This is a genomic window from Paraburkholderia sp. 2C (genome assembly GCF_054589215.1).
The window spans coordinates 145,848-203,064 of record NZ_BAAILL010000041.1 but is presented as its reverse complement, the minus strand read 5'-3'; the positions used below and the strand labels follow the sequence as shown (position 1 = coordinate 203,064).

Below are 57,217 nucleotides of genomic sequence, written 5' to 3'. Positions count from 1 at the left end.
CGCACCCGATATTGTGATGATTCATCGTTCAGTCACATTCATCCACAACAATCGCGACGCCGCTCGACAAACGGGCCACTGACATAAGGCGACACGATCCCGCTGCAACGACAGCGAGACACCTACGCCGGCACTACCTCGGGGAATCGCAACATGACTATCCGTCATCGCATTACGCTTTTAGTGATTTTGATGTTCGTCGCCCTGTCTGCTATCGGCGCTTACGCCGTGTACCAGACCAGAGGGAGCGCAACCGAAGTCAGGAAGGTGACGGAAGGCGTCGTGCCGAGCGCGCTCGCGTCCGCCGACCTCGTCTCGCAGGTCAAGGACGTTCAGATCGCCACCATGACGCTCGTCTATGCGCCCGATGCCAACATGGTCTCGCAGGCTGAAGACGAGCTGAAGAAAAAGCGCGAAACGCTGAAGCAGGCACTCGCCCTGCAGGGCAAAGACGCGGCGAGCCAGGCGCAAAAGGGGCTCGTCACGCAAGCGCAGGAAAGCCTCGCCAACTACTTCGCCGCCATCGACGACACCGCGAAAATGAAGCTCGCGGGCAAGAACGAAATGGCGCAGGCGTATCTGTTCGCGAATGTCGCCGAGTATCGCGACGAACTCGAAGGCATCGTCGAAACGCTGCGCATCGAGAAAAACCGCCAGAAAGACGAGGCCATCGCCGGCCTGAACAACAAGCTCGCGACCACCACGACGGCAATCGCCGCCGTGACCGGTATCGCCATCTTGCTGCTGACCGGCATCGGCGCGCTGCTGTACCGCCAGATCACGCGTCCGTTGTCGCGCATGCAGGCGATGATGAGCGAGATTGCCGCGAGCCAGGACTTCACGCGCCGCGTGCCGGTGGGCCGCCTCGACGAAATCGGCCGCTCGATTGTCGCGTTCAATGGCATGATAGAAAAGATCCAGGAAAACCAGGCGCTGCTGAAGCAGAAGACCGCCGATATCCAGGCGATGCTGCAGAACATGCAGCAGGGCATTCTGACCGTGGTGGACGGTGCGGTGATTCACGCGGAGTATTCGGCCTACCTCGAAGCGATCTTCGAAACGAAGGACATCGCAGGCCGTTCGCTGATGGATCTCGTGTTCACCGATACCGATCTCGGCGCGGACGCTCTCTCGCAAGTCGATGCGGCGACGCACGCCTGCCTCGGCGAAGACGCGATCAACTTCGAGTTCAACCAGCATCTGCTGGTCAGCGAAATCGCGAAGCGCATGCCCGACGGCCGCGTGAAGACGCTCGACCTGAGCTGGTCCGCGATCACCGATGAAACCGACACGATCGTGCGCCTGATGCTGTGCGTGCGCGACGTGACCGAGCTGCGCAAGCTCGCGGCGGAAGCGGGCGAGCAGAAGCGCCGCCTCGAGATGATCGGCGAAATTCTCGCCGTGAACGAAGAGAAGTTCCATCACTTCATCGACAGCGCGAGCGGCTTCGTCAGCGAAAACGAGCGCATCATCCGCAAGCACGAACTGCCGGACGGCAGCGCGATTGCCGAGCTGTTCCGCAATATGCACACCATCAAGGGCAATGCGCGCACGTACAACCTGCAGCATCTGACGAACGTCGTGCACGAAACCGAGCAGCGCTACGAAGAACTGCGCCGTGCCGATACCGAGCGTGTGTGGGATCAGGAACAACTGATGGCCGAACTCGACCGCGTGCGCGAGGCGATCGACAGCTACGCGAAGATCAACGAAATCAGCCTCGGCCGCAAACGTCTCGCGCGCCGCGGTGGCGCCGACCGCTATCTGATGGTGGACAAGGACCATATCGCGCACAGCCTCAAACTGCTCGAGACCGCGAATACCGGTGACGTCGACGCACTCGTCACGATGCGCGATGCGCTGCACCGGATGCTGCGCGTGCTCGGCACGGAAAGCGTGGCCGAAACGCTGTCGGGCGTGCTCGATTCGCTGCCGTCGCTCGCGGCCGAACTGGGCAAGGAAGCGCCGGTCGTGCGCATCGACGACAACGGTTACCGCTTGCGCAGCCAGGCCGGTGCCACGATGAAGAACGTATTCATGCATCTGCTGCGAAACTCGATGGACCACGGCATCGAAGCGGCCGCGGCGCGCATTGCGCAGGGCAAGCCGGTTGCGGGTGCGATCGATATCGAAGTCGGCGTGGACAAGCACGCGCTGCAAGTCACGCTGAGCGACGACGGCCGCGGCCTGGCGCTGAGCCGGATTCGCTCGATCGCGGTCGAGCGCGGCTGGATCGATGCCCACGCGCGAGTCAGCGACGAAGAGATCGCCGAGTTCATCTTCCGGCCGGGCTTTTCGACGGCCGAGCAGGTAACCGAAGTTTCGGGCCGCGGCGTCGGCATGGATGCGGTGCGCGACTTCCTCGATCGCGAACACGGCAGCATCGAGCTGCGCTTCACCGACGATCGCAAGGGCGCCGAGTTTCGCCAGTTCCAGACGATCGTCTGCCTGCCGGACAGCTTCGCGGTGGATAGCCTCGGTACGGACGCACGTAGCGACGACACGGCGCAATCGCCGTCGATCGGTCACGGTCACCTGGCCGGTTGAGCCGGCTAGCGAGGCGCGGGCCGCGTCGCCGGCTTGCTCGCCTCGCGTCAATGGAATGCTTGAAGGATGGGTGTGATTCAACAGTATGTGGCAACAGCCGTTGCGGCCGGCGGGGTGACCGCCGTGCTCGCGTTCGTCGCGCACCGGCTTTGCCGCGCGCGACTGGTCAAGCGGTTGCGCGACGAAGCCGAGGCGCGAATCGATGCGCTCGCTCGCGACGACGACCGTCATACCGCGTTGCTTGCGCAGGCGGAAGACCACAAGCGCGAGCTCGAAGCATCGATCGAACAGTTGCGCGATGCGCTTGCGCAGCAAACCGCGCTGGTCGGCGAAACACGCGCGTCGTTGCATCAATCGACTGAAAACCGCGAGCAGTGGACGCGCGACGCGCAGCAACTGGCTCGCGAAGCATCGCGTCTGAAGGGGCTCGCCGGGACGTTCGAGCGCTGGCACGAACAGATGATCTCGCTGATGACACAGAACCAGGATATGCACACGAAAAATCAGGAGCTGTCGTCGATCGTGCGCCACGTGGTGATCGTGTCGCTGAACGCGTCGATCGAGGCCGCGCGTGCGGGCCAGGCGGGGCGCGGCTTCGCCGTGGTCGCCAGCGAAGTGCGCGCGCTCGCCGCGCGCTCGGAGGAACTGTCGAAGAGCTATCGCGATAGCCTCCATCGCAACGATCTGACGACGACCGCGACGTTTCAGGACATTCAGGCGGGCGGCAAGATGGTGGCGGCGTCGCTCGCGAGTGTCGAAGCGCTCGCGAACCAGTTTCAGGCAAAGCTTCAGTAGGCGCCGGACGTGATTAGCGCACAAGCGAAGGAAAGCTTCGAGCGCATCCTGCAGAAGGCTGCGCAAACGAGGCTCACGGTGGACCCGGCCGATACGTGTCAAATCGTGCTGCAAACGCGGCAGGGCGTGAGCGTGAGCGTGAGCGTGGGCGCGGGTACGGCTGCGGACGCCATCGCGAACAAAACGGTGGCCCGGACGACGACCGATCGCGCAAATGTTGCGAACGTCGTGGTCCTGACAATCTCCTCGATTTCGTTCCGGCTGCTGCTGTTGCTGCAGGTGAACCAGGACGCCGCGACGGTCGAGTACTACACAAAGGGCGACGCGGAGCGGCCGTTTGGCGAGGTGTTCCAGGAAATCTGCAACCTGTGCTGCGGCGCGATCAATCAGGAACTGCTGCGCTACTTTCCGGACCTCGGCATGTCGACGCCGTATATGTTGAGCGCGCGTTGCCTGCCGTATCTGGAGGGGCTCAAGCCCGAGCTGCTCGAGACGTGGGGCGTGACGATCAACGATGCGGTGCAGCTGTCCGCCACGTTGTGCGTGTGCGCGCATGGGCCGATCGATTTCATGGCCGATGTCAGCGTTGCCGAAGACACGAGCGGCGAACTCGAACTGTTCTGACGTATCCGTATCTGTTAGTCAAACCCGCAGGCAAGCAATGAACCTCAACAAACCGGTCAGCAAGGTGCTGGTGCTCGACGAGAGCCCGCTGCACATGGACACCATCAAGCGCTTCTGCGACGAAAACAACCTCGTCGGCGTGAAGGTGCGTAAAAGCCGCCTGCTGTCGGTGCTGCGCGCGAACATCGATCTCGGCGCGATCCTGCTCGACGAAAACTACGGCGGCTCGCTCGACGAGGCCGCGGCAATCGCGAACCGCGTGTATGCGGTGCGCCCCGAATTGCCGATCATCATGCGGCGCGAATCGCGCACGACGCTCGGCGATCTGCCCGAAAGCCTGCGGCAGATTATTTGCGCGGCCTATGTGGCGTCGGACATGTCGCCGCTGCGCGAGGTGATCGACCGCTATATTTTCAGCCTCGATTATCCGAATGCGCTCGTGCGCGGCATTTCGGAGATCAGCGAGTCGAAGCTCTCGACGTTATTCAAGGACTTCACGATTACCTGTGCGCCGCCAACCATCGTGCGCGACCGCATCATCTTCGGCGAGGTGTTCAGCCTGATCGCGCTCGAAAGCGCATGGTGCCGCGGCTACATGATGATCCAGGCCGAAGAAGAACCGCTGCTCGCGCTGCTCGACCGGCGCGGCACGGGCGACGGCGCCGCCGACTTTCGCGACCTCAACGATCTGCTCGGAGAACTGACCAACCTGATCTGGGGCGCGTTCAAGAACCGCTATCTGGGCGATGCCGACACGCTCGCGCGCGCTCAGGTGCAAGTGCCGCTGCTTGTCAATCACCGGCAGAAATACATTTCCTTCGGCTCGGAAAACCCGCAACTGTGCTTCGTTTATACGATCACGGACGAGGAATCGGGCCGTTCGGTCAACCTGCATCAACGTTTCGTGTTCAGCCTCAGCTGGTCGCCCGAGGAATTCAGGGAGATTGCCGAGCAGCCGGGCACGACCGTCGAAGCAGGCGAACTCGATCTCTTCTGATAGGTGTTACGGAGAAACCAGCATGGCAAAGATTCTGGTAGTGGACGACTCGAGCACGGTGCGCGACGAAGTGGCCGGCTTTCTGAAGAAGAACGGTCTCGATGTCGACACGGCAGTCGACGGCAAGGACGGGCTCGCGAAACTGAAGGCCAGCCCGGGCACGAAGCTCGTGATCAGCGACGTGAACATGCCGAATATGGACGGCCTGACGATGGTCGAGAAGATTCGCGGCGAACTCGGCAATGCGACGGTCAACGTGATCATGCTGACCACCGAAAGCAGCCCGGCGATGAAGGAGCGCGGCAAGGCGGCGGGCGTGAAGGGCTGGATCGTCAAGCCGTTCAAGGGCGAGGCTGTGCTCGAGACGTTCCGCAAGCTGGCGGGCTAAAGGTCGCGCGGCACGGCGGCGCTTAGCTTTAATGCGGTGGCTTCAAGTTTCGAGGCAGTATCAAGACAGGAGTGTCGGACCGGCAGGTCGGCGCGGCAGCAGGGGAAACCGCCGCGCGCCTGTTTCTTTCGTATTTTCGCTTACGATTTCGCGGGGCGGCCCGTTTTCACGGTGTCGAGCGCCGACACGGCGGCGACGAGCCGCTTCACGGGCGCTTCGGCGAGCAGCGCGAGACCCGCGCGCAGCAGTTCGCTTTTCTTCACCGAGACGCCTGCGTCGAGGCAGCGCTGCTTCAGTTCGGCGATCTTGACGTAGTCGGACTTCGGCATGGTGAAGCTGTCGCGCACAACCTTGTCTTTCTTGGCGCGGCGTACTTTTTCTTCCTTGCCGTCTTTCAGGGCCGCCGCGGCCTTCACATCCTTAACCGACTTGACGGCCTTTCCGGCAGGCTGTTGCTGCTGCGTTTGAGCTGCTTTCGGCGCCTTAGCGGCCGCTTGTTCTGCTTTGGCGGCGAGTGCGACGGTTGGGGCCGCGGCTTGGACGGCCCTGGCGGCGGGTTTGGCAGCAGGTTTTGCGGCGGGTTTGCCAGATTTCACTGCCTTCGCGGTTTTAATTGCTTTCGCGGCTTTTGTGGTTTTGCCGGCGCTCGCATTGCCCTTCGCCGGCGTTGCCTTTTCAACTTCTGCCATTACTCGATCTCCTTCGGAATCTTATAAACGATATAAACAGTATATACGGTTTTTTTGAGCGTCAATTTTCGCGCTCCGTTGCCATCGGGCATATGGCGAAGCATGTGATCCGCATAAGCGTTCGAGGTTTGAGCGGCTCAATGCGTAACAGAGCGTAATCATTAGGCTTTATGGCAGTAACGCGTGTAATACGCGACGGCACTAGACTGTGGGCCACTCGGTGCGCCACTCCCGGCGCACGGCTGGGGAACCCCATATGCTGTCAGTCGACCGGGCGGCATCGTTACGCGATGCCGCGGCAGGGGCGCCGGAGGCCAGCGCCTATACATGGCCACGCCGAACCCGGCGGTTTTCCGCCACCCTCTGCAAGCTCCTCTACCGCTGGACCCATTCCCGCGCGTATCGTCATAACGAGCGCCTGTGGCGCGCGGTGTCGATCGATCGCGATGCGCAGCGATGTATTGCGTCGATGCGAATCGGGCACCATCGGCTCGCGATCGAAAACACGTCCACGCTGCTCGGTTCCCGCACCGGGGCCTGTCACCTGATTGCCGCGGGCCCATCGATCAACGCGATCGATTACAGCAAACTCGATCTCGATCACGTAATGGGCGTGAACGGCGCCATCGCGCTGCAGGACAGGCACGATGTGCGTTTTGACTACTATTGCATTGTCGATGCGGGGTTTGCACGCAACCGGCCCGACCTCGTCGCGCGCGTCGTGCAGCAGCCGCTCATCCTGTTCGCGACGCCGCTGGTACTGTGGTACATCGCGCAGTATTTTCCGCTGGACGGCATGCGCTGCCGGGTATTCGTGATCGAAGACGTGCAGTATCCGGCGGGAAAACGTGCGGTGCGCGGCCGCGATCTGAGCGCGTCGCATGCGCCAGGCGACCTCGTGCTGTTCGATGAAGCGCGCGTGCTGGGCTTTAGCCTCGACGTGCGGCACGGCGTATTCGACGGCTGCACGGTCGCGTATGCGGGCTTGCAGGTGCTGCATTCGCTCGGCTTCGACATCGTGTTCCTGCATGGTGTCGATTTGCGCAATGCGTCGCGCACGCCGCGCTTTTACGAAACCGGGGGCAATATGCAACCGAGCGCGCTCGACCGGAATTTCGGTGCGCATATCGAGCCTTCGTTCAGGCAGGCGTCGGCCTTGTTGAAGCAACGCGGGGTGCGCGTCGTCAATCTGTCGACGGACAGCGCGCTCGATGCGGAGATCTTCGAGAAGCGAAGCTGGCACTCGCTTGTCGGCCTGCGAACGCGTATCGCGCGGAAAATGCGTGCCTGAAGCCGCAGCGGCGCAATGGCAGCTACGATCGCATGCAGGTTCCCATCCGATGAGGGTCGTTCACCTATCCAACACGCCGGTTGCCGGCAGCCCCGGCAATATCGTGTCGGCACTCAATCGTCTCACCGGGATTCGCGCACGCCATGTGGTGTTCAATGCGGCCGCCTATCGCACGCGCACTTTCGCCGTCGACATCGACTGGCAGACGCAGCAGCAACAGGCGCTCGACGCGATTGCCGAAGCCGACGTCATTCACATTCACCAATACTTCTCGCTCGATGAAACGTTCGGCGCCAATTTTCACAAGCGGTTCGGCGACAAGAAGCTGATCCGTCAATATCATTCGGCCCCGCATTTATGGGCGAACGGCGACGCGAGCCTGCTCGAACGCATTGTGAAAGAAGGCGTGCCGCAACTGGTGATCGCGCAGGGCCCCGAGCGCTTTTATCCGTACGCGCGCGTGGTGCCGAATGTCGTGCCGATCGACGACCCGCGCTATTTGCCGCATCCGGAAGCGGACGGCTCGCCGATCGTGACGTTTTCGCCGAGCGGGCGCGCGTCCGCATGGAAAACGCGTTGGGAGACGAAGGGCGTGCCGCAAACGCTCGCGCTGTTGCGCAAGCTCGAACGCGAGGGCCTGTGCCGTTTGCAGCTGATCGTCGATACGCCGCACGACGAGTGTCTTCGTTTGAAGGGACATGCGGCCATCGCAATCGACGAATGCGTAACCGGCAACTATCACCTGAGCGGACTCGAAGCACTTGCGCAAGGCAAGCCGACGCTCGGTTATCTGGACCAGCGCGTACAGTCGCAATTGCGCAAGCTGACCGGCGCGGCCGATCTGCCGTGGATCGACGTGCGACTCGAAGAAGCGGAAGCGCCGTTGCGCGCGCTGCTCGCAGACCGCACGCTGCGCGCGGAGATCGGCTCCGCATCGCGGCACTGGATGGAGACGCACTATGCGGAGCGCGCGACGATCGAGCACTATCGGCGCGCCTATCTCGACCTGTTCGAAGCGCCGCAGCGTTTCGGGGTTTCGCGCTTCTCGGGCGAGGCCGATGCGTGGCGCGCGAGAGTGTGCCCCGATTACAACTGGGCGGCGCGCAGGCGTTTGCATGCAGGTTGGCGCGACCGGTTACGCGCGTGGATGAAAGGCTAAAGCGCGATTTTGATGGTGAGCCGATCCGGGATCTCGCACGCGAGAGGTGAGAACATCCGGGACCACGACCGTGCATGTGTGCACGCGTACATCGCGGCCGTTTTTCACGACCAGGCTGTGACGATCAGCAGCGCGCCCGTCAGCGTCAACGCTCCGCACCACAGCCAGTCGAAATTGATCCAGCCACGGCGCAGCATGCCGAGCCCGAGGTATTCGTAGGCCGCGAACGCAATCGCGCCTTCGGTCACGAGGGTCACGACCGTATGCAGGGCCGTCATCTGTCCCACCATTTGCAGCGACGCAGGCAGCAAACTCGCCGCCGCCCCGGGAGCAATCGACGCGGAAGCCGCGGCGGTGGACGCCGAAACAGCAGACGCCCCGCCGCAAACCGGCAGCAGCGCCGGAATCAGCATCAAGCCCGCGCCATGCAGGGTCGCCATTGCGGCGGACCACAGCGCGAGCCCGACGAATCCCGCGGTCATGCCGACCCTGACGCGATGACGGTGTCCGTACAGATGGTGATACACGGCCCACGCAATCAGCACCGCGCCCATCGCGACACGCAGATGCGAAGTCTGCACGAATACGCCGAACGCGATCGCCGAAGTTGTCACGAGCAGCACCGACGCCGCGTGACCCAGCGCGATCGGCGGCAGCGCAAGCAGCATCGCCTTGCGGCTGCCGCGCTGCAAGCCGAGTGCGGCGGCGAAGAGCCATCCCATGGCCGGATTCACGCCATGAAACACGCCGCTGCCGATCACGGTGGCCCACGTCGAGGCGAAGCCGCCCGCCAACAGATCGTTCATAAAGGGCCCGCTGAACGCATTACGGATAGCAGTACGAGTCGGACGAACCGTCGCCGCCTTCGAGGCGAATCTGATGCGGACGATGCGTGCTCGGCCATTCGAGGAAAAACTTCGAGTCGAACGCAAGGCCGCCGCCCGGCGCCGCATCGAGCTTGACCATCCAGCCGTTGAGCCCGTCCGGATAGAACTGATCGTCGATGACGCCGTACAGCGAGTTCGTGAAGTACACGCGCTTGCCGTCGCGGCTCACTTCGACCATTTGCGGGCCGCCGTTCAACGGCTTGCCGCTTGCGCCCGCATGGGTCGCGCGCGACACGATGCCGCCGATGCGCACCGTGCCCGTCAGCTCGGGACGGAACGGGTCCGACACATCGTACTGACGCAGGTCGCCGGTGCCCCAGCACGAAACGTAGAGGTAACGGTCGTCGAGCGACAGCGCGATATCGGTGACGAGCGGCGGCACCGCGCCGAAGCCTTTGAGCATCGGTGGCAGCGCGTCCGCATCGGCCGGCTCCGCGGGAATTTCGATGACCTTGCGCGCCGCCCACTTGTCGCCTTCGCGGTACCACGTCCAGATCGACGACGAAAGATCTTTCAGGCTGATCACCGAGTTGACGAAGCCGTGCGCCATCGTCGGGTTATGCGCGGGGCGCAGTTCGAAAACGAGCTGGTTTTCCGCGCCGAAATCGATCACCTGCTTGTGCTTGCGCGTGTTGATGTCCCAGAAGTGCAGACGATGGCCGTATTTGCCGCCGAGCAGCACGTCCGGCACGAGGCCGTTTTCGAAGGTCGCGGGCAGCCCCCATTCGCTCGTGACGACCGTGTCGTAGCCGAGATGCCACCACACGTCGTAGGCGAGTTCCTGCGGGCCGCGCTCGATTTCCCAGCGGCCGCGAATATCGAACGTTTCGTGATCCATCAGGAAGATGCCGCCCGGCGCTTCGCCCTGCTCGTTCGCCAGCGACGCGACATAGATGCCGGCCGGCCCGCAATGGACCGTATGCGGCCGCGTGTAGCCGCCTTTCGATGCGACTTCGTCGGGCTCGAGCACGCGCACGATTTTCGGGTTCCGGCCGTCGGGTTTCGTGTCGATGATATGAATGCGCGACGAACGCAGCCCCGGCACGACCAGATAACGGCGTTCCGAATGCGGATGCGGCGCATTGGGGCACAGACAGGAACTGCACGCGTTCCAGCCGAAATGGTGCAGTTCGTCGCCGACGTTCGGCATCTCGACGCGGTTGACGATTTTCCCGTAGTCCGCGGATGCGGCGTCGACATCGACCACGGCGATATCGTCGGGCATTTTCCGCGACGGGTCGAAGCTCGCCACATACGCGAGCGTCTCCTGCGGCGCGCTGCCTGCGAGCCGCGCCGAAGGATAGAAGGTGGGATCGGGTTTCCACGTCGCCATGTCGGTTCTCCGGGTGGGGTGATCGATGCTGCGCCGCGACAACGCGCGCTTCACATTGCGTAAGCGATGTGAGCTTTCAATCGTAGGCAATTAAACCGAAAAGCGTGGCGCACCGACGCGCCTTGCTGTGAGAGAGAACGAAGCGACGCGTCGCTGTGGCAGCGATTGCGACGCTCCCGCAAACACGCCCTTGCCCTGACAGGCCGGCGCTTCCGAAGATGGCGAAGGCTTACTTCACACGAATGGCACGACGCTTTGCATTTCCTGTTAAACGTTGAAGGCAAGGTGTAAAGTACCCGCTATTCGCATTGCATCTCTGTGCAGCCTGAGGAAGACCGCGGTGACGACTTCAGGGCGACCCTCCACTCCGTATGTGAGTCCGCCAGTCAGGCGCGAAGGCCTGCTCGAGCAGCAGGCCGCGCTCGCTGCGCTGTCCCGCATCGACGTCTCGCACGGCGAGCATCTCGAAGAAACGCTCCGCTTTATTACCGAAACCGCGGCGCGCCTGATGAGTGTCGCGCGCGCGAGCCTGTGGCGCTATGACAGCGCGCGCACGGCGATCCATTGCCTCGATCTGTACGAATGCGGCGCCAATCGCCACAGCGACGGCGCGCAGTTGCGCGCCGAGGCGTATCCGGCGTATTTCGCGGCGCTCGCGTCGAGCGAGGCGATCGTCGCCGACGACGCGCATCGCGATCCGCGCACTTGCGAATTCGGCGTCAGTTACCTGACGCCGCTCGGCGTCACCGCGATGCTCGATATTCCGATTCGCGTGCAAGGCAAGGTGGACGGCGTGCTGTGCCTCGAGCAGATCGGGCCGCCGCTCGCGTGGACCACCGAAGATCGCCTGTTCGGCATTGCGCTGGCGAATCTGATCGCGCTCGCGGTCGAACGGCACGAACGCGAACGCGCGGAAAAGGCGCTGCGCGAGAGCGAACAGCGCATGTCGACGATGCTTGCCTATGCGCCCGATGCGATCACGTTGCTCGACGTCGATACGCTGCGCTTTATCGAAGTGAACGATGAGGCGACGCGCCTGTACGGCTACGACCGCGCAGCGCTGCTCTCGATCGGTCCCGTCGAGCTGAGCCCCGAGCGGCAGCCCGATGGGCGCCTGTCGAGCGAAGCGGCACGCGAAAAAATCCACGATGCGTTGAACGGCGGCGTGCCCGTGTTCGAATGGACGCACGTCGACCCGGCGGGCGCGCTGTTTCCGTGCGAGGTAAGGCTCGTCAGGCTGCCCGATCCCGCACGCCGGTTGATACGCGGCAGCGTGATCGGCATCGGCGAGCGCAAGCGCGCGGAAGCCGCGCTGCACGAAAGCGAAGCGCAATTGAGCAAGGCGAAAGAAGCAGCCGAAGCGGCGAATCGCGCGAAATCCGAATTTCTCGCAAGCATGAGCCACGAGTTGCGTACGCCGCTCAACAGCATGCTCGGCTATGCGCAACTGCTGCGCCGCGAAGCGGACCTGTCCGAGCGGCAATGCAAGGCGCTCAATGTCATCCGGCAGTCGGGCGAGCACCTGCTCGGGCTGATCGACGAAATTCTCGACATGGCGAAGATCGAAGCCGGCACGCTCGATCTGGTCGCGGACAGCTTCGATCTGCCGGCCATGCTCGAAAGCATCGCCGCGATCATGCGCAGCCGCAGTCAGGCCAAAGGGCTCGCGTTTACGCGTGCGCAGTGGTCCGAACTTCCGCCGGTGGTGTGCGCCGACGAGCGCCGCTTGCGTCAGGTGCTGATGAATCTGCTCGATAACGCGATCAAATACACGCAGCGCGGCGGCGTCGTGCTCAAAACAGGCGTGCATGAAGGCCGCGTGTGCTTCGTCGTCGAAGATACCGGCGTGGGCATCGAGCCCGAGCATCTGTCGGAGATCTTCGATGTGTTTCACCAGGTGCGCGATCCATTGACGGTCGTCGAGGGCACGGGGCTCGGACTGGCGATCAGCAAGCGGCTCGTCGAGCTGATGGGCGGCGATTTGCAGGTGGCGAGCACGCCTCACGAAGGCAGCCGCTTCTGGTTCGAGCTCGATCTGCCGCCGGTGACGATGCAGCCCGCGGTGGCCGAAGAGCGGCTATTGACCGCGGTCGAAGGCGAGCGGCGCACGGTGCTCGTTGTCGACGACGAGGAGGACGGGCGCAGCCTGTTGCGCGATGTGCTCGAACCGCTCGGTTTTCGTGTGCATGAAGCCGCCGATGGCGAGTCGGCGGTGAGCGAAGCCGTGCGTCTGCGCCCGCATGCGATTCTGATGGATATGCGCATGCCGCGTGTCGACGGTTTGGCCGCGACGCGCCGGATTCGCGCGATGGCCGAACTGGCCGGCACCGTGATCTTCGCGATTTCCGCGAGTGCGTTTGAGCATAACCGCGCACGTTGTCTCGAAGCGGGCGCCGACGCCTTTATTCCGAAGCCGTTCCGCCAGGAGCGTCTGCTCGAATTGTTGTGCGCGCATCTTTCGTTGAATCCGGTTTACGCGAGCGGTGGTGGCGGTGTCGACGCGCGCGCGGGCTGCGACGCCGAAGCGGATGCCCCGGCTTTTACGGAGATGCCGGATGCACCGCTCGTTGCGCCACCCGCCGATGCATTGCGCCGGTTCGTCGAGCTTGCCGCGCGCGGCGACATTACACAGTTGCTTGCCGAAGCGGCGCGCATCGAGCAGTCGGACCGCGCCTATATGCCGTTCGCCGCGCAATTGCGCGCGCTGGGCGGCGCATACCGGATGCAGGCGCTGCGCCGCTGGCTTGCCAGCCTCGCGAGGTCGCGATGAGCGGCGCGCGCTTCGCCGGCGATGGCCGCCCGCTGATCCTCGTGGTGGAGGACGCGCCGGCCAACCTGTCGATCCTGCTCGAACTGCTGAGCTCGCATGGTTTTGCCGTGTCGGTTGCCGAAGATGGCGAAAGCGCGCTCGAGCAGCTCGACCATATGCGTCCCGACCTGATCCTGCTCGACGTGCTGATGCCGAAGCTCGACGGCTTCGCGACCTGCGAGCGCCTGAAGACGAACCCGGCGACGCGCGAAATACCGGTGATCTTCATGAGCGGGCTTACCGAAACCGTCGACAAGGTAAAGGGCTTCGTGCTTGGCGCCGTCGACTACATCACGAAGCCGATCCAGCACGACGAAGTGCTTGCGCGCGTTAGCACGCACCTCGAATTGCAGCGTTTGCGGCATTGCCTGATCGAAAGCGAAGCGCGGCTATCGGGTATTGTCGAATCGATGATGGATGCGGTGGTGGCGCTCGATCGCGCGGGCTACATCACGTTCTTCAATCGTGCGGCCGAACGCGTGTTCCGCTGCGAGGCGCGCGCGGCAATCGGCGCGCCCTGCAACCGCTTTCTCGCGCAGCCGCTGTGCCGTCTGCTCGGCGACTATCTGCGCGCCGAGCCTGGCGCCGCGCCGATGTGGGTGCCGGAAGGGCACAACGCGTTGCGCGCGGACGGCACGCCGTTTCCGATCGAAGCGAGCCTGTCGTATGCGGAGGGGCAAGGGCGAGCGATTTACACGCTGATCTTGCGCGACATTGCCGAGCGGCGAAAGGCGCAGGCCGAAGTCGGGCAGTTGCGCGGCCTCAACCGCTATCTCGAGGATGAGCTGCGGGAAGCGAGCGAGTACGAACTGGTGGTCGGCGCGACGGGCCTCGACAAAGTGATGCAGCAGGTGCGGCAGGTGGCGGCCACCGATGCGACGGTGCTCGTCAGCGGCGAGACGGGCACCGGCAAGGAATTGATCGCACAGGTCGTGCACAAGCTGAGTCCGCGCCACGGCAAACCGCTCGTCAAGCTGAACTGCGCGGCGTTGCCGGCGAACCTGATCGAAAGCGAGCTGTTCGGTCACGAGAAGGGCGCGTTTACCGGCGCGCTTGCGCGCAAGGCGGGGCGCTTCGAACTGGCCGACGGCAGCACGCTGTTTCTCGACGAAGTCGGCGAGCTTGCGCTCGACCTGCAGGCGAAGCTGTTGCGCGTGCTGCAGGAAGGCGAGTTCGAGCGGCTGGGCGGCGTGCGCACGCAGAAAGTGGATGTGCGCATCGTCGCCGCGACGAACCGCAGCCTCGCCGATGAAGCGGCCGCTGGACGCTTTCGCGCCGACCTTTACTATCGGCTCAATGTATTTCCCGTGATGTTGCCGCCGCTGCGCGACCGACCCGAAGATGTCGCGCCGCTTGCCGCGCATTTCGTGCGCCGTTATGCGGCGAAGTACGGCAAGCACGTCGACGCGCTGACGGCCGGGCAGCTCGCGACGCTCGAGCGTTACCGCTGGCCCGGCAATGTGCGCGAATTGCAGCATGTGATCGAGCGCGCGGTGATTCTGTCGCACGGCTCGCAACTGGCGCTCGGCGACTGGTTCGGCGATGCGGCGCCGGCTGCGGCCGCTGTCGCGCCTGTTTCATTCGCGGCAGCCACGGCCGCCGCCGCGCCTGTTTCGTTTGCGACGGTAGCGGCCACGCCGTCCACTCTCGCGCCGGCCGGATCCGCGGCGGCCACGTGCACGGAGCCCACGCTCGAGGAAAACGAACGCGCGCATATTCTGCGGGTGCTCGAACAGACCGGCTGGCGCGTCAGCGGCAAAGCCGGCGCGGCGGAGCGGCTCGGCGTGAAGCCGACGACACTCGAATCGCGCATGAAGCGGCTCGCGATCGTGCGCAAGAGCTGAGTTCAGCGCCTGCTTTACGACATTTCGTGAAAGTCCCGAAGCTCGGCTGCGGACGCTTCCCATTTTCGTGACGCGCAATGGCGCATCGATCGCGCGTGCGGATTCGCAACTCGCACTGTCGTTCGCCCGCGAGGCTTGCGCTGCAAGCCTGTGCGGTTTCGCGCGACGCGTGATGACATCGCTGGCACGTGTTTCGCATCTAACGGGCCCGCAAGGCGCGACCTACGCCGGTTCAAGGCGACAGAGGCGTTTTCCGCGGTATTTCCACGCGATACGCCATTTCGGCTGCTTCTTGCATCCGATGAGTCAATCTGGAACCGGAAGTCCGACATGAAATCGCTTTATCGCATCGACGCCGCACAGGCGTCGCTTTCCGCTATTACGCCTCCTCCCCCTCTGCCGCAAAAGACGGTGCTACGCGTGCGTCGGTCCGTGCACACGTAGCGACGCAAAGGCCGGATGCGCGCATCGCGCATCCGTGACGGCCGTCACGCCAATAAAACCGAGGGGATTCATCATGCAGTTCATGCAACGCCATGCCGGCAGCGGCACGGCGAGGGCGTCGCTTTGCCGTTCGGGCAAGGCGTCTCTCGACCGCGCCGCATCCCGGCGTTTATCCCGCGACATACGCCGGTGCGAAGACCGGCGCCCGATGCCGGCGCAACGACCGCTTGCGCATCGGCAGGAGGTCGCGGGATGAACTGGTTCGACTTACACGAACTCACGAAGTGGGCGCCGCTGCCGGGCGGCTACCGTTTCCTGCCGACGCGCGCGGACTTGGAGATGTTTTCGGCGTTTATCCGGTTGTGGTTGCCCGATGTCGGGGGTGGCGCGGCGAACTGCCCGGTCTACCTGCTGGCCGAGATCGGGCGGCTTTACAAGGTGCTCTGCGCGAAGTGGCTGGCCCGCGGCGTGGATTGCTGATCGTGGGGGTGCGCGCCGATTCGCGAGCACGGCGCGCAGGGGCGCAGTGCACCGTGGTTACCGAATGGTCAGCATGGCACGCCTGCGACATCGGCGCGCACGCATTGATTCGGAGCGTCTGGAAGCTATGCTTGAAACGAGGTGAACCATCTTCGCGAGAGAAGGGGGCTTATGCACGCGATGCTGTTCGACGGCTCAGCGCCGCCATTGCGCGAGACCGAACTGCCGGACCCCGTGCCGGCCGCAGGCCAACTGTTGATCGATATCCACGCGTGCGGGGTGTGCCGAACCGATTTGCATGTGGTGGATGGCGAACTCGATCATCCGAAGCGGCCGGTTATTCCGGGCCATGAAATCGTCGGCACGGTTGCGGCGCTCGGCGCCGGCACGACCGGTTTCGCGGTGGGCGATCGCGTCGGCGTGCCGTGGCTTGGCCATACCTGCGGACATTGCCGGTTTTGCGCCGCAGGACGCGAAAACCTCTGCGATACGCCGGGCTTCACCGGCTATACGATCGACGGCGGCTATGCGCAGCGCACCGTTGCGGATAGCCGCTACTGTCTGCATGTGCCCGCGCGTTACACCGATATCGAAGCGGCGCCGCTGCTGTGCGCGGGGCTGATCGGCTACCGCACGCTCGCGATGGCCGGCGACGCGGAACACATCGGCATCTACGGCTTCGGTGCGGCCGCGCATATCGTTGCGCAGGTGGCGCGTCATCAGGGGCGCAGTGTTTATGCGTTCACGCGCGGCGGCGACGCGGCCGCGCAGCAGTTCGCGTTGCGTCTTGGTGCGGTGTGGGCGGGCGGCAGCGAAGAGGCGCCGCCGCATGTGCTCGATGCGGCGCTACTGTTTGCGCCGGTCGGCGCGCTCGTTCCGCAAGCGCTGCAAGCCGTCGTGAAGGGCGGCATCGTGGTGTGCGGCGGCATCCATATGAGCGATATCCCGTCGTTTCCGTATGCGTTCTTGTGGGGCGAGCGCCGTGTCGTGTCGGTTGCGAATCTGACGCGCGAAGATGGCGCCGCATTCATGCGTATTGCGAACGATGTGGCGTTGAAGATCGAGACGACGGCCTATCGCATGGAAGACGCGAATCGCGCGCTCGATGATTTGCGAGCTGGGCGCGTTTCAGGTGCTGCTGTGTTGACGATGCGTTGATGGGTCGGGTCACCGCATATCACTTAATCACGTCTCGAAAAACAGGTTAGGCCCGATTTGTCATTGTTTGACAAAATCGTCAAAAAATTCAGACAACGTCTTTTAAATCGTTTGACGCTTTTCTGTCGCAAACCATAAATTTCCATGCCGTCACGAAGCGTTTTAACGATGCGCTGCGTCACCCGGGTGTGCGCCTGATCCGCCATTTCAGGCTGTGAATAGGCAAAGAGGAAAACGATCTCAACGTGCTCGACCTCAAGATGCGCGGCGGATTTTTGACGATATTACCTTTTATATCTGGGACTACAGCAAATCGTAGAAATACATTTATGACGCGATGATGCACAGGGCGGCTGGTTCGATTTGCAGACCAACAAGCGGAACGGCTTTTATGAGTACACGCTCAAGAAGCGGCAATCTTAAGCGTGTTCATCCTCAATTTATGGGTTATAGAATGACGGATGAAAACAACGGTATCCATGTCTCGGGCGTCTTCCGCTCTTATATGACGCCATGCGGTTATACGCAACGTGCCGAAGCCGATAGAACTAAATGCGACTTGCACGTACCACCATCAGTCGATTCGATCATTGGCCGTTGCGAGTACTACTATCGTCCTCTCGGTTGCGCATATACGGAAACTGTCGAGAAGCTCAGCGGATCCAGCGCGTGGCAAACCGTAAAGGCGTTCGCGACCTCATGGGACCCATGGACAGACGAGGAACTTGTACACCGCCTCCTCTACCGTCGCGAGCAGTTGATTCCACCGAACTGTACCGACTCGGACTGGTCACGGCATAGCAGTTTCATGATGCGTCATATCGGATGTGGACATAAGCCTCCGTCGTACTACATCAGTTATGGCTATTACTACTGCTCGCATTACGGGTCCGAACTTTTTCCCAAGTTGAGTCCTGCTGGACAGGCCTGGCTCGTGTCCGCTAGAAAATTTCTGCAAAAGAATATAGAAAAGGGTTTAGCGCAAAACATGCAAGGCGATCGGATAAGCATGAGTGCTAAAGCGCCTCACAACGGCAGTTTCTCGATCGATGTCGAACAGTTCCAACTCGAACTCAATGATGAGACGTTCAAGAAATTCGCGTTCAAGACGCACCCGCTCGCGTATCTCGATGGGGGAATCGCGCACCTTCCGCCTGCTGATCTGACTCTTATCATGATTCAACCGAGAATGCAGGCGTGGGGCAGTTGGGATACGGCTGAACAGGTGGTCAAAACCGGCTGGGGCTTGGTACAAACCTGGGCTGGGCGAGGAGCTGACGCGGTTTCATCAGAAGCCGACGATCTGGTCAATCAGGCACTGAATTTCCTGATGAGGAAATAGACGTGCAAAAGCGAATGAGCTGGAAATTTCTTTTAGGCGGCTTAGCGTTGGCGGCGGCCATGAGCTATGGATATAGAACAATGACGAACCCACAATGGACAACGGTCACGACAGGGTTTATGGCGGACGACAAGCCGTATGGAGGCGGTGCGTTTCGCCTCCGCGGCGATGAAGTGATGACACTAAAGGTTGCCGATCCTGAGGTTCGCTATCGGGTTGTGGGATTGGATAAGGGGTACAAGGATGCCCAGGCAATCCCGGAAGAACCATGGATGGACGACACGTTGGAGTTGCTTAACCGGTCGAGCGTCAATTTTTTGCGCGGTTCAATACAGGGAGATATGCGCCGTTTCTTTCAGGAGCCCGCCCAGAATGCCGCCTGGTGGCACTCGAAAGACTGGAGCACGATTTACGTCGCTACGGACTGGATGAACTACAAAACGGCGGATCCAAAGAAGGGAGCGGCGCCGCATATTGCCAAACTCTGGCGCTCGATTGACGGCGGCAAGACATGGGCGCAATTGAAATGGCCGGAGGACTGCAATATCAGCAACCTCAAGTTTATCGATTCGCAGCGCGGTTATGCGATCGGCTGGGGGCCACATGTATGGCGTACGTCCGACGGCGGTCAGACGTGGCAGGAAGTGGCACTGCCGCCGATGGCAACCGACTATCGCAAACCGCGCAAGCAATTGGATGCCGTCGACCTCGGGCCCGATGGGGTGCTGCGTGTGGCCTATTACGTCGGAATGCTCGGCGAAGTGCGTCTTGCCAGTGTCGTGTACCGGCTGCATTGGGACAAGGCGCACTTCGAGCAGGATGTGGTGTTACCTGATCAGGTGGTCAAGCAGCTTGTTTCAGTCGACGAGTTGCCCGGCCGTACCTATTTGATTTATGCATTGTCGCACCTTGGGCCACCGCGGAATTACGATGACCGAGGCGATAACGGCGACAGGGTCGGCGCAATTTCCATGTGGCCAGGTTACAGGAGTCCGGCCGTCGAGCAGTTACATACCTTTGACAAACACTACAGCGTAGCTGGCCTTGATGCAGGGGCCCGTGGCGTATTGCTGGTGTATGCGGAGGCCGCAAGCCGGGAGGGACCACCGCACGACTTTACCTTCTATAGCCAGGACTACGGCAAGTCGTGGAACGACACTGATGACGGAATGATGCAAGGCGGCTGGTTCGATTCGCAGACCAACACCCAGTACGCCCTTTATGCATACACGCTCAAGAAGCGTCAATTTTGACAGCGTACAGGTTGTTCTTTTGCGACTGCTGCCGGCGATCATCGGTGGGCACACCGATTTCAAGGGGCGCCGTTCTGATGCGCATCGGGAGCATGCCGGGGATGCCTACCGCCAAGGCTCCGCAATTGCCGCCGCCAGCGCGAGCTTTTCGCGCACGAGCGCGGCAACCTCCGGCGCTTGCATCGAAGCAGCCGCTTGCGAAGCCACGACATGCGCATCGACAAACTTCTGCACCGCGCCGTGCACTGTGCGAATCGACCATCCGTCGATGCCTGCGATGCGCGCCGGCGTCCGCTTCAGTTCATCGACGAGATCGCGCGCATCGTCGAAGCGCGGCGCAATGCCGCTGCGCGCGGCAAGCTGTGTAGCGCTTCCGGCCGCATACGCACGGTCGCTGCCGAGCCGGTCGATATCGATCACGATGTCCGCCGCATTCGCCATACGCACCGCGCACAATGCCCATAACGCGATAAACGCGCGATACGCCTGCGTGCCTTCGATCGTGCGCGCGTACTGCTCGCACACGGCGGCGTAGGCATCGTCCGATGTCGGCGCATCGGGCGGCAGCCGCACCTCGCATGCGTCGATCGCAGCCTTCACAATCGGCTCGCGCTGGTTAAGTCCCAGCACGCGCAACGGCGCCGCGACGAAAAACGTGTTGCGCCATTCCTGATGCAACAGCCAGCCCGACGCGAATTGCGAAGCGGGGTTGCGCAACACGGCTGCGTGGAGCGCCGCCGGAAACGCATGCTTGAGCCACGGCAGTCTTCCCGACGACCGGCAAAACTTGAACACCGGCATCTTGCCCGCGTCGAGCGTGCGTTCCGTCAATTCGCGCAGATACGCATGCAGCGCGGGAAATTCGGCATCGGGCGCGGCGCTGAAACGGTCCGTGCTGAAACGCCGGCGATACCCTGGCACACCGCGCGCGCCTTCGCGCATGAACGGCCGGTATTCGGCGAAGTAGGGCGCACTGAGCGCAGGGTGGCCGGAATTGAACGAGGGCTTGAGCACGCCGAGATCCGCAAGCTTCAGATCGCCGATCACATTGCTGAGCGGCTCGTAAAACGCGGTGACCGATTCGAGTTCGCGAAACTTCGACCACACCCACGTGCCGGCACTGCGCCAGCCCGTATGCAGAAAGATTCCGCGCGACAGATCGTGCGCACTCCCGTCTGGCGGGGACGATTGTTGAGCTGAGCTATCGGGCAGCGACATCGGAACTTTCCTTGCACGTGCGACTTCGATCGGGCGTGGCGATTATAGCCAACGCGGCTATCGCTTTACCGACCGAACGCGTGGCAATTCCATCTCGATGCGGCGGCCGCGAAGACAAACGCGATGTCCTTACGCATTGACCGCGTCGACAATCTGCTTGCAAAGCGCTTGGTCGGGATACGCGCCGATGCCCGCGTGCACATTGTCGGCCATGTACTCGGGGCGCCCCGTGCCGGGAATCACGACGGTGACCGCCGGCTGCGCGAGCACGAATTTCAGCAGTATTTGCGCCCACGTCGTGCATCCGATTTGTGCGGCCCACGCGGGCAGTGGCCGCTTGCTCACGCGCGAAATCAGTCCGCCGCCGCCGAACGGCTGGTTGATGACGACGCCGATGCCGAGGTCCGCCGCCAGCGGCAGGATGCGCTGTTCGGCATCGCGGTCGTCGGCGGCGTAGTTGATCTGCACAAAGTCGGGCTTTTCGCTGCGCATCACCGATTCGACTTCGGGAAAGGCGCTCGACGTGTAATGCGTCACGCCGATATAGCGGATCTTGCCGCGCGCTTTCCAGTCGCGCAGCGTCGCAAGCTGTGTGCGCCAGTCGACCAGGTTGTGCACCTGCATCAGATCGATGCGCGGCTGCTGCAGCCGGCGCATCGATTCTTCCATCTGCGCAATGCCTTCTTCACGGCCGCGCGTCCATACCTTCGTGGCGACGAATGCCTTGCTGTGTGCATCGAGCTTCGTGAGCAGCGCGCCGGTGACCGCTTCGGATGTGCCGTACATCGGCGACGAATCGATGGTCGAGCCGCCGGCATCGAACAGCACCTGCAGCACGCGCGCGAGCCGCGCCTGCGCGTTTGCATCGTCGCCGACGTCGAAGGTGCGCCACGTGCCGCAGCCGATCACGGGCAGCGGTTCGCCAGTCGACGGAATCGGGCGGCGCGCGATGCGCGGCAGCGGCGCGGCGTTGCCTTGCGCGTTCGCGAGCCGTTGCAAGGACATCGTGAGCGGCAAGCCGAGCGTGACGCCGCTGGCGGTGCGCAGAAAGCGGCGCCGGCTGCCGTGGAGGGAAGGCTGCTGCATCGGATGGGCTCCTTGCATCGCAACGGGGTTCCCCACGATACGGCATTTCATCGGAGCACGTGTGAAAGACGAATGTCAGCGCGCGGGCAAATCGGTCATGCAAATACAGCCGGCTTCAGTCAGGGCGCCGCGCGATGAAATCGATCTCGACGAGCGCGTCGCGCGCAAGGCCCGTCACGCCGACGCAGGTGCGCGCGGGCAGTTTGCCCGGCGGGAAGTACGCGGCGTAGACGGCGTTCAGCGTGGCGTAATCGCGCTTGAATTCGGTCAGAAACACGCGCGCGCAGACCACGTGCTCGAGACCGAGGCCGACACCTTTGAGCACGATGATCAGATTGTCCATCACGCGCTTGGTTTGCGCGGCAACGCCTTCGGGCAGCGGTGCGGAATCGTCGTCGGGCAAGGTCGGCATCTGGCCGGTGACGAACACCCAGCCGCCCGATTCGGCGGCATGCGAGAAGGGCGCGACAGGCGTCGGCGCATCGGGGACCATCCAGAACTGCGTTGCTTCAGACATATGACATAACTCCGCAAGGGGCGTTGAGCGGCTGAGTAGGGGCGGCTAGTGTCGCATTTCAAAAAAATTGCTGCGATAAAGCCGGCATACCGCCCTGCCGGTGCCCCGCCCCCGGCCCACCTGTTCGACGCGAGTCCATGCCTTGCAGGAATGGAACTTATGCATGGCGCCCGTCTACTTCGACGGTTCGGAATGCGCGACATTAGCTCCAACGCAAACGTAGTCCTACCGGACACGTACTCAAGGAGCTCTGAAATGAACCGTCCTGTTGTCCTGATCACCGGCGCGCTAACTGGCATCGGCCGCGCCACCGCCCTGGCATTTGCTCGTGAAGGCCACCGTGTGGTCGTGAGCGGCCGGCGCGACGAAGCCGGCAATGCGCTGGCCGCCGAACTGCGTGAACTCGGCGCGCAAGCGGAATACATGCATGCCGACGTACGCAACGAGGCGGAAATCCGTCAGGTGGTCGAACAGACGGTGGCCCGCTTCGGCCGGCTCGATATCGCCGTGAACAATGCCGGCACCGAAGGCGAAAGCCAGCCGCTCGTCGAACTGACGGCGGCCAACTACGAGTCGACGTTCGCGGTGAACGTGCTCGGCACGATGCTCGCGCTCAAGTACGAAATGCGCGTGATGCTCGAACAGGGCGCGGGCTCGATCATCAATCTGTCGTCGATCGCGGGGCACGCGGGCTTTGCGAGCGCGTCCGTGTATGCGGGAAGCAAACACGCGATCGAAGGGATCACGAAGAGCGCGGCGCTCGAAGGCGCGGCGGCCGGCGTGCGCGTCAACGCGGTAGCGCCGGGCCCGATTGCGACCGAGATGCTCGACCGCTTCACCGGCAGCGACGATGCGAAAGCGGACTTTGTCGCGTCGATGCCCGCACGACGCGCCGGCCAGCCGGACGAGATCGCGCAAGCAATCGTGTTTCTCGGCAGCGACAAGGCGCGCTATCTGACCGGCCAGATCGTCTCCGTCGACGGCGGCTTTTCGGCGCAGTAACGGCCCCTCACTTTTTGCTTATCCCAAGGAGAAACCAGCATGAGCACAATCAACGTTCCGCGCCGCGAAGACGTGTCGCCGTCCAATCAGGCGCTGTTCGACAAGCTGAAAAGCGGCCTCGGCATGGTGCCGAACCTGTACGCCACGCTTGCTCATTCGGAGCACGCGCTCGGCAACTACCTCGCGTTTCAGAACGGCAGAAGCAGCCTCAGCGGCAAGGCGCGCGAAGTGGTGAACCTGGTGGTCAGCGAGGTGAACGGCTGCGAGTACTGCCTCGCCGCTCATACGGCGATCGGCAGGTCGGCTGGTTTTACCGACGAGCAGATTCTCGAGATCCGCAGCGGCAAGGCCAGCTTCGACACCAGGCTCGATGCGCTCGCCCGCCTGACGCGCAATATCGCGGTCAACCGCGGACACGCGGATCAGGCCGTCGTCGATGCGTTTTTTGCGGCCGGCTGGACGAAAGCCAATCTGGTCGATGCGATCGTCGTGATCGGTGACAAAACCGTGACGAACTATCTGCATGGCACGACGCGCGTGCCGGTCGATTTTCCGGCGGCGCCAAAGCTCGCGGCGTAATGATTGGCGATTGGCAAAAAAGATCGGCAAAAAATCGATTAGCGAAAAAATCCAAATAAAAGCACGGCGAATTTTGCCATCTTCTTGACAGGCTTTCTATTCGGTCGTCATTCGGCAGTCTTTCGCTGCCGATGGCGGCCCTTTCTTTATTCGCGCGATTTCGCATGCCGCAATGCGCTCGATGACTGTCAGCAAGACTTCGTGCGCGGTGGTAATGTGTCGCCTTGCTCGCGCCAACCGTGCGCGACAGCATGTTTGGACGTCGCAGCACTCGTTATAGCGCTCGTTGCAGTGCTCATGCAATGCTCATTGCAACGCTCATCGCAACGCACTGTCACGCGCGACGTTTCCCATATCGAAAGACCGCTTCCGGAGACAAAGCCCGCATGCTCATTGCGGGTTGATGGCCAGTTTGCGCATGTCGTCACCGACACTGCGCAAACCGGCGTTGCCCGGATGGTTCGTTCTAACTGAAAGCAGCCTCATCATGATGATGGAAAGCAATAGCCCGGCAAGCAACGGTTCGCCGGAAAACGAGGACTCATCCCCGTTGCGCGCGTGGCTCGCAGTCGGCGCGGTCACGATTGGCGCATTCGCATTTGTGACCACCGAGTTTTTGCCGGTCGGCCTGTTGCCTCAGATCGCGCGTGAACTCGGCGTGACGCCGGGCACGGCGGGCCTGATGGTGACGACGCCCGGCGTGATCGCAGCGATTTCGGCGCCGGGCATGATGCTCGGCGCGGGCCGCATCGACCGGCGCTACATTCTGATTGCACTGTCGATCATGCTGCTCGCGTCGAATCTGATCTCGGCGTTCGCGCCGAGCTTCGCGACGATGCTGGTCGGCCGCGCGCTGCTTGGCGCGAGCCTCGGCGGTTTCTGGACGCTCGCGCTCGCTGCGGCTGGGCGGCTCGTGAAGCTGCACGAGTCGGCGCGCGCGACGGCGGCGATTCTCGCGGGCGTGACCTGCGCGACCGTGATCGGCGTGCCGCTCGGCACGCTGATTTCGGAGCTGGCGTCGTGGCGGGTGTCTTTCATGGCGACCGGCGTGCTGGTTGCCGTTGCACTCGTGGCGCAGGCGGTGCTGCTGCCTTCACTGCCGTCGAGCGCGGCGCTGCGTTTCGCCGATCTCGTCGAACTGGTGCGCCGCCCGCATCCGCGCAGGAGTCTGTTGATGGTCGCGCTCGTGTTCGGCGCGCACTTTTCGTCCTATACGTATATCGCGCCGTTTCTCTTGCGCGACGCGGGCTTCAGCGAATCGAGCATCACCTGGGTGCTGCTCGGCTTCGGCATTATCGGGTTCGTGTCGAATTTTGCGGTGTCGACGGTGGTCGGCCGCAATCTGAAAGGGGCGCTGCTGACGATGGTCGTGCTGCTGCTGACGGCCCTGGTGACGATGCCGCTGTTCAGGCACTACGCGTTCGCGGTGACGGCTGTCCTGATGGCATGGGGCGTCGCTTTCGGCGCGATTCCGCTGTGCATGAGCGTCTGGATCCAGCGCGCGACGCCGGACTTGCCCGAAGCCGGGTCGGCGATGTTCGTCGGCATCATTCAGGTCGCGATCGCGGTGGGTTCGTCGGTCGGCGGCACGATCGTCGACCGCGCGGGCATTGCGACCGATTTCCGCTTCGGTGCCGTGCTTGCGATACTCGGCATCGTCGCGATTTCGACGCTGACCGCGGCAGGCGCGCCGGCCGCGCGCGTCGAAGAGCTGGGCGAGCGGGTCGGCGCGGAGAATTGCTGACGCTGCGTTCGCGCTACCTGTTACGCCGCCTCGCTGGCGGCGCTCAGCACCGTCACGTCGCTGTGGCGGACGAAACTCGCCAGCTGCGGCGCCTCGCGCGCCGCGTCCGTGACGAGCGTCCAGGCGCGCTCGAGCGGCGTCCAATGCTGCTGGCTCGCGTGGTCGAGCTTGTTCGACGTGACCAGCACGAACACGCTCGCGGCCTGACGGATCACGCACTCTTTCAGATAAGCCTGCTCGGTGCTCGCCTCGCACAGGCCACGCCCGGCCACCACGCCGTCGGCGCCGAGAAACGCCTTGTCTACCGACAGCCGGCTCAACGCGAGCTGCGCGATGGGCCCGAGCGTGCTCATGCTCGACGGCCGCACATCGCCGCCGATCAATGTGATCCTGATGTCGCTCGAAGCGAGCACGCCGATCGCGAGCAGATTGTTGGTCACGACGCGCAAGTCGCGCCGGCCGGCGAGCAGGCGCGCCATCGCGGCGGTCGTCGTGCCGCCGTCGAGAAAAATCGTGTCGCCGTCCCGCACCTGCGCGGCCGCGACGCGCGCGATCGCATCCTTCTGCTCGCGAAAACTCTGACGGCGCGTCTCCAGCGATTCTTCCGGTTCGTGCATGCCGACGGGCGCCGCGGCGCCGCCGTACGTGCGCACAATGCGGTGCTCCTCGGCGAGCGCGCGCAGATCGCGCCGCACGGTCGCTTCCGACATGCCGAAGTGCTCGCATAGCGCGCCGACATCGGTCATGCCGGACAGAACGGCTCTGAGCATTGCCTCGCGACGGTTCGCTACTTTCATGGGGCTCCGGGTTCAAAAAACGGCCCGCGCATGCGGCACGGCCGTTGCGCGTCAAGAGCGGCGTAGTTTACCGGGTTCACATTTTGCACGAATCGATCAGTTTTGGGGTGAAGGCTTGCACGCTGCGAACTCCGCGAGCGCATGCCGGGAAGGCCCCGGGTTAGCGCGCGGATAGCCAGATTGGGGCCATTCGCGTAAACCCTCGTCGCGCTTCCGGTTGCACGTCAGGCCAACGACCTTTACACTGTTTTGATCGAATCAATCAAAATAATGATCGAATCGGTAAGCGTCAGTCAATCAGGAGACACTTCAAATGGCTCAAGTTCGTATCAAGCGCGCAATCGAGCGCGTGCCCGGCGGGATGATGATCGTTCCGTTGCTGCTGGGCGCGCTCGTCGCGACTTTCGTGCCGGACATGCCGAAATTCTTCGGCTCGTTCACCAATGCGCTGTTCACCGGCGCGCTGCCGATTCTCGCGGTGTTCTACGTCTGCATGGGCGCGAGCATCGACGTGAAAGCGACGCCGTACATCGTGAAGAAGGGCGGCGCGCTGTTCGCCGCCAAGGTCGGCACGGCGATCCTGGTCGGCGTCGTGCTCGGCCATTTCCTCGGCGAGCAGCCCATCACGTCGGGCCTGTTCGCCGGGCTGTCGACGCTCGCCGTCGTCGCCGCGATGAACGACACGAACGGCGGCCTTTATATGGCGCTGATGGGTCAGTACGGCCGCTCCGAAGACGTCGGCGCGTATTCGATCATGTCGCTCGAATCGGGCCCGTTCCTGACGATGGTCACGCTCGGTGTCGCGGGGCTCTCCGCGTTCCCCTGGCAGACCCTGGTGGGCAGCATCCTGCCGCTCGCATTCGGCATGCTGCTCGGCAACCTCGATCGCGAAATGCGCGACTTTCTCGGCCGTGCCGTGCCGGTCATGATTCCGTTCTTCGCGCTTGCACTCGGCGCCGGTCTCGATCTGCACAAGGTCTGGCAAGCCGGCCTGCTCGGCATCGGCCTCGGTATCGCGGTCGTCATCGTGACGGGCATTCCGCTTTACATCATCGATCGTCTGACGAGCGGCACCGGCGTGGCCGGCGTGTCGGCGGCCAACACCGCGGGTAACGCGGCGGCGGTGCCGGCGTTGATTGCAGCGGCGAACCCCGTGTATGCGGAAGCGGCGAAGAGCGCGACGCTGCTCGTGGCCGCATGCGTGGTCGTGACGGCGATCCTCTGTCCGATCCTGACCGCGACCGTCGCGAAGCGCGTGGTGTCGACGCGGGTCGGCGGCAACCGGGAGACGGTGCAGTGAGCATGCTGATCGTTGCCGACGACCTGTCCGGCGCCGCCGATTGCGCGATCGGTTTTGCCAACGCCGGACGTCGCACGGTCGTCGCGCTCGGCGCGAACGAAGCGGCCGAGGCCGCGCGCGATGCCGCGGCCGGCCGTCTTGCCGTGATCGCGCTCGATACGGACTCGCGCCGTCTCGCACCGGCCGACGCGGCGAGCCGTGCCGCGCAGGCGTGGCAGGCGTTCGGCGGCGCTCGGGATACCGATACGGGTGCGCGTACGGACGTGAACGAAGGCTCGAGCGCGTCGCAACGGCGCTTGTACAAGAAGATCGATTCGACGCTGCGCGGCAACTGGGTTGCCGAGGTCGCAGCGCTGCAACCGTTGGCGGGACTCGCGATCGTCGCGCCGGCCTTCCCGGCAACCGGCCGCACGGTGCGCGGCGGCCGCGTGTTCGTGCGCGGCGTGCCGCTCGGCGAAACCGAGACATGGCAGCTCGAACACGCGGGCAAGACCGCCGACTTGCAGCCGATGCTCGAAGAAGCGGGCCTGCGCACGGCGCTGCTCGCCGTCGAACGGATGCGCGATGGGCGGCCCGATTTGCAAGCCGATTTGCTTGCGCAATCGATTGCCGGATTCATCCGCGCCGGCGTGCAGGCATTGATTGTCGATACGCAAAACGAAGCCGACCTGAATCTGCTTGCGCGCGCAACGCTCGTGCTGCGTGAGTCGTTCTTCTGGGTCGGCTCCGGCGGTCTGGCGCGGGAACTCGCCGCGCTGCCCGAACTGTTCGGCAACGATGCGCCCGCACCGGTGGCGGCGCCGCGTCGAGAAGGGCCGATCCTGACGCTGGTCGGCAGCCTGTCGGCCGTGTCCGGCGCGCAATGTGCGCTGCTGCGCGAGCACACGGACATGGCCGAACTGATCGTGCCGCCCGCGGTGCTGCGCGACGTCGAGCATCATGCGCAAAGCGCGCAATGGCGCGCCGCCATCGGCGCGCCGCTCGCAGCCGGGCACGATCTGCTCGTGCGCATCGGCCGCGACGACGCGTTCGATCCGTCCGAGGGCGCGCATCTGTCGACGGCGCTGGCCGCGCTCGTCGAACCGCACATGAGCCATCTGGCCGGCCTGATCGCGACCGGCGGCGAAACCGCGCGCGCGATGCTCGGCGCCGCGGGCATCGGCAGTCTGGAGCTGCTGTCCGAAGTCGAGCCGGGCGTTGCGGTGGCACAGCCGTCGGACGACGAGCGGCGGCTCACCGTGGTGACGAAGGCCGGCGCCTTCGGCAGCGATCATGCGCTGTACGGCGCGTGGCTGCATTTGCGCGGCGCGCGGGAAGCGGCACAGAACGGGTCGCAAGCGGGATTAAAAGCGGGATCAAGCGCGGGATCAAGCGCGGGATCAAGCGCGGGATCAAGCGCGGGATCAAGCGCGGGATCAAGCGCGGAGCCGCCGGCCGCGCACGCGGGCCGCGCCCAACCAACGAATTCTCCTCTGAACTGAAGCACCAGGAAGCCATGAGCCACTATCTCCCCGTAATCGGCATCACGATGGGCGACGCTGCGGGCGTGGGCCCCGAGATCGTCGTCAAGAGCCTCGCACACGAAACGGTTTATAAGCAGTGCCGGCCGCTTGTGGTCGGCGACGCGAAACGGCTCGAGCGCGCCGCGCAGATCGTCGGCAGCACGGCGAAGGTGCGCCGTATCGAACAGCCGTCCGAGGCGCGCTACGAGCTGGGCACGATCGACTGTATCGACCTCGGCCTGATTCCCGAGGATCTGCCGTTCGGCAAGCTGTCGCCGGTCGCGGGCGACGGCGCGTACCAGTACATCGCGCGCGCGGTCGAACTGGCGGAGAAGAACGAGATCGACGCGATCTGCACGGCGCCGCTCAACAAGGAAGCGCTGCACGCAGGCGGCCACAAGTTTCCGGGCCACACGGAGATGCTCGCATATCTGACCGGCGTCGACGAAGTGTCGATGATGCTCGTCGCGCCGCAACTGCGCGTGATTCACGTGACGACGCACATCGGCATCATCGACGCGATTCGCAAGATCGAGCCGGGTCTCGTGAAGCGCACGATCGAGCGTGGTCATGCAACGCTCGTGAAGGCCGGCATCGCGAATCCGAAGATCGCCGTGTGCGGGATCAATCCGCATGCCGGTGAAAACGGTTTGTTCGGCTATGGCGAGGAAGAGGAAAAGATCGTGCCGGCCGTGCTCGAGCTGCGCGAGCGCGGCTGGAACATCGAAGGGCCGCTGCCCGCCGATACGCTGTTTTTCCGTGCGGGGCGCGGCGACTTCGATCTCGTCGTCGCGATGTATCACGACCAGGGGCATGGGCCCGTCAAGGTGCTCGGCCTCGAAGCAGGCGTCAATGTGACGGTGGGACTGCAGGTCGTGCGCACGTCGGTCGATCACGGCACGGCGTTCGACATTGCCGGCAAGGGCATTGCCGACGAAGGCAGTCTGCTCGAAGCGCTGCGTCAGGGCGCGGAGCTTGCGACGCGTCGTGGGTAATCCTCGGTAAGTAGCGTAGCGAAACAAAAGCAGTAGAGCGAAAGACAGTCAAGCGAAAGCGGCGGACCGCAGCAAGCGGCTCCGCCGTTTTTCTTTACCTCTTTATTAGAGGTGGGCATCCGGGCTTGAGCCACGCACAGGCAAAAACGATGCTCCGCCTGGAATATTCTTCCGCGACAGGGTGTTGTGAAAGATTGATGCATTCCCTGGAGCCGAATACTGTAAGCCAGAGGTTTCAAACGCCCTTCGGATCCCAGGACACCCATCATGTCGTTCCGCCGATCAGAATCCCAACGATGACTACCACCGATACGCAAGCTTCCTTCATTCCCCACCGCCCGTTGATGGGCAGCGACCATAGAACGCTGGTGCTCGCGGCGCTCGGCGGCGCACTCGAGTTTTACGATTTCGTCATCTACGTGTTTTTCGCGGCGGTGATCGGGCAACTGTTTTTTCCCACCTCGATTCCCGACTGGCTGCGTCAGGTGCAAACCTTCGGCATTTTTGCGGCCGGTTATATTGCGCGGCCGCTCGGCGGCATCATCATGGCGCATTTTGGCGACCTGATCGGCCGTAAGCGGATGTTCATGTTGAGCGTGCTGTTGATGGCACTGCCGACGCTGCTAATGGGACTCCTTCCGACTTACAACGTAGTCGGTCTCGTCGCGCCGGTGCTGCTGCTGGTGTGCCGCGTGCTGCAGGGCGCGGCCGTCGGCGGCGAAGTGCCGGGCGCATGGGTGTTCGTCTCCGAGCATGTGCCGCGCCGATATGTCGGCTATGCGTGCGGTACGCTCACGGCCGGTTTGACCGCGGGCATTCTGCTCGGCTCGCTGATCGCATCGGCGGTCAATCATCGCTACGGGCATGAGGAAATCGTCGCGTTTGCGTGGCGCATTCCGTTCCTGATCGGCGGTCTGTTCGGCTTGCTGGCCGCCTTCATGCGACGCTGGCTGCAGGAGACGCCGGTCTTCGTCGAAATGCAGCAGCGCAAGTCGCTCGCATCGGAAGTGCCGTTGAAAGCCGTGCTGCGCGACCACGGCGGCCCCGTGCTGGTTTCGATGATCCTCACCTGGACGCTGACCGCGGCGATCGTCGTCGTGATCCTGATGACGCCGACGCTGCTGCAAAAGCGCTTTCATCTCGATGCCGCGACGACGCTCGCGGCGAACTCGGTCGCAACCTTGTGCCTGACGATCGGCTGCGTGATTTTCGGCTCGCTTGCCGGGCGCTTCGGCGCGGCGCGTACGATCTTCGTCGGCTGCCTGTTGCTCGCGGTGTCGTACTACATCATGTTCACGCATGTCGCAGCCGATCCGTCATCGCTGATGACGTACTACGCAGTGACGGGCTTTTTCGTCGGTGCAGTCGCGGCGATTCCGGTGGCGATGGTCAACGCGTTTCCGGCGACCGTGCGCTTCTCGGGCATTTCGTTTTCATACAACATCGCTTATGCCGTGTTCGGCGGGCTGACGCCGGTTGCAGTGTCGCTGATGCTGAAGTCGAACGCGGATGCGCCGCAACTGTATGTAGCCGTGCTGTGCGTGGTCGGTGCGCTCGCGGGGTTTGCGATGCGCGGCGCGCGCAAGGTGCATTAGCGCGCCGGGCGTATCGGAAAACAGGAAACCGCGCGTTGGGAATAACGCGCTAAATGGCGGCGCGGCGGGTGTGCGCGCCGCGTCCGCATCAGGCACTCGTGCCGCCGGACCTTGATGCTCGTGCCGGTCACGAAGGCCGCTTCGGGGCTTGCGAGCCACGCGACCATGTTCGCGATGTCCGTCGGATTGCCGTAGTGGCCGAGCGCGATCGAATGGCCGATGTGTCCGGCGAGCGGACCGCCGGCGGGATTCATGTCCGTGTCGATGCGCCCGGACTGCACGTTGTTGACTGTTTGCCCGCATCGCCGAGATCGCGTGCGAGCGCGCGCGTCATGCTCGCAATCGCACCTTTCGTGCACGCATAAACGGACAAGCCGGAAGCCGGCACATCGTCGCTCGTCACGCTGCCGATATTGATAATCCTGCCGCCTTTGCGCATGAATCGCAGCGCTTCCTTGATCGCCACCAATGGGCCGCGCACGTTGATCGCCAGCATCCGGTCGATATCGTCGAGCGGAAATTCGTCGATCGCGCGCACGCGCAACATCGCTGCATTGTTGACGAGAATGTCAAACGATCCGAACTCCGACGCAGTGGTCGATACTGCCGCCTGCATGGCCCTCGCGTCGGCGCTATCCGCATGCAGTGCTAACGCGCGGCCGCCGTCGCGCTGAATTTCGTAGACGGTCCGATGTGCATCGGCTTGCGAGTCCGCATAGGTGATCGCGACTGCAGCCCCTTCGCGCGCGAAGCGCTTGGTGATGGCGAAGAAGTGATGGAGTGCTACCTGATGACCGGCGCGTACGACTATGTCGTGCGCGTGGTGGCCAGCGACATTCCGGGCATCGCGCGCTTCGTGACGACACGCCTGACAAAAATCGATGGCGTGCGCGACGTCAATACATCGATTACGCTGCGGCGCGTGCAATACAAGACCGAGTTGCCGGTGCGCATCAGCGAAGGCTAAAGCGGACGTTTAAGCTCTGCCTTCGTAAATTTTGCCGAAACGGCGGGTCGACATTTTCAGCTGCACGCTGCGTATAGACCCGTGCGTAACCCCGAGCTTGGCCCGAGCCTGGCCTGTTCAAGCGCTCGACTATCCGCGTCACACATTGCATCGCATTGTATTGCTGCAACTGCGGCAACAGACGTCGCGGTGCACCTGCCCCTCGCGCGTGCGCAACGCGCACCAATGCGCGGCGTGACTTCACTGCTTTTGCCGCTGTGCGACAGGTGCGGGAAAACCCCAGCGCTTTTTTTCTGTGGCACTTTATTCCGGTTCCGGAATAAAGTGCCACAGGTCGGTGTTCCGGACGATAAGCGCCTCGCGCATCATGCGCGCAAGGCTTAACCTTCGTCTTAACCTTTACCAGGAACTCCGCCATGAACCTCCCCTCGCGCCTGTTGCAACTCGGCTTCGAACTGCCGGCTCCGATTCGCCCGCTCGGTTCGTATCGCACGGTGTCGATATCGGGCAATCAGATGTATGTCTCGGGCCTTGGGCCGTTCGAGAACGGCAAGCCGATCGTCGGCACCGTCGGCGCCGATCTGTCGCTCGAAGCGGCGCAGCGCGCGGCGCAGCTTACGATGCTGATGATCCTCTCCTGCATCGAAGACGAATACGGCCTCGACAAGGTCGATCGATGCAGCCGGCTTACCGTGTATGTGCGCGCCGACGCAGCGTTCACGCAGCATCCGCTGGTGGCGAACGGCGCAAGCGATCTGGTGCGCGAGCTGTTCGGTGAAGACAAGCTGCCCGCGCGCAGTGCGTTGGGTGTCCATACCTTGCCGATGGGCATTCCTGTGGAGATCGACAGCATTTTTGAATTGAAGGCGTGATCGCGTGACCCGCGGTTCGCTGCCGTGCGACAGGTGAGGCTTTTCGGGAGCGACATGGGCCTCGTGACTAAACCGTCGAACGGCCGTAGCATGACGCCGAACTTTCGTAACCGGCGCCGCCAGAGATGAACCAGCAATCGATCCCGCTTCTGTCACCCGCCGTCGGCACGCGCCGCGAGCTCACCGTTTTCCGTTTCGGCCCGGCGCAAAGCGACGAAAAGATTTATATCCAGGCATCGCTGCATGCCGATGAAACCCCGGCGATGCTAACGGCCGTATTGTTGAGACGCCGCCTCGTCGAACTCGAAGCGCAAGGCGCGCTCGCCGCGCAAATTGTGCTGGTGCCGGTGGCTAACCCCATCGGGCTTTCGCAATACGTACTCGGGCAATTCGTCGGGCGCTTCGAACTCGGCAGCGGCAAGAATTTCAACCGCCATTTCCTGCCGTTCAGTACGGTGATCGATCGCGCGAAAGATACGCTCGGCGCCGATCCGCTCGAAAATCGCCGCATTGTCCGGCAATTGATGCATGACGAGCTCGAGCTCCATCAACCCGTCAACGAATTCGAATCGTTGCAGCATGAACTGCTGAAGCTGTCGTTCGACGCGGACATTGTGATCGACCTGCACTGTTCGCAGGAAGCCGCCATGCATCTTTATACGAATGAAACCGGCTGGGCGGAGTTCGAACCGCTTGCGCGTTATCTGGGCTCGCGTGCATCGATGCTCGCGAACGACTCGGGCGGCCAGTCGTTCGACGAAGCGCATAGCCTCTTCTGGTGGCAACTGCAGCAAGCGTTGCCGGCGAGCAAGCCGGTGCGCACGGGCACCCTTGCAGTGACGGTCGAATGTCGCGGACAGCGCGACGTATCGTATGACGTGGCGCAGCACGATGCCGACGCGCTGATCGACTATCTGACCCGGCGCGGCATACTGCGCGGCGAAGCCAAACCGTTGCCCGCCCTCCTGATGCTCGCGACGCCGCTTGCCGGCAGCGAACAGCTATTTGCGCCGGCGAGCGGGATACTTGTGCATCGCGCCGAAATCGGCGCGATGGTGCGCGCGGGCGAACCGCTGTTCGATATCGTCGACCCGCTGACCGACGCGACCACCACCGTCGTAAGCCGCAACGACGGCGTGCTCTACATGCGTCGCGCGATCCGCTTTGTGACGGCGGGCGCGCCGCTTGGGCGCGTGACCGGCATGGAGCCGATGCGAAGCGGAATGTTGCTTGGCGCATAACGCCGGACGTGTTGTCCTTTGTGCGGCGCAGCGCCGTCATTAATGAAGCGCGGCACCGACATTTTCCCGATCGTCACCATTCATTTGCCTTTCTGCTGCGCGCGTTCAATCTTCCTAAAGGTGAGAATTTTCGGGGGCGCTGGCGCTCGCATGCGCCCACCATCAAAGGCTTAAGGTGATATAGAGACAAACTTTGCGAAGCGCGCGAAAACTATCGGTCAGCTTGATAACGCGAATTCGAAATAACGATTTTTCATTTGCTTATAACGCCTCTACGATGAAAAGCGGACTCCCGTCTGTTCTATCGGGTGGACTTCGCAAGTTAATGAGGCAAGCATGGAACATCACGCGCGTACGCAAAACGAGAAGCTCGAGGTCAAGACCACGACGTGTTACATGTGCGCGTGCCGCTGCGGCATTCGCGTACATCTGCGCGACGGGGAGGTGCGCTACATCGACGGTAATCCCGAGCATCCGCTGAACCAGGGCGTGATTTGCGCGAAGGGCTCGTCGGGCATCATGAAGCAGTATTCGCCGGCGCGTCTGACGCAACCGCTGATGCGCAAGGCGAACGCCGAGCGCGGTACGGCGCAGTTCGAACCGGTATCGTGGGACGTTGCGTTCGCCACGCTCGAAAAACGGCTTGCACATCTGCGCGCAACCGACCCGAAGCAGTTTGCGCTATTCACCGGCCGCGACCAGATGCAGGCGCTGACCGGCCTCTTCGCAAAGCAGTACGGCACGCCGAACTATGCGGCGCACGGCGGCTTCTGCTCGGCGAACATGGCTGCGGGCATGATCTACACGATAGGCGGTTCGTTCTGGGAATTCGGCGGCCCCGATCTCGACCGCGCGAAGCTGTTCCTGATGATCGGCACGGCCGAGGACCACCATTCGAATCCGCTCAAGATTGCGATTTCGAAATTCAAGCGCGCGGGCGGCCGCTTTATTGCGATCAATCCGGTGCGCACCGGCTATGCAGCGATTGCCGACGAATGGGTGCCGATTCGTCCCGGCACCGACGGCGCACTGTTTATGGCGCTGATCCACGAACTGCTCGCCACCGACAGCTACGATCACGAATTCGTCACGCGCTATACGAATGCAGCTGAACTGCTCAACATGAATGAGCAAAGCGACGAATTCGGCCTGTTCGTGCGCAATCCCGACGCGGCGGAAAGCAATCCGCTGTTTCCGCAAAACCATCTATGGTGGGATAGCGCAAGCCAGCGTCCGGTGCTGCATCACACGCCCGGCACAAAGCCCGCGCTCGATGGCCGCTATGCGCTCGACGACGGCACGCCGGTCACGCCGTCGTTCGCCTTGCTGCGCGAACGCGCCGCGCAATGCACGCCCGAATGGGCCGCGGAGATCACCGGCATTTCCGCCGACACGATCCGCCGTCTCGCACGCGAAATGGCCGACACCGCGCGCGATCACAAGATTACGCTGCCGATTCGCTGGACCGATGCATGGGGCGAAACGCACGAGACCGTAACCGGTAATCCGATCGCATTCCATGCGATGCGCGGCCTCGCTGCCCATTCGAACGGCTTCCAGTCGATTCGCGCGCTGGCCGTCCTGATGTCGCTGCTCGGCACGATCGACCGGCCGGGCGGATTTCGTCACAAGTCGCCGTTTCCGCGCGCGGTGCCGCCGTCGGCGAAACCGCCGAACAGCCCGGACGCGGTGCAGCCGAACACACCGCTTGCAACCGGGCCGCTTGGCTGGCCGGCCGCGCCCGAAGACCTGTTCATCGACGAACACGGCGAGCCGGTGCGCATCGATAAGGCGTTTTCGTGGGAGTACCCGCTCGCGGTGCATGGCCTGATGCATAGCGTGATTACTAACGCATGGCGCGGCGATCCGTATCCGATCGATACGCTGATGATCTTCATGGCCAACATGGCGTGGAACTCGTCGATGAACACGGTCGAAGTGCGCAAGATGCTTGCGGACAAGCACGAGAACGGCGAGTACAAGATCCCGTTTATCGTCGTGTGCGATGCGTTCCAGTCGGAGATGACCGCGTTTGCCGATCTGATTCTTCCGGATACGACGTATCTCGAACGTCACGACGCGATGTCGATGCTCGACCGCCCGATCTCCGAATTCGACGGACCGGTCGATTCGGTGCGTGTGCCTGTCGTGCCGCCCACCGGCGAATGCCGGCCGTTCCAGGAAGTGCTGATCGAGCTCGGCAGCCGTCTCAAGCTGCCTGCATTCACGAAGCCGGACGGCACGCGCAAGTATCGCGATTATCCTGAGTTCGTCATCGGTCACGAAACCGCGCCCGGCTCGGGCGTCGGCTTCCTGATCGGCTGGCGCGGCGAGGACGGCAGCGACGCACTGGTCGGCAAGCCGAACCCGAACCAATGGAACGAGTACGCAAAACATAACTGCGTGTTCCACTACACGCTGCCTGAAACGCTGCAGTACATGCGCGGCCAGAACGGTCCGTATCTGCAATTCGCCGTCGAAAAGGGCTTTCGCAAGTTTCCCGAGCCGATCGTGATTGCGCTCTACTCGGATGTGATGCAGAAATTCCGTCTTGCTGCGCAAGGCAAGACCCAAGGCCGTCAGCCGCCCGAGCATCTGCGCGAACGCGTCGAGCGCTACTTCGACCCGCTGCCTTTCTGGTACGAACCGCTCGAGCGCGGCACCACCGATCTCGCGCGCTTTCCGCTTGCCGCGGTCACACAGCGGCCGATGGCGATGTATCACTCGTGGGACTCGCAAAACGCGTGGCTGCGCCAGATTCACGGCGAAAACTATCTGTTTATGAATCCGCGCATGGCGGCCGAGCAGGGCATTGAAGACGGCGGCTGGATTTACGTCGAATCGCAATGGGGCAAGGTGCGTTGCATGGCGCGCTATAGCGAAGCGGTCGAACCGGGCACGGTCTGGACATGGAACGCGATCGGCAAGGCCGCGGGCGCATGGAATCTCGGGCCCGACGCGAACGAATCGCAGCGCGGCTTCCTGCTCAATCACCTGATCACCGACGAACTGCCGGCGCATGGCAGAGCCGATCGTCATGCGAGCGGCGAAGCCGCTTCTGCGCAGACGCCTTCGCGCATTTCCAACTCCGATCCGATTACCGGCCAGGCCGCGTGGTACGACGTGCGCGTGCGCGTCTATCCGGCCGAAGCGGATGCGGATCACACGCTGCCGCAGTTCGCGCCGATGCAGCCGCTGCCGGGATCGGTCGGCACGTTCAAGCGCATCGTGCAGACCTATTTCGCGGGGCGCGGCGAATTCGCGGCGCGTTTGCGCCGGACAGTCAAATCTTCGAAAGACATTTGAGAGGAACACCCCATGACCCAGATGGCGCTCGTGATCGATCTGAACGTCTGCGTGGGCTGCCACGCATGCGTGACGAGCTGCAAGGAATGGAACACATCCGGCGAGGCGGGGAGCCTGTCGGACGCGCGTCCGTACGATGCGGACCCGTCGGGCACGTTTTTCAACCGCGTGCAGACGTTCGAGGCCGGCGAATTTCCGCTCGCCGATACGATTCACTTTCCCAAGTCGTGCCTGCACTGCGAGGACCCGCCGTGCGTGCCCGTGTGTCCGACCGGCGCGAGCTACAAGCGCAAGGAAGACGGTCTCGTGCTTGTCGATTTCGACCGCTGTATCGGCTGCAAGTACTGCGCGTGGGCGTGCCCCTACGGCGCACGCGAGCTCGACGAGGAACGCAAGGAGATGACGAAGTGCACGTTGTGCGCGGACCGCATCCACAACGAGTCGTTCTCCGAGCGCGACCGCAAGCCCGCCTGCGTGCTTGCCTGCCCGACGTCGGCACGCCTTTTCGGTGACATCCACGATCCCGAATCCGTCGTATCGAAGGCGATCCGCGAGCGCGGCGGGTATCAACTGATGCCCGAGTGGGGCACGCGCCCGGCGAATCACTACCTGCCGCGGCAGAAGACCACTGCGTGCGGTAGCGGGTCGTGCTCGTGCGGCTCGGGTACGGAGGGCGCGGACCTCGCGGGCCAGACCGCCATGGAGCGGCCGGCCGCGCTCGAGCACGGCGCGGTCGATCTCGCGTCGATGGCGACGCGCGTTTAAAAAATCGGGAGAACCACACCATGAATCCGGCTTTCTCAGTCGTATTTCTGACGACATTGAGCGGCGCGGGCCAAGGCTTGATGATCGCGCTCTTCGGCGTCGAGCTTGCCGCGCGACTGGGCCTGATCGCGATGCCGCCGCAGGTGTTTTTTATCGTTGGCGCGGCGTTATCGGTCGTGCTTGGCGTGCTTGGGCTATTCGCATCGTTTTTCCACCTTGGGCATCCGGAGCGCGCGTGGCGCGCCATTGCGATGTGGCGCACGTCGTGGCTGTCGCGCGAATGCCTCGCGTTACCGGTGTTTCTTGCGTGCGTGTTTGCGTATGGCGTGTTGCATGCCCTTGGCGCACCGTATTCGCTCGCGGTCGGCGCGATCGGCGTGCTCGCAAGCGGCGTGCTGTTTGTCTGCACCTCGATGATCTATGCGTGCTTGCGCTTCCTGCAGGAATGGGCGACGCCGCTCACGATGGTGAACTTCGTGCTGCTCGGTTGCGCGTCGGGTTTCACGGTCGCGGCGGCAAGCGCCGCGTGGTGTGCGCCCGCCATCGTGCCGGGCCTTGCGGTGTGCGCCTGTGTGCTGACACTGGCCGGCTGTGTTGGGCGCGTCGCGGCGCTCAGGCGCAATGCGCGCTTGCGGCCGAAATCGACCGTGCAAAGCGCGACCGGCATTCGCTCAGCGAAGGTCGTCCAGAGATCGCGCGGCTTCACGGCCGGTGCGTTCAATCTGCGCGAGTTCTTCCATGGCAAGACGCCGCAAACGCTGCAGCGCATCAAGTGGACATTTCTGATCGCGGCGTTCCCGGTGCCGTTTGTGCTGATTGTGCTGGGCGGCAGCGTCGGTTCGGTCGCGCTGTCCGCGGTGCTGCTGTGTGCCGCGTGTGCGATCCAGTACGCGGGGCTCGTGGCCGAGCGCTGGTTCTTTTTCGCCGAAGCGCGTCACCCGCAGAACCTGTATTACCGCCAGGCAGCCTGAGCGGGCGAGGCGGAGCCTGAAGCAGTCGGCAAGCGCGCCGGCGCGCCGCCGATGTCCGCCGAGCCTTGCCGGGTGGGCATTACACAAAATTATCACCCATCTGTATAATTACTCGGGTCGACGATAATTCTGTGTAATTCATGAAGCTGACCGAGCTCTGGCATTTTCCTCGCCCGGATCTGGCCAACGCCTATCTGGCCGCGCTGAATTCGGGAATTCTCGCGTCGCTCACTATCTTTGCACCGCGGCGTACGGGCAAAACGGTGTTTCTGCGGCAGGACCTGACGCCCGCGGCCCAACAAATGGGCTACCACGTCGTCTATGCTGATCTTTGGCAAACGCGGCAAACACCCGGCGCCGCTCTGCTGCACGCGCTAGAGGCGCCTCAGGAACCCGACACCTTCGCGAAGAAGCTGAAAGCGAAGCTGGCGCCGTCGGTGAAGTCGTTAAGGGGTAAGGCAGAAATTGCCGGCACGTCGATCGAAGGCGCAATCGAGCTCAACGACGACAAAAAGCGGGCCGCGACAGCCGCGGCACTGCGGCTCGACGAATTGCTCGGTGAGCTGACGCGGCGCAAGCCTGTGCTGCTGCTCGTCGACGAAGCCCAGTCGCTAGGCAGAAGCGAAGAAGGCGAAGATGTGGCGCGCGCGCTGCGTACGTCGCTGACGAAGTATCGGGACAATCTCCGGGTCGTCTTCACCGGTTCCTCGCGCACGCAGCTCGGGCACGTCTTCACGGACACGCGCGCTCCGCTTTATTCGGCGGCCAATCCGCTGCAAGACTTCCCTTTGCTCGACGAAGCGTTCGTGCAATTCGTGGCGAAACGGTTCGCCGCCGCAACCTCGCGCAAACTCAATGAGAAGAAGCTGAAGGCCGCGTTCGCGCAGTTTCACCGTCGGCCGGAACCGCTGCTCGAAGTGGCGATCACGCTGATGATGCAGCCGAGAATGTCGTTCGACGCAGCGGTGGCGCTGCAGCTTGAAAAGCTGGCCGGCGCGGAAGGCCATGAAACGACGTGGGAAGGCCTGAGCGCGCTCGAACGCTTGCTGGTCCGCGAAATCGCGGGTAATTCGCTTTTCAGGCCTTTTTCCCGGGAGGCGGTGGCAGACTTCAAGAAACTGTTGGGCATCGAGGCGCTGGGCGCCACGCATGTCCAGCGCGCGCTTGGGCGGCTCGCGGCGAAAGGGGTGGTCGTCAAGTCGCCGCGGGACGCGTACGAGTTCGAAAACGAAAATTTCGCTACCTGGGTGCGCAACATGGCCGGCACGCCCTGAGCATAAAAAATTCTTTAGCTCGCCGCAAAAATGTTTGGCTTTCAGCCGTTGCGCGAGCGCCTTAGACTGGCTTCGCTATCACGCGAATCAATACAGCCAGGATGCCAAGCGCAACCCCCACAACCCTGAAAGTGAGCGTCTGGCGCGGTGCGGACGAAGGCGAGTTTCAGCGCTTCGACGTGCCGCGCATGGAGAGCCAGACGGTTCTCGACGTGGTCATTCATATCCAGCGCCATCTCGACGCGACGCTCTCGTATCGCTTTGCGTGCCGTGTCGGCATGTGCGGCTCGTGTGCGATGACGGTCAACGGCCGCGCGCGCTGGACTTGCCGCACCCATGTGACGAAAGTACTGCGCCACGCGGACGACGTGCTCGAGATCGCGCCGCTCAATCATCTGCCGGTGGTCAAAGACCTCGCCACCGACATGACCGGTTTCTTCGACAAATGGCGCGACGCGAAAGGCTATTTCGCAGGCCAGCGCACGCGCGCCGAGCCCGCCGCACGTGTCGATCCGGCTTCGTCCGCACGCAAGGCCGCCGACGCCGGCATCGAATGCATCGGCTGCGGCGTGTGCTATGCGAGCTGCGATGTCGTTGCATGGAATCCTGACTATCTCGGCCCGGCTGCGCTCAACCGCGCATGGACGCTCGTCAACGATGTGCGCGACACGCAGCAAGAGGCGCGTATTGCCGCAATATCGAACGATGCGGGCTGCCATTCGTGTCATACCCTCGGTTCATGCACCGAACGCTGCCCGAAGTCGCTTGCGCCGACCGCGAGTATCGCGGGCCTGAAGCGCCTGAACGGCAAAGCGCCGCAAGGAGCACTCGAATGAAGGCGGCGGTAAGCGGCTGGCGCGTACAGCGCATTTCGGCGATGGTGCTCGCGGTGTGCGTGACCGTGCATCTGATCACGATGATCGCCGTCGTGCACGGCGGCCTTTCCGCGGGCGCGATTCTCGCGCGGCTGCACGGCAACGTGGTTTGGGGCCTGTTTTATGCGGTATTCGTACTCGCCGCCGCCGCGCACGTGCCGGTCGGCTTGCGGCGTATCGCCGAGGAATGGCTCGGCTGGCGCGGAGCAAGCGTATTCGCGGTCAGCGTGCTGATCGGACTGCTGCTCGCCATGGCAGGCTTGCGCGCGGTATTCGCGCTGACCGGAGGGCCGCTATGAGCGAACTCGACGCATCGCACGCCGGCAGTGCCGCTGCCGTGGGCCGGCGCAAAACGCCGGGGCGTCGTGCCGACGCGCGCGCGCGCAACCATCCCGCATGGTGGGCGTTTCTCGTGCATCGCCTGTCGGGACTCGCGCTCGCCGTTTTCCTGCCGATGCATTTCTGGGCGCTCGGCACCGCATTGCACGGCGCCGCGGCATTCGATTCATTTCTCGCCGTGACGCGCCAGCCTGCATTTGTCTTCGCGGAATGGGGGCTCGTCACGCTGCTGGCCGCGCATCTGATCGGCGGCGTGCGGCTTCTGCTGATCGAATACCGGCCGTGGAGCGGCCTGCGCAAGGATCTGATCGCAGCGACCGCGGGCGGCGCGCTCGTGATCGGCCTCGCATTCGCGCTGTCGCTCACGTTATGAGCGCAACTCATTCAACAAGACCAGGCGTGCCTGCATTCGGGCGCGATGGAGACCACCCGATGGACATGCAACAAGTCGAAGAAATCGCGAAGCAGTTGTACATTCGCGCGTTGAAGCAATTGCCGCCGGACATCAAGGACGGCATCGCGCGCCTTGAACGCGTGGAAACCGACGACACCGCGCGCCGCGTGCTCGGCATCATGCGCACGAATATCGGCGTCGCCGAAAGCGAGGACAACCTGCTGTGCCAGGACACGGGCCTGCCGATCTATAACGTCACGATCGGCTCCGGCCTCGCGCTCGATGGCGTCGCGCTGAAAGATGCGATCCGCCGCGGCTGCGAGCGCGCGACGCGCGAGCATCCGCTGCGCTCGTCGGTCGTGCATCCGTTGACGAGACAAAACCAGCAGACGTCATGCGGCCCGCTCATGCCGGCGATCCATATCGACTTCGACTCGGCCGCCGATACGCTCGTCATCGAGATGATCCCGAAGGGCAGCGGCTCCGAGAACAATTCGTTTCTGAAGATGGCCACGCCCGCCGACGGCATCGACGCGATCAAGCGTTTCGTGATCGATTGCGTGGTCGACGCCGGCGGCAAGACCTGCCCGCCGACGATTGTCGGCGTCGGCGTGGGCGGCACCTCGGACCTGTGCGTGTGGCTCGCGAAGCGCGCGGCGACGCGCGCCCTCGGCACACGCAATGACGACCCGCATGCGGCGGCGCTCGAAGAAGAACTATCGGCCGCGGTGAATCAGCTCGGCGTCGGCCCGCAAGGACTCGGGGGCGATGCGACCGCATTCGCGGTGCACGTCGAACTCGCCGCGACGCACATCACGATGAATCCGGTTGCGGTCAACATGCAATGCCATTCGGCGCGGCGCGCACGCGCGACGTTGACGCGCGGCGAAGTCGAATACGGCTATTAACACACCCAACCCGGGACCAAAGGACGCCGGCTGCGAGGAGACCTGATCAATGACGAACCATATATTGCAGATGCCCGTCACCGAAGCGCAAATCCGCGCACTGAAAATCGGCGACATGGTAACGCTGACCGGCACGCTGTTCGGCATTCGCGACGCCACGCAAATCCATATGTTCGATCGCGGCCGCGAGACACGCTTCGATCTGAACGGCCATGCGGTCATCCACACGGCGCCGAATGTGCGCCGTGTGCCCGTATCGGATGAAAACCCGGCCGGCTACGAGCCGATCTGCATCGGCACGACGACATCGATGCGCATGGAGCGCTTTACCGAGCCGCTGATGGCGCAATACGGCGTGCGCATCGTGATCGGCAAAGGCGGTCTGGCGCAGCGTTCCGCCGATGCGTTCGCGAAGCACGGCGGCGTGTATCTCGCGATTGTCGGCGGCACGGCGGCGCTCGAGACGACGTGGATCGAGCAGATCGAAGATGTCGATCTCGACGACCTGAACCCCGAATCGTTGTGGCGTTTCAGGATCGGCGAGTTCGGTCCGTTGCTCGTCGCGATGGACAGCCACGGCGGCAGCGTCTACTCGACGGTGCAGCGGAACACGCTGTCGCAGCGCGACAAGGTGCTCGCGTCGCTCGGTGTTCGTGCGCAGCCTTAAGAAAAGCCGACTGATTCCGGAGCTCACGCAGATGAAGCAGTACGACACCGACATCCTGATTCTCGGCAGCGGCGGCGCGGGCCTGTTCGCCGCGCTGCACGCGCATGCCGCCGCGCCGCAGTTGCGCATCACGATCGCGGTGAAGGGGCTGCTCGGCAAATGCGGCTGTACGCGCATGGTGCAGGGCGGATATAACGTCGCGCTTGCGCAAGGCGATTCGATCGAGCGTCATTTCATGGACACGATCGAGGGCGGCAAATGGCTGTCGAACCAGGACCTCGCGTGGACGCTCGTCACGCGTGCGGTCGAACGCATTCACGAGCTTGAAAACGAATTGGGCTGCTTCTTCGACCGCCATCCGGACGGCACGCTCAAGCAGAAGGCATTTGCGGGGCAAACCTTCGATCGCACGGTGCACAAGGGCGATCAGACCGGCATCGAGATCATCAACCGGCTTGCGGAGCAGGTGTGGGCACGCGGCATCGCACGGCTTGAAGAACATCGCGCCGTTGAATTCATCGAGTCGCAGTCGGGCGGCGCGCTCGCCGGCGTGCTGATGATCGACATGCGCAGCGGCGAATTCGTATTGGTGCGCGCGAAAGCGGTGCTGCTCGCCACCGGCGGCGGCCCGACGATGTACAAGTACCACACGCCAAGCGGCGACAAGAGCTGCGACGGCATGGCGATGGCCATGCGCGCGGGGCTCACGCTGCGCGATATGGAAATGGTGCAGTTCCATCCGACCGGGCTCCTCGCCGGCACGCATACGCGCATGACCGGCACGGTGCTCGAAGAAGGGTTGCGCGGCGCGGGCGGTTATTTGCTGACGGGCGACGGCGAACGCTTCATGCATCGCTACGATCCGCGCGGCGAACGCGCGACGCGCGATATCGTGTCGCGCAGCATTTTCCGCGAGCTGCGCGCGGGCAATGCGACGCCGAACGGCGGCGTCTATCTGCGCATGGATCATCTCGGGCCCGACTCGGTGCGCCAGCGCTTCAAGGGCATGGTCGAGCGCTGCGCCGATTGCGGCTTCGATCTGGCGGGCGGTCAGGTCGAAGTCGTGCCGACCGCACACTACATGATGGGTGGCGTGGCATTCGAGGCCGATTGTTCGACCACGCTACCGGGCCTGTTCGTGGCCGGCGAAGATGCGGGCGGCGTGCATGGCGCGAATCGCCTCGGCGGCAACGGCGTCGCGAATTCGACTGTGTTCGGCGGCATTGCTGGCGAGACGCTCGCGCAATGGGTGCCGCGCAATGGGCGCTACGAAGAAGCGGACCGCGACCAGATTGAACGCGCGGTCGAACGGTGCCGCGCGCCGCTTACGCGCAAGCCCAATGGAGACCTCGAAGCGATTCGAGAAACGCTTTACGACCTGATGTGGAACGATGTCGGCATTCTGCGCGACGCGCAGGGCCTCGAGCGCGCCCGCCATGCCTTGCTCGATATCGAGGCGCGGCTCGATCGCACCGGCATCGACGGCCGCGATTTGCGATTCAATCTGTCGTGGCACGACTGGTTGAATCTGCAGAACCTCACGCTCGTAAGCCGCGCGATCACCGAATCGGCGTTGCTGCGCGAGAACTCGCGCGGCGCGCATTTCCGCGAAGATTTTCCTGACGCGGGCGATCTTGAGACGTCCGAATATATGTGCCTGCGCATGCTCGACGACGGCGCACTCGAAACGACGCGCCGCCGCGTGCAGTTCACCCGCGTGCGGCCTGGTCAGTCGCTGCTCGACGACGCGCCTCATGTCACGCCGGCACCGGCCGTGGCAGCAGACCCGGCGCCCGCACCGCGCGAACCGGTCGCGGCCGGCTCGTCGGCGCCGCCGGTGAAATGACGCTTCACCGCGTCGGTGAACGCTTCGCGGTCATGCTCGCGGCGTTCGAGCAAACCGACGCGGCGCGGCGCGATACGCTCCGGCAGCGCGATCACACGCAGGCCCGACTCCGCATTCCAGTTCGCATTCGCAAGACGCGGCACGATCGACACGCCGAAGCCGCGCTTCACCATTTCGCAGATCGCCTCGAGCGAATTCAACTCCATGATGTCGCGCACCGATGCACCGAGCCCTTGCAATGCCTCTTCGATCAGGATGCCGGTCCACGTCTGCCGGTCGAAACGGATATACGGCTCCTGCAATAACGCGTCGACGTCGGTACGCGGATCTTCCGTCGACGTGATGAGTACCATCGGCTCGCTGTAGAGCGCGGTCCATTTGAGTGTTGGAGGAAATCCGGCCGGCGATTGCGTGACGATGGCCGCATCGAGCTCCGCGCTCTCCACGCGTGTCGCGAAATCGCTCGACAGGCCGGTGAAGAGTTTGAGCTCGAGCCGCGGATAGCGGCGCTTCAGGTTCAGCATCGCATCGGCGAACGCGCCCATCAGCGACGAAACGAGCGCGCCGACGCGCACGACGCCGGCCACTTCGTCGCGCTCGCCGGCCGCGAGAATCTTGCGGTAGTTCGCCACCAGCGTTTCGGCGAGCGGCAGGATCGTGCGGCCCTGTTCGCTCAGCGAAACCGAGCGTGGCGTGCGTTCGAACAGCACCATGTCGAGATCGCGTTCGAGCGAACGCATCTGCTGGCTCACGGCGGCTTGCGTGAGACATACCTCGTCGGCAGCGGCGGCGAACGAACCGTGCCGGGCAACCGAGAGAAACGTGACGAAATAACGAATCGCACTCATGGCGGGTTCTCCGCGAACTGGCCGCCAGGGCGGCCTACGTTGACGCGCGCGGTTAGCGCAATGCGTGGACGAGCGAAGTGCCGAGCAGCGCTGCCCCCGATGCAAACAGCAGCACGAGCAGCACGCGCTTGAATGCGGTATCGGAGATGCGCACGTACAGACGCGAACCGAGCCACGCGAAAATCAGGGTGGACGGCACCATCCATGCGAATAGCGTGAGCGTCTGCCGGTCGATAAGGCCGGTCAGCGCATAGGTGACCAGCGTCAGCGACTGCATGGCGATAAAAAAACTTTGGCAGATCGCGCGCTGCAAGTCCTTGTGATGGCCGCGCAGCATGCACCACACCGTCGGCGCGGGGCCCACGAGACCCGCGATGCCTCCGAGAATACCGCCGATCACGCCGATGCCGCCATCGGCCCATGCGCCGCCCGCGGTCACCTTCGGCAGACTCTTTGCGGCCAGCATCACGCCGCAATAGACAATCAACAGCAGCCCGACGCCGATGCGGAACCCGGTCGGATTGATCATCGGCAGCAGGGCGGCGCCGATCGGCACGCCGATGAATCCGCCTGCAATAAACGGCCCGATCACTTTGGGGCGAATCTGGCCGCGCACGGTACCGACGGTCAGCACCTGGCCCACCAGCGAGCCGACCACGAGCATCGGCCCGATCGCTTGTGGCGGCAGCGTCCACGCCCAGAACACCATTGCCACGAGGCCGAACGCAAAACCGGCAAGACCCGATACGAAGCCCGCAATCGCGCTGCCGCCGATGACGAGCAACGCGAGTTGCGTGCTCAACGTTTTCGCTCCGCGACCGCGCGCGCGGCGAGCACGTCGCGCGGCGCATGTGTCGCGCGTTTTTCGGGCGCCGGCATACCGCTCACGACTGCATGCCCCAACGCTGCACCGTATGCCGTTCGAGCGTGCGGAAGATCAGGTTCTCGACCGCGAGGCCGATCAGAATCACCGTGAACAGTCCGGCAAACACATTCGCGATATCGAGCAGATTCTTGTTCTCGTAGATAAACCAGCCGAGGCCGCCCGAACCGGAGCTCACGCCGAACACGAGTTCCGCGGCGATCAGCGTGCGCCATGCGAACGCCCAGCCGATTTTCAGGCCCGTCAGAATGCTCGGGAACGCGGCGGGCACGAGAATCTTCGTCACATAACGGCCGCCGCGCAGCCCATAGTTGCGCCCGACCATCTTCAGCGTATTGCTGACCGATAGGAATCCCGAATGCGTATTCAACGCGACGGACCACGTGACCGAATGCACGAGCACGAAAATCAGGCTGCCGTTGCCGAGACCGAACCAGATCAGCGCGAGCGGCAGCAGCGCGATCGCGGGCAACGGATTCAGCATCGACGTCATCGTTTCAAGGAAATCCGTGCCGATGCGCGACGTGATAGCCGCTGCCGTCAGCACCGCGGCGAGCACGATGCCGCATGCATAGCCCATCAGCAGCACATGAATCGACGCCCACGCCTTGCCGGGCAGTTCGCCGCTCGCGATGCTCGTGACGAACGCTTCGACCGTCGCGCTAAAAGTGGGGAACAGCAGCGCATTGTTGAGAATGCGCCCGTACACTTCCCACACGATCGCGAGAAACGCGAGAATCACGAACTTCCGAATCCATCCCTGGTTGTAAAGCCGTTCGAACATCGACAATGGCTTTTCGACGACGCTGAACTGATGCGTGTCGCTCGTCTCGCGAACGATCTCTTCGCGCGGCGCCGACACCAGGCCGGCTGCCGCTTCATGGGCGGATTCACGGCCCGATTCGCGGCCCGATGAAGGGGGAAAAGCAGTGGCGGACGCGGCGCCCCGGATAGTACCGTTAGACATTCTCGGCCTCTTCGATCTCGTCTTCGAACAGCATGTGCTGGATGCGCTTTTCGAGCGCGACCGCGGCTTCGCCGGATACGGCCGTGTTGAGCTCGGCCTTCACCTGGCCCGGATGCGGCGACAGCAGCAGAATGCGGCTGCCCACCTTGATCGCTTCCGGAATCGAGTGCGTGACGAACAGCACGGTGAAGCGCGTTTCCTGCCACAGCGCGAGCAGCTCGTCCTGCATCTTGCGGCGCGTCAACGCATCGAGTGCGGCGAACGGTTCGTCCATCAGCAGAATGTCGGGTTCCATCGCCATGCCGCGCGCAATCGCGACGCGCTGCTTCATGCCGCCCGACAGCGTATGCGGGTAACTATCGGCGAATTTCGTGAGGTTGACCTTGTCGATGTAGTGCATCGCGCGCTGTTCCGCTTCGCGTGCGTTGAGGCGCCGCGACGACAGCAGCGGAAACATCACGTTCTGTTTGACGGTTTTCCACGGCAGCAGCTGATCGAACTCCTGAAACACCATCATGCGGTCCGGGCCCGGCTTCGTGATGGTTTTGCCCTTCAGCGTGATCGAGCCTTCGGTGGGCGGCAGATAGCCGCCGACGCTTTTCAGCAAGGTCGACTTGCCGCAACCCGACGGGCCAAGCAGGACGAAACGATCGCCCTGGAACACCTGGAAGTCGACGCGATAGGTCGCCATCACGAGATGCTTGCGCGTCTTGTATTGCAGCGTGACGCCCTTCACGTCGAGCAGCGGCGCATCGCCCGGCGCGTGCCCCGACGAGGACGCGCCGCTGGAATTACGCATCGAAAACATGGTCAGCTCCCTTGCTGAGATTGCGCGGTTGGAAAGAACAGGTCTTTCCACGTCGCCGGCTTCGTCTTGATGAGGCCGGTGCGCGCCATGAAGTCCGCGTATTTGACCGTGTTTTGCGGGACTGTCGTGAACTGCACGTCAGGCGCCGAGATCATCTTCTCGATTTCGTCGACGCTGCTCTTGTCCTTGCTGATGCGCAGATAAGCGAGCGCGGCAGCGTGCTTGTCCTTGTTGATCGACGCTTCGGCTTCGTCGAGCGCGGCCATGAACGCCTGCACGAGCTTCGGGTTCTGCTGATAGAACTTCGACGTGCACCAGACGAGATTGAACGTCGACTTGCCGCCGAGGATGTCGTACGAATTCAGCACCGTATGCACGTTCTGATGCGAGAGCTCCTGCTCCTGGAACGGCGGCGAGCCGAAATGCGCGGTCACCTCGCTGCTGCCCGAGAGCAGCGCCTGCTGCGCATCCGGGTGCGACAGCGACACCGTGTATTTGTCCAGTTGCCCCTGGTTGCCGGCGCCAAAGGCCTTTTCCGCCGCCATTTGCAGCGTGATCGCCTGAATCGATACCTTGGCGGCCGGCAGCGCGATCTTGTCCTTACCGGAGAAGTCCTTCACGGTTTTCACTGCGGCGTTTGTCGTGTTCAGGAGCAGCGGCATCGAATTGATCGCGGCCAGCGCCTTCACTTCGAGTGGCGTGCCATGGGTGCGCGACCACAGCAGCACGAGCGGCGCGACGCCGCCCGAAGCAATCTGCAGCGAATCGGACAGCAGCGCGTCGTTCATCACGTTGCCGCCCGCGAATTCGACCCACGATACCTTCAGATTGGCAATGCCCAGTTGTGCGGCGTGTTTTTCCAGCAGTTTCTGGTCCTGCATCAGCATCAGCGGCAAGTAACTGACGCCGTACTGGCGCGCAATCTTGATCTCTGTCATGTCGGCGCGGGCGACAGTGCAGACCAACAGCGCGGCCAGCGCGGAAAGTATGACGGCGACTTTGCGAAAGCTCATTGCTCGACACTCCTTGCGAGAGGAACGGCACGGCGAATCGTTAGAAAAGTTTCCGGGGACGGAGCGGCGCAGTATGAGTCGCCAATATTAAGGATTCGTTGCGGCGCGACGAGAAGTCGGGCGACGGAAGGGATGGACCGCTTCGGAGCTTGGTAAAAGCAGGGAGGTATGCATTGTGAGGGTCTCCTGATAGTTGGCGGCGAGCGCGAACCGCAGCTTTATGATTTACATCATCTGTATGAGTAGCGAGTGTAGGTGATCGTTTCGCCGATTGCAAATTACCAGAATACGGTCGCGTATACCGCGGGTCACGAAGCTTCGTCGTGCGATGCCGAAGCACCCACATATTCGTAGTGCTCGGTATTGACGTGCGAGATGCGCACTTCGACGGGAACGTGGTGATACGAATACGCGACGCGCCGGATCTCGAGAATCGGCGCGCCCGCCTCGACGCCGAGCAACGCGCTTTCAAGCTCGTCGGCCAGCGCGACGCGCACGCGTTCGTCGGTGCCGACCACGTTGATGTGAAACACGTCCTGGTAGAGGTTGTAGAGCGTGCTCGGCCGCTCGCGCAGCGTCGCCTCGCTGAGTCCCGGAAAGCGTGACTCCGGCACTGTGATGTTCTCGGTCATCACCTTTTCGCCGTGCAGTGCGAGCTGGTTCAGGAACGTGAAGACGCGCGCGCCGGTGTCGATATTGAGCAGCGCCGCGACTTCGCGCGTTGCCTTGGCCTTCCTGAACGACACGAGGCTCACGGTCGGATAGGTCTTGTCGCCGTCCGCGCGCACGACGCGGAAAAAGCGGAAGAAATGACGGTCGCGCTGGTGCTGGGCAACGAAGGTGCCGAGCCCCTGATGGCGCACGAGGATATTGTCCGCGACGAGTTCGTCGATCGCCTTGCGCAACGTGCCGATCGACACACCGAAGCGTTCGGCGAGGCGCTTTTCGGAAGGGATCGTCTCGCCGCCTTTCCATTCGTGCGCCGATAGCGCCGCAAGCATCGCGTTCTTCACTTCCTTGTAACGCGTGCCGCCGATGGCGGAAGTCGTACTGATGATGGTCGGCGTGTTCATGGCGGGTGCCCCTTGTTCCTTTTCTCGCAGCATGCCGGCGATGCAATCGCTTTGTCAGAATTCTACTTCATCCGGCTCATTGAACACATATAGATGATATGGTTGACATAGGCAATGTCGCCGCCTAAGATAATTTCCACGGACGACACACGAGCCGACCGACCAACCAACCACCCTGGAGACATTTCAATGAGCAACACCGAAGCAGGCGCGGTAAAGCCGTCACAAAGAACGATTCACATCGTGCTGCATGAATCGAAGGACACCGTCGGCGTTGCGGTGGTGGAAGGCATCAAGGCAGGCACGCAACTGAATGCGTGGATCATGGACGATGACGAAATCGTGACGGTATCGGCGAAGCAGGACATTCCGATCGGCCACAAGGTCGCATTGAAGGACATGGCCGTCGGCGACACGGTGTTCAAGTACGGCGTCGATATCGGCAAGGTCGTGGCGCCGATCAAGGCAGGCGAGCACGCTCACGTGCACAACATCAAGACGAAGCGCTGGTAAACCCCGAGGCTGGCCGCCCCGGTTATTCATTCCGGCTACCCGCTTTGCATCGTCCCTACATCCAAGACATCGAGACACATCATGAGCGTGATTGACAAGAACACCACTTTCCGCGGCTATCGCCGCGACAACGGCCGCGTTGGCGTGCGCAACCATGTGATCATTCTGCCGGTCGACGACCTGTCGAATGCGGCGGCGCTGGCGGTCGAAAACAACATCAAAGGCACGATGGCGCTGCCGCACCCGTATGGCCGCCTGCAATTCGGCGCCGACCTCGATCTGCATTTCCGCACGCTGATCGGCGCGGGCTGCAACCCGAACGTCGCGGCGGTCGTCGTGATCGGCATCGAAGAAGGCTGGACCAAGCGCGTGGTCGATGGCATCGCGAAGTCGGGCAAACCGGTGATGGGCTTCGGCATCGAACTGCACGGCGATCACGACACGATCATGCGTGCGTCGAAGGCCGCTAAGGAGATGGTGCAGTACGCCACCTCGCTCGATCGCGTCGAGTGCCCGATTTCCGATCTGTGGGTATCGACCAAGTGCGGCGAATCGGACACGACCTCGGGCTGCGGCGCGAACCCGACGGTCGGCAACGCGTTCGACAAGCTGTATGGCCTCGGCACGACGCTTGTGTTCGGCGAGACGTCAGAGCTGACGGGCGGCGAACAGATCGTCGCCGCGCGCTGCGCGAACGACAAGGTGCGCGAGCGCTTCCAGTTCATGTTCGACCGCTATCAGGACATGATCAACCGCTGGAAGACCGACGACCTCTCCGAATCGCAGCCGACCAAAGGCAATATCGCGGGCGGCCTCACGACGATCGAGGAAAAGGCGCTCGGCAATATCCAGAAGATCGGCAAGAAGTGTGTGATCGACGGCGTGCTCGACAAGGCGGAAGAACCGACGCATTCGGGCCTGTGGTTTATGGATTCGTCGTCGGCGGCCGCGGAAATGGTCACGCTGTGCGCGGCATCGGGCTTTGCGGTGCACTTCTTCCCGACCGGCCAGGGCAACGTGATCGGCAATCCGATCGTGCCTGTTATCAAGATCTGCGCGAATCCGCGCACCGTCCGCACGATGAGCGAGCACATCGACGTCGACGTGTCGGGCCTGCTGCAACGCGAGCAGAACCTCGACCAGGCCGGCGACAAGCTGCTCGAATCGATGATGGCGACGATCAACGGCCGTTTCACGTCCGCTGAAGCGCTCGGCCATCGCGAGTTCGTGCTGACGCGTCTGTTCGAGAGCGCCTGATCGGCCGGACGTAAGGCTGATCGTACGGCCCGAAAGCAACGCCGACAGGCGAAGCCGAAAAGCCAGGCGTTGACGGTACACGCGCGGGTGCACTATGCGCCCGCGCGCGGTGCCGCACATGCATTGTTCGCGCAACGCGTCGTTCCTTACCACGCACACGGGCAGATGGACGCATAGCAAGCCCGGCACGCGTCGCGCGGCATTGTCCATTTCCAGCAAAGCAGCAGCGAGTGGAGGAGACACCATCTTGCGCGTGCTACGACATCTCTATGTGCAAGTCCTGATCGGACTTGCTGCCGGCATTCTCGTCGGTCACTTCACGCCGGACCTCGGCGTGCAAATGAAGCCGTTCGGCGACACCTTCATCCGCCTCATCAAGATGCTGATCACGCTCGTGATCTTTTGCACCGTGTCGGTCGGCATCGCGCGGATGGAGTCGCTGAAGTCGGTGGGCCGGGTCGGCCTGAAGACTATCCTTTACTTCGAAATCGTCACGACAGTCGCGCTCGTTATCGGGCTGGTCGTCGCGAATGTGCTGCATCCGGGCGCGGGTCTCAACATCGATCCGAAGACGCTCGATCCGCAAGCAGTCGGACGTTACGTGACCGAAGTGCACAATCAGGCGTCGACGAATTTCCTCGAGCAGATCGTGCCGAACTCGGTGGTCGGCGCCTTCGCGCGCGGCGATCTGCTGCAGGTGCTGCTGTTCTCGGTGCTGTTCGGCATTGCGCTTTCGCTGGGCTCGCGCCGCAGCCGCTTTCTCATGCGCGTGATCGAGCAGACCAGCGACGTACTGATGAGTATCGTCGAGATGATCATGCGGCTCGCGCCGCTCGGCGCATTCGGTGCGATGGCGTTTACGGTCGGCAAGTACGGCATCACGACGCTGCAGCAGCTCGGTTTGCTGATCGTGTGTTTCTACGTGACGAGCATTCTGTTCATCGTGCTCGTGCTCGGCACGATCTGCCGCTGGGCCGGTGTCGGGTTGTGGCCGCTGCTCAAGTATTTGCGCGAGGAACTGCTGATCGTGCTCGGCACGTCGACCACCGAATCGGTGCTGCCGCGGCTCATGGAAAAGCTCGAGCGCCTCGGCTGCCCGAAGACGGTGGTCGGTCTCGTGCTGCCGACCGGCTACTCGTTCAACCTCGACGGCGCCGCGATCTATCTGACGATGACATCGCTCTTTATCGCGCAGGCCACCAACACGCATCTGACGTTGTGGCAACAGCTTGGCCTGCTTGCGGTGCTGATGCTGACGTCGAAGGGCGGCGCGGGCGTGGCAGGCGCCGCGCTGGTGGCGCTTACCGCTACACTGTCGACGCACAATATCATTCCGGTGGCGGGCATCACGCTGATTCTCGGCATCGATCGCGTGCTCAACGAAGTGCGCGCGATCGTGAACATGATCGGCAACGCGGTGGCGACGATCGTCATTGCGCGCTGGGAAGGCGCATTCGATGCGCGTGCCGCGCGCGCGTTTCTCGCGGCGCCGCCGGAAGACGTGCTGCGCGACGAGCCGCAAACGCAAGCGGGCGAGGCCGAAGGCGGCGCGCCGCCGGCTTTCGCGCGCGACCATTCGAACTGACAGGGCGGGGCGTTGCGGCCGGTTTCGGCGCGTCCCGGCCGCAACAACGTGAAAAGGAATCCAGCCATGACGCGTGTTTCACCCGATGTCCTGCTTGCGCTTGCAACGAGCGCCGTCGAACGCACCGGCGCGCCGCACGAAACGGCAGTGACCACGGCGCGCGCGCTCGTCTATGCGGACGAGCGCGGCCTGTCGTCGCACGGCGTCGCGCGGCTGCCGATGTATATCGCGCAATTGCGCAACGGCCGCGTCGATCCGCACGCGCGGCCCTCGGTGGTTGCATCGCGCAATGCGGCGGTGCTTGTCGATGCAGCTGACGGCATGGCATTTCCGGCCTGTGCGCTTGCCATCGAAACGCTGATCTCGCGCGCGCGCGAACACGGCAGCGCGGTCGCGAGCGTCACGCGCAGCCATCACTTCGGCGTCGGCGCGTACCACCTCGAAGCGCTGGGGAAAGCCGGCCTTGTCGGACTGGCGTTCAGCAATTCGCCAGGCGCGATGCCGGCGTGGGGCGGCCGTCATCCGCTGTTCGGCACCAATCCGATTGCCGCGGTGTTTCCGCGCCGCAAGGGCGAGCCGCTGCTGATCGACCTGTCGCTTTCGCAGGCGGCGCGCGGCAAGATCATGATCGCCGCGCGCGAGGGCAAGCCGATTCCCGAAGGTTGGGCGACCACGCGCGACGGCACGCCGACCACCGACGCAAAGGCCGCGCTCGACGGCATGGTGTTGCCGTTCGGCGGGGCAAAGGGCGCCATGCTCGCGTTGATGGTCGAGCTGCTCGCCGCCGCGCTGGCGGGCGCAAACTTCGGGTACGAAGCAGGATCGTTCCTGACCGAGGAAGGCGAACGTTCACGCATCGGTCATCTGTTCTGGGCGGTCGATCCGGGTGCGCTTGCCGGCAACGACCTGTACCTGTCGCGTGTCGAGGCGCTGATCGAAAGCCTGCTCCAGGACCCGGATGTCCGCTTACCCGGCCAGCGGCGACATGATCTCGCCCAGGCGGCAATCCGGGACGGCATCGACATTCCCGATTCGTTGCACGCGCAACTCAAGGCGCTCGCGAACTAGCGCCCGCTTGCGATGTGGGGATTACCGCGCTTGCTGGACGACGTACGAAGCTGTCGCTCCCTCGATCGTTCGATACCGGAATCCGACCGAACCGCCATGCAGGTCGGTCGTTTTGCATGTGGTCGAGCTTGCCTTTTTCCCCGAGCACCTGAACCGTGACTTTGCCGCCAGCGTCTTTCGATATGACGGCTTGCGCGGTGCCCGCACTGCGAACGTCGCCGCTCGCTGCTTCTCTCGCACTTTCTGTACCGCCCGGATTTCAGGAATCAGTAGACCGAGGTGGATGGGCTTATCGGTGGGCTTTTCCGGATGGGTGTCCGGCGGCCGCGAGTGCTGTCGATGGCGTCGTTGCGCCGTATGGTCCGATGCCGCGTCGCCTGGCTGCACGTGCAGCCAGGTGTG

General features: G+C 63.2%; 50 protein-coding genes and 1 pseudogene. 37 read left to right on the top strand and 14 right to left on the bottom strand.

All coding sequences use genetic code 11. The annotated features are described in order from the left end of the window. The first annotated feature begins 153 nt into the window (after positions 1–153). From ACYPXD_RS19505 to ACYPXD_RS19485, 5 genes are all read left to right on the top strand, one after another. On the top strand, positions 154–2,547 hold the full coding sequence (locus tag ACYPXD_RS19505) for a HAMP domain-containing protein (RefSeq protein ID WP_459714702.1): 2,394 nt from the start codon (positions 154–156) through the stop codon (positions 2,545–2,547). A gap of 72 nt (positions 2,548–2,619) precedes the next feature. Continuing rightward, positions 2,620–3,342, top strand: coding sequence for a methyl-accepting chemotaxis protein (locus tag ACYPXD_RS19500; protein ID WP_459714945.1), 723 nt, complete (start codon positions 2,620–2,622; stop codon positions 3,340–3,342). A 9-nt stretch (positions 3,343–3,351) separates the two neighbouring features. Beyond that, on the top strand, positions 3,352–3,966 hold the full coding sequence (locus tag ACYPXD_RS19495) for a hypothetical protein (RefSeq protein ID WP_459714700.1): 615 nt from the start codon (positions 3,352–3,354) through the stop codon (positions 3,964–3,966). Positions 3,967–4,003: 37 nt separating this feature from the next. Then, positions 4,004–4,963: a chemotaxis protein CheX gene (locus ACYPXD_RS19490; RefSeq protein WP_459714698.1), complete on the top strand. Its 960-nt coding sequence runs from the start codon at positions 4,004–4,006 to the stop codon at positions 4,961–4,963. Positions 4,964–4,985: 22 nt separating this feature from the next. Beyond that, positions 4,986–5,351 carry a response regulator gene (locus ACYPXD_RS19485; RefSeq protein ID WP_075159281.1) on the top strand — a complete coding sequence of 122 codons (366 nt, stop codon included), beginning with the start codon at positions 4,986–4,988 and terminating at the stop codon, positions 5,349–5,351. A 140-nt stretch (positions 5,352–5,491) separates the two neighbouring features. Here the strand turns inward: ACYPXD_RS19485 and ACYPXD_RS19480 are convergent, their stop codons facing one another. After that, positions 5,492–6,040, bottom strand: a complete 549-nt coding sequence (locus ACYPXD_RS19480; protein ID WP_459714695.1) for a hypothetical protein — start codon at positions 6,038–6,040, stop codon at positions 5,492–5,494. A 256-nt stretch (positions 6,041–6,296) separates the two neighbouring features. Here ACYPXD_RS19480 and ACYPXD_RS19475 point away from each other — a divergent pair, with 256 nt between their 5' ends. Together ACYPXD_RS19475 and ACYPXD_RS19470 are read left to right on the top strand one after the other, a co-directional pair. Beyond that, on the top strand, positions 6,297–7,331 hold the full coding sequence (locus ACYPXD_RS19475) for a hypothetical protein (protein ID WP_459714693.1): 1,035 nt from the start codon (positions 6,297–6,299) through the stop codon (positions 7,329–7,331). Positions 7,332–7,380: 49 nt separating this feature from the next. Beyond that, complete coding sequence (locus ACYPXD_RS19470) at positions 7,381–8,490, top strand: glycosyltransferase family protein (protein WP_459714691.1); 1,110 nt, start codon at positions 7,381–7,383, stop codon at positions 8,488–8,490. Positions 8,491–8,594: 104 nt separating this feature from the next. On the opposite strand, the gene ACYPXD_RS19465 is transcribed toward ACYPXD_RS19470, so the two are convergent. Together ACYPXD_RS19465 and ACYPXD_RS19460 are read right to left on the bottom strand one after the other, a co-directional pair. Then, on the bottom strand, positions 8,595–9,296 hold the full coding sequence (locus ACYPXD_RS19465; protein ID WP_459714689.1) for a hypothetical protein: 702 nt from the start codon (positions 9,294–9,296) through the stop codon (positions 8,595–8,597). Positions 9,297–9,315: 19 nt separating this feature from the next. After that, entirely contained in the window at positions 9,316–10,710 is a 1,395-nt protein-coding gene (locus tag ACYPXD_RS19460) for a selenium-binding family protein (RefSeq protein ID WP_459714687.1), read from the bottom strand. A 340-nt stretch (positions 10,711–11,050) separates the two neighbouring features. On the opposite strand from ACYPXD_RS19460, the gene ACYPXD_RS19455 reads away from it, so the two are divergent. The 6 genes from ACYPXD_RS19455 to ACYPXD_RS19430 all read left to right on the top strand — a co-directional run bounded on the left by ACYPXD_RS19455 (position 11,051) and on the right by ACYPXD_RS19430 (position 20,040). Further along, a complete protein-coding gene (locus tag ACYPXD_RS19455) occupies positions 11,051–13,480 on the top strand; it encodes an ATP-binding protein (protein WP_459714685.1) in 2,430 nt (809 codons plus the stop codon). After that, positions 13,477–15,363, top strand: a complete 1,887-nt coding sequence (locus ACYPXD_RS19450) for a sigma 54-interacting transcriptional regulator (protein ID WP_459714682.1) — start codon at positions 13,477–13,479, stop codon at positions 15,361–15,363. The genes ACYPXD_RS19455 and ACYPXD_RS19450 overlap by 4 nt, the downstream gene beginning before the upstream one ends. A 696-nt stretch (positions 15,364–16,059) precedes the next feature. Beyond that, positions 16,060–16,287: a hypothetical protein gene (locus ACYPXD_RS19445; protein WP_459714679.1), complete on the top strand. Its 228-nt coding sequence runs from the start codon at positions 16,060–16,062 to the stop codon at positions 16,285–16,287. Positions 16,288–16,458: 171 nt separating this feature from the next. After that, positions 16,459–17,445 (top strand): zinc-dependent alcohol dehydrogenase family protein, encoded by a 987-nt coding sequence (locus ACYPXD_RS19440; RefSeq protein ID WP_459714676.1) that lies wholly within the window; start codon positions 16,459–16,461, stop codon positions 17,443–17,445. Positions 17,446–17,899: 454 nt separating this feature from the next. Continuing rightward, on the top strand, positions 17,900–18,787 hold the full coding sequence (locus ACYPXD_RS19435) for a hypothetical protein (RefSeq protein ID WP_459714674.1): 888 nt from the start codon (positions 17,900–17,902) through the stop codon (positions 18,785–18,787). Positions 18,788–18,801: 14 nt separating this feature from the next. Beyond that, entirely contained in the window at positions 18,802–20,040 is a 1,239-nt protein-coding gene (locus tag ACYPXD_RS19430) for a WD40/YVTN/BNR-like repeat-containing protein (RefSeq protein WP_459714672.1), read from the top strand. A 105-nt stretch (positions 20,041–20,145) separates the two neighbouring features. On the opposite strand, the gene ACYPXD_RS19425 is transcribed toward ACYPXD_RS19430, so the two are convergent. The 3 genes from ACYPXD_RS19425 to ACYPXD_RS19415 form a co-directional block, all read right to left on the bottom strand. Next, entirely contained in the window at positions 20,146–21,258 is a 1,113-nt protein-coding gene (locus tag ACYPXD_RS19425; protein WP_459714669.1) for a hypothetical protein, read from the bottom strand. Positions 21,259–21,387: 129 nt separating this feature from the next. Further along, on the bottom strand, positions 21,388–22,344 hold the full coding sequence (locus ACYPXD_RS19420; protein ID WP_459714667.1) for an aldo/keto reductase: 957 nt from the start codon (positions 22,342–22,344) through the stop codon (positions 21,388–21,390). 115 nt (positions 22,345–22,459) lie between these two features. Then, positions 22,460–22,861, bottom strand: coding sequence for a RidA family protein (locus ACYPXD_RS19415; RefSeq protein ID WP_459714663.1), 402 nt, complete (start codon positions 22,859–22,861; stop codon positions 22,460–22,462). Between the two features lie 255 nt (positions 22,862–23,116). Between ACYPXD_RS19415 and ACYPXD_RS19410 the strand changes: the two genes are divergently transcribed. The 3 genes from ACYPXD_RS19410 to ACYPXD_RS19400 all read left to right on the top strand — a co-directional run bounded on the left by ACYPXD_RS19410 (position 23,117) and on the right by ACYPXD_RS19400 (position 26,186). Then, positions 23,117–23,863 (top strand): SDR family NAD(P)-dependent oxidoreductase, encoded by a 747-nt coding sequence (locus tag ACYPXD_RS19410; RefSeq protein WP_459714660.1) that lies wholly within the window; start codon positions 23,117–23,119, stop codon positions 23,861–23,863. A 39-nt stretch (positions 23,864–23,902) separates the two neighbouring features. Continuing rightward, positions 23,903–24,442 carry a carboxymuconolactone decarboxylase family protein gene (locus tag ACYPXD_RS19405; protein ID WP_459714657.1) on the top strand — a complete coding sequence of 180 codons (540 nt, stop codon included), beginning with the start codon at positions 23,903–23,905 and terminating at the stop codon, positions 24,440–24,442. 487 nt (positions 24,443–24,929) lie between these two features. Then, positions 24,930–26,186: an MFS transporter gene (locus tag ACYPXD_RS19400; protein ID WP_459714654.1), complete on the top strand. Its 1,257-nt coding sequence runs from the start codon at positions 24,930–24,932 to the stop codon at positions 26,184–26,186. 20 nt (positions 26,187–26,206) lie between these two features. Here ACYPXD_RS19400 and ACYPXD_RS19395 read toward each other — a convergent pair whose 3' ends face one another. After that, positions 26,207–26,983: a DeoR/GlpR family DNA-binding transcription regulator gene (locus ACYPXD_RS19395; protein WP_459714650.1), complete on the bottom strand. Its 777-nt coding sequence runs from the start codon at positions 26,981–26,983 to the stop codon at positions 26,207–26,209. A gap of 313 nt (positions 26,984–27,296) precedes the next feature. Between ACYPXD_RS19395 and ACYPXD_RS19390 the strand changes: the two genes are divergently transcribed. The 4 genes from ACYPXD_RS19390 to ACYPXD_RS19375 all read left to right on the top strand — a co-directional run bounded on the left by ACYPXD_RS19390 (position 27,297) and on the right by ACYPXD_RS19375 (position 32,375). Then, complete coding sequence (locus ACYPXD_RS19390; protein ID WP_459714647.1) at positions 27,297–28,283, top strand: 2-keto-3-deoxygluconate permease; 987 nt, start codon at positions 27,297–27,299, stop codon at positions 28,281–28,283. Beyond that, positions 28,280–29,764, top strand: coding sequence for a four-carbon acid sugar kinase family protein (locus tag ACYPXD_RS19385; RefSeq protein ID WP_459714644.1), 1,485 nt, complete (start codon positions 28,280–28,282; stop codon positions 29,762–29,764). The genes ACYPXD_RS19390 and ACYPXD_RS19385 overlap by 4 nt, the downstream gene beginning before the upstream one ends. A gap of 14 nt (positions 29,765–29,778) precedes the next feature. Then, positions 29,779–30,780 (top strand): 4-hydroxythreonine-4-phosphate dehydrogenase PdxA, encoded by a 1,002-nt coding sequence (gene pdxA, locus ACYPXD_RS19380; RefSeq protein ID WP_459714641.1) that lies wholly within the window; start codon positions 29,779–29,781, stop codon positions 30,778–30,780. A 296-nt stretch (positions 30,781–31,076) separates the two neighbouring features. Continuing rightward, entirely contained in the window at positions 31,077–32,375 is a 1,299-nt protein-coding gene (locus tag ACYPXD_RS19375) for an MFS transporter (protein WP_459714638.1), read from the top strand. On the opposite strand, the pseudogene ACYPXD_RS19370 reads toward ACYPXD_RS19375, so the two are convergent. Further along, positions 32,372–33,099 (bottom strand): annotated as a pseudogene (locus tag ACYPXD_RS19370) (SDR family oxidoreductase). The gene ACYPXD_RS19375 and the pseudogene ACYPXD_RS19370 sit on opposite strands and share 4 nt — an antisense overlap. A gap of 51 nt (positions 33,100–33,150) precedes the next feature. Here ACYPXD_RS19370 and ACYPXD_RS19365 point away from each other — a divergent pair. From ACYPXD_RS19365 to ACYPXD_RS19305, 13 genes are all read left to right on the top strand, one after another. Beyond that, a complete protein-coding gene (locus tag ACYPXD_RS19365) occupies positions 33,151–33,342 on the top strand; it encodes an Lrp/AsnC ligand binding domain-containing protein (protein WP_459714635.1) in 192 nt (63 codons plus the stop codon). Between the two features lie 416 nt (positions 33,343–33,758). Further along, positions 33,759–34,214: a RidA family protein gene (locus tag ACYPXD_RS19360; RefSeq protein ID WP_459714632.1), complete on the top strand. Its 456-nt coding sequence runs from the start codon at positions 33,759–33,761 to the stop codon at positions 34,212–34,214. A 125-nt stretch (positions 34,215–34,339) separates the two neighbouring features. After that, the gene (locus tag ACYPXD_RS19355; RefSeq protein ID WP_459714630.1) at positions 34,340–35,455 is read left to right on the top strand and encodes a succinylglutamate desuccinylase/aspartoacylase family protein; all 1,116 of its coding nucleotides are present in this window, start codon (positions 34,340–34,342) and stop codon (positions 35,453–35,455) included. A gap of 336 nt (positions 35,456–35,791) precedes the next feature. Beyond that, positions 35,792–38,761: a molybdopterin oxidoreductase family protein gene (locus ACYPXD_RS19350; RefSeq protein WP_459714627.1), complete on the top strand. Its 2,970-nt coding sequence runs from the start codon at positions 35,792–35,794 to the stop codon at positions 38,759–38,761. 12 nt (positions 38,762–38,773) lie between these two features. Then, on the top strand, positions 38,774–39,526 hold the full coding sequence (locus tag ACYPXD_RS19345) for a 4Fe-4S dicluster domain-containing protein (protein WP_459714625.1): 753 nt from the start codon (positions 38,774–38,776) through the stop codon (positions 39,524–39,526). Between the two features lie 20 nt (positions 39,527–39,546). After that, complete coding sequence (locus ACYPXD_RS19340) at positions 39,547–40,497, top strand: dimethyl sulfoxide reductase anchor subunit family protein (protein ID WP_459714622.1); 951 nt, start codon at positions 39,547–39,549, stop codon at positions 40,495–40,497. 140 nt (positions 40,498–40,637) lie between these two features. Continuing rightward, positions 40,638–41,771 (top strand): ATP-binding protein, encoded by a 1,134-nt coding sequence (locus ACYPXD_RS19335; RefSeq protein ID WP_459714619.1) that lies wholly within the window; start codon positions 40,638–40,640, stop codon positions 41,769–41,771. A 101-nt stretch (positions 41,772–41,872) separates the two neighbouring features. Then, complete coding sequence (locus tag ACYPXD_RS19330; RefSeq protein ID WP_459714617.1) at positions 41,873–42,607, top strand: succinate dehydrogenase/fumarate reductase iron-sulfur subunit; 735 nt, start codon at positions 41,873–41,875, stop codon at positions 42,605–42,607. Continuing rightward, complete coding sequence (locus ACYPXD_RS19325) at positions 42,604–42,945, top strand: succinate dehydrogenase (RefSeq protein WP_459714614.1); 342 nt, start codon at positions 42,604–42,606, stop codon at positions 42,943–42,945. Before ACYPXD_RS19330 ends, ACYPXD_RS19325 begins: the two co-directional genes overlap by 4 nt. Beyond that, entirely contained in the window at positions 42,942–43,358 is a 417-nt protein-coding gene (sdhC, locus tag ACYPXD_RS19320; RefSeq protein ID WP_459714612.1) for a succinate dehydrogenase, cytochrome b556 subunit, read from the top strand. The genes ACYPXD_RS19325 and sdhC overlap by 4 nt, the downstream gene beginning before the upstream one ends. A gap of 59 nt (positions 43,359–43,417) precedes the next feature. Beyond that, positions 43,418–44,287, top strand: coding sequence for a fumarate hydratase (locus ACYPXD_RS19315; RefSeq protein ID WP_459714610.1), 870 nt, complete (start codon positions 43,418–43,420; stop codon positions 44,285–44,287). 49 nt (positions 44,288–44,336) lie between these two features. Next, positions 44,337–44,954 carry a FumA C-terminus/TtdB family hydratase beta subunit gene (locus ACYPXD_RS19310; protein ID WP_459714608.1) on the top strand — a complete coding sequence of 206 codons (618 nt, stop codon included), beginning with the start codon at positions 44,337–44,339 and terminating at the stop codon, positions 44,952–44,954. 31 nt (positions 44,955–44,985) lie between these two features. Next, positions 44,986–46,800 (top strand): L-aspartate oxidase, encoded by a 1,815-nt coding sequence (locus ACYPXD_RS19305; protein ID WP_459714605.1) that lies wholly within the window; start codon positions 44,986–44,988, stop codon positions 46,798–46,800. Here the strand turns inward: ACYPXD_RS19305 and ACYPXD_RS19300 are convergent. The 6 genes from ACYPXD_RS19300 to ACYPXD_RS19275 all read right to left on the bottom strand — a co-directional run bounded on the left by ACYPXD_RS19300 (position 46,707) and on the right by ACYPXD_RS19275 (position 52,392). Beyond that, positions 46,707–47,648 carry a LysR substrate-binding domain-containing protein gene (locus ACYPXD_RS19300; protein ID WP_459714603.1) on the bottom strand — a complete coding sequence of 314 codons (942 nt, stop codon included), beginning with the start codon at positions 47,646–47,648 and terminating at the stop codon, positions 46,707–46,709. The genes ACYPXD_RS19305 and ACYPXD_RS19300 overlap by 94 nt on opposite strands. A gap of 52 nt (positions 47,649–47,700) precedes the next feature. Continuing rightward, positions 47,701–48,450: a sulfite exporter TauE/SafE family protein gene (locus ACYPXD_RS19295; RefSeq protein WP_459714601.1), complete on the bottom strand. Its 750-nt coding sequence runs from the start codon at positions 48,448–48,450 to the stop codon at positions 47,701–47,703. Positions 48,451–48,532: 82 nt separating this feature from the next. Continuing rightward, entirely contained in the window at positions 48,533–49,498 is a 966-nt protein-coding gene (locus ACYPXD_RS19290; protein WP_459714599.1) for an ABC transporter permease, read from the bottom strand. Continuing rightward, positions 49,491–50,297, bottom strand: coding sequence for an ABC transporter ATP-binding protein (locus ACYPXD_RS19285; protein WP_219803565.1), 807 nt, complete (start codon positions 50,295–50,297; stop codon positions 49,491–49,493). Before ACYPXD_RS19285 ends, ACYPXD_RS19290 begins: the two co-directional genes overlap by 8 nt. 11 nt (positions 50,298–50,308) lie before the next feature. After that, positions 50,309–51,319: an ABC transporter substrate-binding protein gene (locus tag ACYPXD_RS19280; protein WP_459714596.1), complete on the bottom strand. Its 1,011-nt coding sequence runs from the start codon at positions 51,317–51,319 to the stop codon at positions 50,309–50,311. 308 nt (positions 51,320–51,627) lie between these two features. After that, positions 51,628–52,392, bottom strand: a complete 765-nt coding sequence (locus ACYPXD_RS19275; protein ID WP_459714594.1) for a GntR family transcriptional regulator — start codon at positions 52,390–52,392, stop codon at positions 51,628–51,630. A gap of 189 nt (positions 52,393–52,581) precedes the next feature. Between ACYPXD_RS19275 and ACYPXD_RS19270 the strand changes: the two genes are divergently transcribed. From ACYPXD_RS19270 to ACYPXD_RS19255, 4 genes are all read left to right on the top strand, one after another. Further along, on the top strand, positions 52,582–52,905 hold the full coding sequence (locus ACYPXD_RS19270; RefSeq protein WP_459714592.1) for a UxaA family hydrolase: 324 nt from the start codon (positions 52,582–52,584) through the stop codon (positions 52,903–52,905). Positions 52,906–52,986: 81 nt separating this feature from the next. Further along, positions 52,987–54,162 (top strand): UxaA family hydrolase, encoded by a 1,176-nt coding sequence (locus tag ACYPXD_RS19265; protein ID WP_459714590.1) that lies wholly within the window; start codon positions 52,987–52,989, stop codon positions 54,160–54,162. Between the two features lie 247 nt (positions 54,163–54,409). After that, positions 54,410–55,747: a C4-dicarboxylate transporter DctA gene (gene dctA / locus ACYPXD_RS19260; RefSeq protein ID WP_459714588.1), complete on the top strand. Its 1,338-nt coding sequence runs from the start codon at positions 54,410–54,412 to the stop codon at positions 55,745–55,747. Positions 55,748–55,813: 66 nt separating this feature from the next. Next, positions 55,814–56,815, top strand: a complete 1,002-nt coding sequence (locus ACYPXD_RS19255; protein WP_459714586.1) for an Ldh family oxidoreductase — start codon at positions 55,814–55,816, stop codon at positions 56,813–56,815. Positions 56,816–57,217 lie beyond the last annotated feature (402 nt).

Coding starts and splice junctions, on each gene's coding strand:
- ACYPXD_RS19505 (WP_459714702.1), top strand. CDS start 154: ATGACTATCCGTCATCGCATTACGCTTTTAGTGATTTTGATGTTCGTC.
- ACYPXD_RS19490 (WP_459714698.1), top strand. CDS start 4,004: ATGAACCTCAACAAACCGGTCAGCAAGGTGCTGGTGCTCGACGAGAGC.
- ACYPXD_RS19485 (WP_075159281.1), top strand. CDS start 4,986: ATGGCAAAGATTCTGGTAGTGGACGACTCGAGCACGGTGCGCGACGAA.
- ACYPXD_RS19480 (WP_459714695.1), bottom strand. CDS start 6,040: ATGGCAGAAGTTGAAAAGGCAACGCCGGCGAAGGGCAATGCGAGCGCC.
- ACYPXD_RS19475 (WP_459714693.1), top strand. CDS start 6,297: ATGCTGTCAGTCGACCGGGCGGCATCGTTACGCGATGCCGCGGCAGGG.
- ACYPXD_RS19470 (WP_459714691.1), top strand. CDS start 7,381: ATGAGGGTCGTTCACCTATCCAACACGCCGGTTGCCGGCAGCCCCGGC.
- ACYPXD_RS19465 (WP_459714689.1), bottom strand. CDS start 9,296: ATGAACGATCTGTTGGCGGGCGGCTTCGCCTCGACGTGGGCCACCGTG.
- ACYPXD_RS19460 (WP_459714687.1), bottom strand. CDS start 10,710: ATGGCGACGTGGAAACCCGATCCCACCTTCTATCCTTCGGCGCGGCTC.
- ACYPXD_RS19450 (WP_459714682.1), top strand. CDS start 13,477: ATGAGCGGCGCGCGCTTCGCCGGCGATGGCCGCCCGCTGATCCTCGTG.
- ACYPXD_RS19445 (WP_459714679.1), top strand. CDS start 16,060: ATGAACTGGTTCGACTTACACGAACTCACGAAGTGGGCGCCGCTGCCG.
- ACYPXD_RS19440 (WP_459714676.1), top strand. CDS start 16,459: ATGCACGCGATGCTGTTCGACGGCTCAGCGCCGCCATTGCGCGAGACC.
- ACYPXD_RS19435 (WP_459714674.1), top strand. CDS start 17,900: ATGACGGATGAAAACAACGGTATCCATGTCTCGGGCGTCTTCCGCTCT.
- ACYPXD_RS19430 (WP_459714672.1), top strand. CDS start 18,802: ATGAGCTGGAAATTTCTTTTAGGCGGCTTAGCGTTGGCGGCGGCCATG.
- ACYPXD_RS19425 (WP_459714669.1), bottom strand. CDS start 21,258: ATGTCGCTGCCCGATAGCTCAGCTCAACAATCGTCCCCGCCAGACGGG.
- ACYPXD_RS19420 (WP_459714667.1), bottom strand. CDS start 22,344: ATGCAGCAGCCTTCCCTCCACGGCAGCCGGCGCCGCTTTCTGCGCACC.
- ACYPXD_RS19415 (WP_459714663.1), bottom strand. CDS start 22,861: ATGTCTGAAGCAACGCAGTTCTGGATGGTCCCCGATGCGCCGACGCCT.
- ACYPXD_RS19410 (WP_459714660.1), top strand. CDS start 23,117: ATGAACCGTCCTGTTGTCCTGATCACCGGCGCGCTAACTGGCATCGGC.
- ACYPXD_RS19405 (WP_459714657.1), top strand. CDS start 23,903: ATGAGCACAATCAACGTTCCGCGCCGCGAAGACGTGTCGCCGTCCAAT.
- ACYPXD_RS19400 (WP_459714654.1), top strand. CDS start 24,930: ATGATGATGGAAAGCAATAGCCCGGCAAGCAACGGTTCGCCGGAAAAC.
- ACYPXD_RS19395 (WP_459714650.1), bottom strand. CDS start 26,983: ATGAAAGTAGCGAACCGTCGCGAGGCAATGCTCAGAGCCGTTCTGTCC.
- ACYPXD_RS19390 (WP_459714647.1), top strand. CDS start 27,297: ATGGCTCAAGTTCGTATCAAGCGCGCAATCGAGCGCGTGCCCGGCGGG.
- pdxA (WP_459714641.1), top strand. CDS start 29,779: ATGAGCCACTATCTCCCCGTAATCGGCATCACGATGGGCGACGCTGCG.
- ACYPXD_RS19375 (WP_459714638.1), top strand. CDS start 31,077: ATGACTACCACCGATACGCAAGCTTCCTTCATTCCCCACCGCCCGTTG.
- ACYPXD_RS19365 (WP_459714635.1), top strand. CDS start 33,151: ATGGAGTGCTACCTGATGACCGGCGCGTACGACTATGTCGTGCGCGTG.
- ACYPXD_RS19360 (WP_459714632.1), top strand. CDS start 33,759: ATGAACCTCCCCTCGCGCCTGTTGCAACTCGGCTTCGAACTGCCGGCT.
- ACYPXD_RS19355 (WP_459714630.1), top strand. CDS start 34,340: ATGAACCAGCAATCGATCCCGCTTCTGTCACCCGCCGTCGGCACGCGC.
- ACYPXD_RS19350 (WP_459714627.1), top strand. CDS start 35,792: ATGGAACATCACGCGCGTACGCAAAACGAGAAGCTCGAGGTCAAGACC.
- ACYPXD_RS19345 (WP_459714625.1), top strand. CDS start 38,774: ATGACCCAGATGGCGCTCGTGATCGATCTGAACGTCTGCGTGGGCTGC.
- ACYPXD_RS19340 (WP_459714622.1), top strand. CDS start 39,547: ATGAATCCGGCTTTCTCAGTCGTATTTCTGACGACATTGAGCGGCGCG.
- ACYPXD_RS19335 (WP_459714619.1), top strand. CDS start 40,638: ATGAAGCTGACCGAGCTCTGGCATTTTCCTCGCCCGGATCTGGCCAAC.
- ACYPXD_RS19330 (WP_459714617.1), top strand. CDS start 41,873: ATGCCAAGCGCAACCCCCACAACCCTGAAAGTGAGCGTCTGGCGCGGT.
- ACYPXD_RS19325 (WP_459714614.1), top strand. CDS start 42,604: ATGAAGGCGGCGGTAAGCGGCTGGCGCGTACAGCGCATTTCGGCGATG.
- sdhC (WP_459714612.1), top strand. CDS start 42,942: ATGAGCGAACTCGACGCATCGCACGCCGGCAGTGCCGCTGCCGTGGGC.
- ACYPXD_RS19315 (WP_459714610.1), top strand. CDS start 43,418: ATGGACATGCAACAAGTCGAAGAAATCGCGAAGCAGTTGTACATTCGC.
- ACYPXD_RS19310 (WP_459714608.1), top strand. CDS start 44,337: ATGACGAACCATATATTGCAGATGCCCGTCACCGAAGCGCAAATCCGC.
- ACYPXD_RS19305 (WP_459714605.1), top strand. CDS start 44,986: ATGAAGCAGTACGACACCGACATCCTGATTCTCGGCAGCGGCGGCGCG.
- ACYPXD_RS19300 (WP_459714603.1), bottom strand. CDS start 47,648: ATGAGTGCGATTCGTTATTTCGTCACGTTTCTCTCGGTTGCCCGGCAC.
- ACYPXD_RS19290 (WP_459714599.1), bottom strand. CDS start 49,498: ATGTCTAACGGTACTATCCGGGGCGCCGCGTCCGCCACTGCTTTTCCC.
- ACYPXD_RS19285 (WP_219803565.1), bottom strand. CDS start 50,297: ATGCGTAATTCCAGCGGCGCGTCCTCGTCGGGGCACGCGCCGGGCGAT.
- ACYPXD_RS19280 (WP_459714596.1), bottom strand. CDS start 51,319: ATGAGCTTTCGCAAAGTCGCCGTCATACTTTCCGCGCTGGCCGCGCTG.
- ACYPXD_RS19275 (WP_459714594.1), bottom strand. CDS start 52,392: ATGAACACGCCGACCATCATCAGTACGACTTCCGCCATCGGCGGCACG.
- ACYPXD_RS19270 (WP_459714592.1), top strand. CDS start 52,582: ATGAGCAACACCGAAGCAGGCGCGGTAAAGCCGTCACAAAGAACGATT.
- ACYPXD_RS19265 (WP_459714590.1), top strand. CDS start 52,987: ATGAGCGTGATTGACAAGAACACCACTTTCCGCGGCTATCGCCGCGAC.
- ACYPXD_RS19255 (WP_459714586.1), top strand. CDS start 55,814: ATGACGCGTGTTTCACCCGATGTCCTGCTTGCGCTTGCAACGAGCGCC.